Source organism: Marinobacter salexigens (assembly GCF_002806945.1).
Lineage (GTDB): Bacteria > Pseudomonadota > Gammaproteobacteria > Pseudomonadales > Oleiphilaceae > Marinobacter > Marinobacter salexigens.
On record NZ_NIHC01000011.1, the window covers coordinates 1 to 57,671 of the forward strand.

A 57,671-nucleotide genomic window follows, 5' to 3' on the forward strand; every position below is an offset into this window, starting at 1 on the left:
GCTCGACGCCTGATAGCAAGCTATCATCGTTTCCGCTCGACTTGCATGTGTTAAGCCTGCCGCCAGCGTTCAATCTGAGCCATGATCAAACTCTTCAGTTTAAATCATACAAGAATCCGTAGATTCTTAATTCTTGCTCAAGACAAAACTCAATTTCGACGAGTCGCTGTCTTGGTATTTCTTGTCGAAATACTCCAGCCAGCGCCCACACGAATTACTTGGTCAATTTGTTAAAGAGCGTTTGAGCCGTTGCTCAATCAAGGTGGCGTATTCTACATCGTCTCGCCGCCTTGTCAACCGTTTAATTAAAGAATTTTCGAACTCGTTTTCTTTAATACTTTCAAACAGTTGCCCTTCTCAGATCACCCGCCTCAGCGGTGTGTCCCTCGAAGGAGATGCGCATTCTACAGACGCACAGGAATCTGTCAACGGCCATTTTCAATTTAATCTGAATAACTTCGGTTTCCACCTATAAGATTGCCCAAACAAGCAGAAAACCGATCAATTTCCGAACAATTCTTACTCTAAACCCGAGATTTACTTACCAGCCTGGTTTGCCCGGCGCGGCTTTCGACGAAATAGTGCACGGACTGGCCCTGATAGCGCATAGACCAAGAAACCGGTAAACAGCACTGTCGCCGGATCAAGCGCAATCACCACAAGGATCAGAACCACAAGCAATATAGCAGCGAAAGGCACACGACCACGAAGATCAAGATCCTTGAAGCTATTGTACAGCACATTACTGACCATCAGCACACCGGTACCGCCCACTACCACTATAGTCAGGAAGGTTAGCCACACTGCTGGCTCGTAGGTGTGAAAGCACCACACCAGGCCCGCAACACAGGCCGCCGCCGCAGGGCTAGGCAGACCAACAAAATACTTCTTGTCTACCGAGCCAATTTGAGTGTTGAAGCGTGCAAGGCGCAAAGCAGTACCAGCAACGTAGATGAAGGTAATCGCCCAGCCAATTTTGTCCAACCCATTCAACGCCCAGAAGAAAGCAACGAACCCTGGCGCTACGCCAAAGGCGACCATGTCTGCCAGACTGTCATACTCTTCACCAAACTTGCTTTGAGTGTTGGTCATACGGGCAACGCGACCATCAAGCCCATCCAGTATCATGGATATAAAGATGGCTATGGCTGCATTATCAAACACGCCGCCAGCCGCAGAAACAATGGCGTAAAAGCCTGAGAACAGCGAGGCCGTTGTGAGTGCGTTAGGAAGAAGGTATATCCCCTTCTTGCGCACTGGGGCACCTTCGATGAATTCTTCTTCTACAACCTCTCCAGGCTCGACATCACACTCACTATCTGATCCGGCAGAGTTCTCTGGAGCGCCGCTCACAGATTCCAGTTCAGTATCTTTTCTTTCTTCAGTCATTCCCACTACTCCGGAAAGTATTTGGGCGGAGTATATACGAAAAACGCGGCCACTCGGGCCGCGTTTTATTAAACCAAGCGAAATTATGCTTAGTTTTTGTCCTTATCTACGATCTTGTTCGCAGAGATCCACGGCATCATTCCGCGAAGCTTCTCACCAGTCACTTCAATCTGGTGCTCAGCATTCTGGCGACGACGCGCAGTCATCGATGGATAGTTGAGTGCACCCTCAGAGATAAACATCTTGGCGTACTCCCCACTTTGAATGCGCTTGAGCGCATTGCGCATGGCTTCGCGGGATTGCTCGTTGATAATCTCTGGGCCAGTCACATACTCACCATACTCTGCGTTGTTAGAGATGGAGTAGTTCATGTTGGCGATACCGCCTTCGTACATCAGGTCTACAATCAGCTTCAACTCGTGCAGACACTCAAAGTACGCCATTTCTGGAGCATAACCTGCTTCAGTCAGAGTCTCGAAACCTGCCTTAACCAACTCAACCGCACCACCACAAAGAACAGCCTGCTCACCGAACAGGTCAGTTTCAGTCTCGTCCTTGAAAGTAGTTTCGATGATACCGGTACGACCGCCACCAATGCCGCTTGCATAAGAAAGAGCAACATTCTTGGCGTTGCCAGACGCGTCCTGGAAGATCGCAATCAGGTCAGGAATACCACCACCGTTAGCGAACTCAGTGCGAACAGTGTGACCAGGCGCCTTAGGAGCAACCATGATTACGTCGAGATCTTCGCGTGGAACGATCTGGTTGTAGTGAACCGCAAAGCCGTGAGCAAATGCCAGGGTGGCACCCTGTTTCAGGTTCGGCTCGATTTCGGCCGCGTACAACTGGGACTGGAACTCATCTGGCGTCAGAATCATTACAACGTCAGCCGCGGCAACTGCAGACGGCACGTCACTGGTTTTCAGGCCATAGGCTTCTGCCTTGGCAATGGACGAGGACCCCGGGCGCAGACCAACAGTTACATCAACACCGGACTCTTTCAGGTTGCACGCATGCGCGTGGCCCTGTGAGCCAAAACCGATGATGGCAACTTTCTTGCCCTGGATGATGGAAAGATCGCAATCCTTATCGTAATAAACCTGCATGACTAACCTCTATTATTTGTGATGGCCGTATCTGTTGGCCAATGCGTTCGTTAAATACCAAAATCGTTTAAAGACTTAAAACCTTCTCGCCCCTGGCGATTCCGGAAATGCCCGAGCGCACCACTTCGAGCACTCCTGACGTTCCGATCGCCTGAACAAAACCATCCAGCTTATCGCTGGCGCCTGCCAACTGGACTGTGTAAACCGAGCTGGTAACGTCAACAATCTGGCCCCGAAAAATATCAACAGTGCGCTTGATTTCCGCACGCTGGGAGCCGGTTGCTTTCAGCTTGATCAGCATCAACTCCCGCTCGATATGGGGCCCCTCCGTAAGATCCACCAACTTTACCACTTCAACCAACTTGTTCAGCTGTTTGGTAATTTGCTCAATAACCCGGTCCGGACCAGTTGTTGTTACCGTCAGGCGCGACAGTGTCTCGTCCTCGGTAGGGGCAACAGTGAGGGTCTCAATGTTGTAGTTGCGCTGCGAAAACAAACCTACCACTCGGGACAATGCTCCCGGCTCGTTCTCCAACAACACAGAAATGATTCGCCGCATGATCACACCCTCTCCGTCTTGCTGAGCCACATATCTTTCATGCAGCCACGGGCTACTTGCATCGGATATACGTGCTCAAAGCGGTCAACCTGGATATCCACAAAAACCAACCTGTCTTTCATGGCCAGAGCTTCCTTGAGCTTAGGTTCCAGATCTTCTTTTCTGTCAATCCGGATACCGACGTGACCATAGGCTTCAGCCAGCTTTATAAAATCAGGCAGCGATTCCATGTAGGAATGGGAGTGTCGGGACTCATAGTTCATATCCTGCCACTGCTTCACCATACCTAGCGCCTGATTATTCAGGTTGATGATCTTTACCGGTAGCTTGTACTGGTTACAGGTCGACAGTTCCTGAATATTCATCTGGATACTGCCCTCGCCGGTAATGCAGAGCACCTCGTCATCCGGATGGGTAAGCGCAATGCCCATAGCTGCAGGCAAACCGAAGCCCATGGTGCCAAGGCCACCAGAGTTGATCCAGCGATTAGGCTTATCAAACTTGTAGTACTGGGCTGCAAACATCTGGTGCTGCCCAACATCGGAGGTCACAAAGGCATCACCGTTGGTAAGGCGATGCAGCATCTCAACCACTTCCTGAGGCTTAATCACATCCGGGCTGGTTTCGTAACGCATACCATGGAAAGCACGCCATTCTTCGATCTGCTTCCACCAGGATGCCAACGCCTCGGCATCCGGCTCCTTCTTGCTGTCTTTTACCAGCGCAAGCATTTCCTTGAGAACCGCATCAACCGGCCCGACGATGGGTACATCGGCATCGATGGTTTTGGAAATGGATGCAGGGTCGATATCAATATGGATGATACGCGCGCCAGGGCAGAACTTTTCCGTTGCGTTGGTTACACGGTCATCAAATCGCGCACCGACTGCAAGAATAAGATCTGAGTGGTGCATTGCCATGTTAGCTTCGTAGGTTCCGTGCATGCCAAGCCAGCCAAGGTGCTGCTTATCGCTTGCAGGATAGCAACCAATACCCATCAGAGTATTGGTAATCGGATAACCCAACTTGCGCACCAACTCAGTCAGTTGGCTGGAGGCCTTGCCCAAAATAACACCGCCACCAGCATAGATAACGGGGCGACGCGCAGCCAGCATCATATCGACGGCTTTCTTGATCTGGCCAGCATGGCCACGAATAGCCGGGTTGTAGGAGCGCAGCTTTACCTTTTTCGGATAAGCGTATTCGAAGCGCTCATTGGGTGCGGTCATATCTTTGGGAATATCCACAACAACAGGCCCGGGGCGACCGGTCGAGGCAATGTAATACGCCTTGCGAATAATTTCCGGAATCTCTGAGGGATGTCGCACACTGAGGTTGTGCTTAACAACCGGCCGGGAAACACCCATCATGTCGGTTTCCTGGAAGGCATCTTCGCCAATCAGGGTAGACGCAACTTGCCCACACAGAACCACCATGGGAATGGAGTCCATAAATGCAGTTGCAATACCAGTGATGGTGTTGGTGGCTCCAGGGCCTGAGGTCACAAGCACCGTTCCAGGCATGCCTGTAGCGCGCGCATAGCCATCAGCCATGTGCACCGCTGCTTGCTCGTGCCTTACCAGAATATGTTTGACTTCATCCTGCCTGAACAGCGCATCATAAATATGAAGGGCTGCACCACCCGGATAGCCATAGATGTACTCGATCCCCTGATCCTGCAAAGAGCGGATCAGCATATCGGCACCAGACAATAACTCCACGATTTTCTACCCTCTTCTACGAGTGAATGAGCCGGGCACACGCCCGGTTGCCTGGATTCACGGTTTACCAGCTTCTTGTGAAAGCGGAACCGGCTGCTCCACACCTTGTTAAGAGGTTATCTCCTGGCCAGCCGCCCTCCTGAGGGTTGCGGAGAACGGCCAATCGACGGGTTGCTCGCAAGCAACAACCATTCCGCGACAAATACGCGGCACGCTCAGTGTGGTAAATAACGGGGGATACTTGCACGGGGTTGCCTGCCGTTAGCCCCAGTCTTCAGGCAATGCGTAATTCTGACAGCGCTAAACTCCCTGTCAATAGCCAGGGTTGTATTCTGTCCCCATACTGATAGATGCTCTGCGATAATTATCTGAAATACAGGTTCGGAGATTTGAACCAGGCGCAAGAAAAATCCTCGCGCAGCTGGCATGATATGCGAACGCTAAACCAAACGAGTAGAACCATGAACAAACAAACCCTGATGCTGTCACTACTAATCGCCTTGGCACCCAGCATGGCCATGAGCGCCTCGGTGTATAAATGGACGGACGAAAATGGCGTAACTCATTTTGGCGACCGGCAACCTGTGGGCACCAACTCTGAGTCAATCAATGTTCGCTCAGGCACGTCATCCGGAGCTGGCAATAGCCGCCCCAGCCCTCAACAGCGCTTGGGCGAACTACAAGAGCAGCAGCAACAAAAGGCCGCCCGCGAAAATGAAACCGCGGTTGAGGCAGCTCGACGCAAACAGCGGGAGGCTAACTGCGAAACCGCCCGCTCAAACCTTAAGGTCATTGAAAGCAACGCGCGCATTCGCGTCGAGGAGAACGGCGAACAACGCTACCTGACGCCTGAAGAAATCGCTGAACAGAAAATGAAGTTTGAAGAGGTTGCCTCTGAAAACTGCGGCCCTGAAGAGGCCCAGCAATAGGCCTTTGAGCCGAAACAAGTCTTTAGCAAACAAAAAACGGGCAGAATGAGAATTCTGCCCGTTTTTTTCTGACGCTTGTTTAAGCCTTTTCAAACACCAGCTTACTTCCTTCCGTAGTAGCAAGAATGGTGTCATCAGAGACAAAATCACCCTGCAACAACCTCTGAGCCAGGGGGTTTTCGATCATCCTCTGAATGGCCCGTTTAAGCGGGCGGGCACCGTATACGGGGTCGTATCCAACTTCCGCAAGTAAATCCAGGGCCGCTTCGTCCAGCTCCAGCTTCACACCCTGCTCCTGCAGGCGCCTGTTAAGAATCTCGACCTGTATTTTGGCGATACCATGTATCTGATCTCCCGCCAGCGGGTGAAACACAACCACTTCATCCACACGGTTAATAAATTCAGGGCGGAAGTGGGTCCCCACTTCTTCCATGACCGCAGCCTTCATGGCTTCGTAATTCTCAGCGCCGGCTTTTTGCTGAATAATGTCCGAGCCCAGGTTAGAAGTCATGACAATAACCGTATTGCTGAAGTCCACCGTTCGACCCTGCCCATCAGTAAGGCGACCATCGTCAAGAACCTGGAGCAGTATGTTGAACACATCCGGGTGTGCTTTCTCAACTTCATCCAACAACAGTACGGAATAGGGGCGACGACGAACGGCTTCAGTAAGGTAACCGCCCTCTTCATAACCCACGTACCCGGGAGGAGCACCGATCAGCCGGGCAACAGAATGCTTCTCCATAAACTCCGACATATCGATCCGCACCATGGCGTCGTCAGTATCAAAGAGGAATGACGCAAGCGCCTTACTCAGTTCCGTTTTACCCACTCCCGTCGGGCCAAGGAACAAGAAGGAACCATTAGGTCGCTGCGGATCTGCCAAGCCAGCCCGTGAGCGGCGCACCGCATTCGATACCGCCTCAACAGCCTCACTCTGACCAATCACCCGCTTGTGCAGGGCCTCTTCCATGCGCATCAGTTTATCGCGCTCACCTTCCAACATTCTGGATACAGGAATCCCTGTCCATTTCGAGACAACCTCTGCAATCTCCTCGTCGGTGACGCGATTGCGCAGAAGCTTCATCTCCATCATTTCAGCCTGGCTTGCCATATCGAGCTGGCGCTCCAACTCTGGAATGCGGCCATACTGCAACTCGGACATCTTGCCCAGGTCACCAGCACGTCGGGCAGTTTCCAGATCAATGCGCGCCTGCTCCAGCTCGCTCTTTATTTTCTGGGAGCCATGCAAAGCGGCTTTTTCGGTATTCCAGATTTCCTCCAGATCTGCGTACTCTCGCTCCACATCGCTAATAACACCTGAGAGCTCTTCAAGTCGCTTTTTGGAGGCCGCATCGGTCTCATTTTTCAGAGCCTCCCTTTCAATTTTAAGCTGGATCAAGCGGCGCTCAAGACGGTCCAGAGGTTCTGGCTTGGAGTCCATTTCCATGCGAATCTGGCTGGCAGCTTCATCAATCAGGTCAATGGCCTTATCCGGCAACTGCCTGTCAGTGATGTAACGCTGGGACAGCTTGGCTGCAGCAATAATCGCTCCATCTGTCACCTCCACACCGTGGTGCACTTCGTAACGTTCTTTCAAGCCACGAAGGATTGCGATGGTGTCCTCTTCGTTCGGCTCTGTTACCAGAACCTTCTGGAAACGCCGCTCCAAAGCGGCATCCTTCTCGATGTTTTCACGGTACTCATTCAGTGTGGTGGCGCCGACGCAGTGCAACTCGCCACGCGCCAAGGCTGGCTTGAGCATATTGCCCGCATCCATAGAGCCCTCAGCTTTACCTGCTCCCACCACCGTATGTATTTCGTCAATGAACAGAATAATCTGGCCTTCCTGCTTGGCAAGCTCATTCAGCACTGCTTTCAATCGCTCTTCGAACTCGCCACGGAACTTGGCGCCGGCTATCAGTGAGCCCATATCCAGAGACAGTACCCGCTTGTTTTTAAGGCCCTCTGGAACCTCGCCATTAACGATCCGCTGCGCCAGGCCTTCAGCAATGGCCGTTTTACCTACGCCGGGCTCCCCAATGAGAACAGGGTTGTTTTTGCGACGACGCTGAAGCACCTGAATGGTGCGCCGTATTTCGTCATCACGGCCAATCACTGGGTCAAGCTTCCCGGCTTCTGCCCGCTCGGTCAGATCAATTGTATATTTGGAAAGTGCCTGCCGGCTTTCCTCTGCACCTGCATCATCCACAGTTTCACCACCTCGAACGGCATTAATGGCATTATCCAGCGCGGCTTTATCCACACCTTGTTCACGTAAAACACGACCAAGCGTGCCTCGATCTTCCAGTGCAGCCAAAAGCATCAACTCACTGGAAATAAACTGATCTTTACGCTCTTGCGCCAATTTATCGGCAATGTTGAACAGGCGCCCCATATCGTTCGACATGGACACATCGCCTGCGCTGCCACGCACTTCCGGCAGGTTTTCAATTTCCTGCGCCACGGCCTGGCGCACACGCCCAGGCTCAGCACCCGCTTGCTTGAGCAGCGGGGTAATAGAATTACCTTGCTGATCCAGCATGGCCTGCATCAGGTGCAGAGGTTCAATAAAATTGTGATCTTTGCCGACGGCAAGAGATTGCGCGTCAGCCAGTGCAGATTGCAAAAGACTGGTGAGCTTGTCGATTCTCATGAATTCGTTTCCCCGATTCGTTCAGCGAATGCGATCAGTAATTGCACATTCGGTTTACATTGAGAATTAATGTAGGGGCAATCGAAGGAAGTTCAAGGTCATCACGAGCAGAACCGTCAGAAAGTTGACGGAGCTCAGATTTTCCAGATAACGGTCGCCATGCGACCGGTCTTGCCATCACGGCGATAGGAAAAAAATCTCTGGCTATCAGTAACGGTACAAAAACCGCCACCATAAATCTGATGGATGCCTTGCCCCTGAAGGCGCAGCCGAGCAAGCAAGTAGATATCAGCAATATAATGCCCCTCACGAGCCCCCACGGAACTGAACGCGTCTTTGGTCTCTGGATGATGGGCCACAAAAGCGGCTTTTACTTCCGGGCCAACCTCAAATACCTGCGAACCAATCGCCGGCCCCAACCATGCCATCAAGGTATTTCCGGGCAAACCCATATCAGCCACCAGCCTCTCCAGCACACCCCCACACAGGCTGCGCCACCCGGCATGAGCGGCCGCCACCGTCGTTCCGCTCTGGTCCGTTAGAATCACTGGCAAACAGTCTGCAGTGAGAATAGTGCAAGCCCTCCCGGTAGCACGGGTAAAGCTTGCATCCGCATCAGGAACCTTAGCGCTCTCCCCTGCTGACAAGTGAGCTACCTTAGTACCATGAACCTGATTCAGCCAACCAAACGCCTCCGCCGGGAGGCCACAAGCATGGGCGAGCCTTCGGCGATTTTCCCGCACACGTGCCGGATCATCACCCACATGCCCTCCAAGATTCATGCTGGCCCAAGGGTGCTGACTTATGCCCCCCAGCCGGGTAGTACACACCGCACGGACATTGGGGGGAGCAGGCCAGTCGGGAGAGATCAGCGATAGCCCTGAAGTCATATCAGAACTCATCACTCTCCAGATCCTGAACATGCTTGCGCAACGCCGCTAACAGGCCCATGAAATCCTCTGGCAAAGGCACCTCCCAAGTCAGAATCTCTCCGGTTTCCGGATGCTCCAGCGTAAGCTGACGTGCATGCAGGGCTTGGCGATGAAAGGCCGAGAGCACCTGGCGCAACTCCTCCGTTGTACCTTTCGGCAGTCGCAAACGCCCCCCGTAAAGCGGATCACCCACCAGCGGATGCTTCACATGAGCCATGTGCACACGAATCTGATGCGTGCGACCACTTTCAAGCTTGCAACGCACATGGGTATGCGCGGCAAAGCGCTCAATCAGACGGTAGTGGGTTACCGCGGGCTTGCCGCTCTTAACCACACCCATTTTCTTTCGATCCTGGGGATGGCGGCCAATAGGCGCATCCACTGTGGCACCACCGGTAAGGGTGCCTACCACAACAGCCTCGTATTCCCGACCCATACTGCGGGTTTGCAGCTGATCAACCAACGATGTGTGGGCGATCAAGCTGCGAGCAACAACCATAATACCGGAGGTGTCTTTATCGAGACGGTGTACGATTCCGGCCCTGGGCAGATTTTCCACCTCGGGTGCATAGTTCAGCAGGGCATTCACCAGAGTACCATCTGCGTGTCCGGCTGCAGGATGAACTACCAAACCAGCAGGCTTGTTGATCACCAGCAAGTGCTCGTCTTCATAGACAATATCCAGACTGATTGCTTCAGCCTGCCAGGTCACCTGGGCTTCAGGCTCGGCATCCAGCTCAACCCGATCACCAAGCATCACCTTGTCTTTGGGCCTGCGAACCTCGCCATTTACCGTTAATGCGCCGCTACGAATCCAGGATTGCAATCGCGAACGTGAGTGCTCCGGCATGAGTTCCGCTACCGCCTGATCAAGGCGCCGATCACTCAGCGCAGGCGGCACATCAAAATTGGCAGTTATTCGATTTTCAGATGACATTAAGCCCCCAGGGCCTGTAAGTGTTACGTTTCGGTCAGAATAATTGATACAAAGGGTATGCGCACTGCACATAAGGCGCGTTCCCAGCTACAATACTGCCTCGAATTTATCGACATTATACGGGATTCCGGCATGAGATCAGGCTTTCGTTTACTGCTACTGTCCACACTGGTTGTTTTGATCAGTGCCTGCGCGTCCAACAAGCAGGAGGAAGTGCTGCCGGAAAAAACCTATTACGACAATGCCCGCAAGGCAATGAACTCCGGCAATTTCAACGAAGCCGAGCAAAACCTGGATTCCCTGGAAACCTTCTACCCGTTCGGCCGCTACGCCGAACAGGCCCAGCTTGATCTTGTCTATGCCCGCTACCAAAACCTGGACCTTGAAGGTTCCCGTGCCGCAGCCGACCGGTTCCTGCGCCTGAACCCTCAAAGCGACCACGCAGATTATGCCCTCTACATGCGCGGGCTTGCGTCCTACAACCTGGATATCGGCCTGGCAGCGCGTTACTTTGCAATTGATGTTTCCGCCCGCAATGCCGGCGAGCAACTGCAGTCCTTCCGTGATTTCAGTGAACTTCTGAATCGCTACCCGGAAAGCGAATACGCCGCCGATGCCCGCCAGCGCATGCTCGCCGTTCGCAACCGGATGGCAGAACTGGAGCTTCATGCAGCACGCTACTACATCAAGCGCGAAGCCTATGTGGCTGCCAACAACCGGGCGCGCTACATCGTAGAAAACTACTCCACATCACCGGCAGTTGAAGAAGCCCTGATTATCCTGGCAGAAACCTTTGATTATCTGAAATTCAGAAAGGGCTCTCAGGATGCTGTCGCCCTTCTACGCGATAACTTCCCAAAGAGCGAAGCCTTCAACAGCGATGGGGAGTTTGAAGCTAACCTGCTGAGGCGTGAGAATCGCTCACTTTCCAGCGTGGTTACTTTCGGCCTTCTGGGCGACGAATAAACGCCCCTTATTTGCCGCTTTTCCATCCATTGGTGATGGGATAGCGGCGATCCTTACCAAACCCACGCTCGGTAATACGAATTCCGATGGGTGCTTGCCGGCGCTTGTATTCGTTCAGATCCACCAAGCGAATCACCCGGTTTACATCTACCGGATCAAAACCCTCTGCCACAATCGCATCCGCGCTGAAATCCCGCTCTACATACAGATTTAAAATCTGGTCCAGCACATCGTAGCCCGGAAGGTTGTCTTCATCTTTCTGGTCCGGGGCCAGCTCTGCAGATGGCGGCCGTGTAATTACGCGCTCCGGAATAACCGGAGATACTGAATTTCTGTACCAGGCAAGACGAAACACCAGAGTTTTTGGAACATCCTTGAGCACATCAAAGCCGCCTGCCATATCACCGTACAGGGTGGAATAACCTACCGCCAGCTCACTTTTGTTGCCCGTGGTGAGCACCAAAGAACCAAACTTATTGGAAAGCGACATAAGCATCACGCCGCGAATACGTGCCTGCAGATTCTGCTCTGTGGTATCCACCGAGGTGCCCTCAAACGGCTCAGCCAAGGCAGCCATGAAGGACTCATACATTGGCTCGATCGAATACACATCGTATTGAACACCCATGGCTACCGCTTGGGCTTCTGCATCCTCCAGACTGATGTCGGAGGTGTACCTGAACGGCATCATCACTGCGCGAACCCGCTCCGGCCCCAAGGCGTCTACTGCCACCGCGAGGGCTACCGCAGAATCTATGCCTCCGGACAACCCAAGCACCACAGATTTAAAACCATTCTTGTTTACATAGTCACGAACACCGATCACCAGGGCATTGTAGACATTCGCCTCCAGAGTGGGTTCCTCCGGCAGCGGCTGGGAAACTGGCTCGCAATGGCGTTCACAAAGAAAATCTACCGGATACAACCCTGGCACAAATTGCGGGGCTTCTACTGCCAAAGCGCCGGAAGGATCGTAGACCATAGAGCCCCCATCAAACACCAACTCGTCCTGAGCCCCCATGAGATTGGTGTAGACAATACTCACCTGATTCTCTCGCGCCTTGCGCTCAAGCAGCGCCTTTCTCCTTGCCTGCTTATCGATATCATAGGGTGAGGCATTCAGGTTTATAATCAGCTGAGCACCTGCAGCCGCAGAGTCTTCAACAGGACCATCTGCCCATATGTCCTCGCAAACCGTCAGGCCAATCGGCACACCACAGATATCAACCACCGCGGCGCCCGCGCCCTCCGCAAAATAGCGCTTCTCATCGAACACCTGATAATTTGGCGGAAACCGTTTGAAGTATCGCTCAGTAATTTGACCAGCTTCGATCACCACCGCGGCATTATAGAGCAAGCCCCCACTCCGCAACGGAGCCCCGAAAACAATCGCCGGATCAAGTTCTGCAGCTTGCAAGCGATCCAGAGCCTCATCAACCCGCAAATCCATACTGGGGCGCAGCAACAGATCCTCGGGCGGATACCCGGTAATACTGAGCTCAGGAAACACAACAATATCAGCACTTTGCTCAGTGTGCGCACGTTTTGCAGCTTCAATAATCCGGTCGGTATTACCGGGAATATCCCCCACAAGAAAGTCCAGCTGGGCCATTACAACCCGCAGGTTGCGGGCTGATGCTGGGGAAAACGGAATGCTCCCGGAAACAGACATACTTAGGCTCCTGTAACTCATTGCCACGAAAAGGCTATTATACCCCTCCAAAGCCCCTGATTTCTCCCGCCCAGCAACGGATTTCTGAAAACCATGGCGACAGACACAGCATCAATAGCCAGTACCCCAAAGCCACGCCCCGGAATACAGCAGGTCAAGCTGTTCCGCATCTACAATCATTACCGGGTTGTGATCAGCTTGATGCTTGTGGCCCTTCTGTTCGTTGACTCGATAAACTTTGACTCCCGCTTTCGCTACCTGGATTACTACCAGTTTGGAGTGGTGGGCTACTTTGCCTTAAACAGTTTTGTGGCGATGATAATGTTCGCGGGGTTTCAGCCATCGCAGCGACACATCACCCTCTCCATTCTTGTAGACATTCTGGTGATGCATGGTCTGCTCTTTGCCAGCACTGGTATCACCAGCGGCTTGGCGAACCTTGTTATTATTTCGGTTGCGGCCGGTAACATTCTTACCCCAAGTCGCCTGGGCATTTTCTATGCCGCTCTTGCTTCAATTTTCTCGCTCAGCATTTCAGGTTGGGCCATTCTGGCTTTCGATGGCAACGCCGACGACATAGTGCGCGCCGGATCCTTCGGCATTTTGTACTTTGCAGCCGCCTTCGTATTGCAGAATATTTCCCGGCGCATGGTGCGAAGTGAAGCTCTCGCCACCAGCCGGGCCAGAAGCATTGTGGAGCTGGAGCGAATCAATCAGCAGATTATCCAACGCATGCGTACCGGCATTCTTGTACTCGACCGTTATGGCCAGATTCGGCTGGCGAACGCTGCAGCCGAGGAGTTGCTTTTCGGTATTCCAATGGATAACACCAAGCAATCCTCAGGCTCCCGTGCACTCCCCCAAGCACTGAAGACCGGGCTGGAAACTTGGCTGAAGCAGCCTGAATTGCGCACAAAACCGTTTCAACCAGCGCCGACCTCTCCACTTTTACAGGTAAGCTTTACCCAGCTTGACCAAGAGCGCGGCGAACAGATTCTTGTGTTTATTGAAGACATGAGCAAAGTGACCCAACAGGCACAGCAAATGAAACTGGCCTCCCTTGGGCGCCTGACTGCCGGCATAGCCCATGAAATTCGCAACCCTCTCGGGGCTATAAGCCACGCAGCTCAACTGATGGAAGAGTCCCCTCACCTTGATGCCGGGGACCTGAAAATGCTGGATATCATCCGGCGCCATTCTCGCCGGGTAAACGGTATTATTGAAAACATTCTCAGCCTCTCACGCCGCAAGCCCGCAAACGCAGACCTGGTTGATGTTGCCACATGGCTGGAAGAGTACAGGGCCGACTTCCTGCAAACTCAGAAAGGAACTAACCCACCAACAGAAGTGCGCCTGGCTATCGCACCAGACATACCCGGTGCAAGGTTTGATAAAAGCCAGATTGAGCAGGTACTGGTAAACTTGTGTGACAATGGCTTGCGCTACAGCCAACAGGAATCAGGCGAACGAAAGATCGAGCTGCGAGCTGGTGCCACCGCTGATGGTGAGCGAACGTATGTGGATGTAAGGGACTTCGGCCCCGGCATTGCGCCTGAATTCAGCCATTCTGTTTTCGAGCCGTTTTACACTACGGACAAAGGCGGTACGGGCCTCGGTCTTTATCTGGCCCGGGAACTGTGCGAGGCTAACCAAGCCCATTTGTCCCTGATGGAAGACGAGCAGCCCGGCTGCTGTTTTCGCATCACCTTTGCCCACCCGGGGCGAATGATCTGACGATTGACCCGAAATGGAACCGACACGACAAGATGACAACTTACACTGCGCTGATTGTTGATGATGAACCGGATATCCGGGATCTTCTCGAGATCACCCTTACCCGCATGGGCATTGAAACCCTGACCGCGCCAGATATAACCAGCGCACTCAAGCTACTGGAAACCCAAAGCCCACAGCTTTGCCTGACAGACATGAACCTGCCAGATGGCAATGGTATCGAACTGGTGCAATGGATTCAGAAACACCTGCCAGCAACGCCTGTTGCTGTTATCACAGCATACGGCAGCATGGATACTGCCATCGAGTCGCTGAAAGCTGGCGCGTTTGATTTTGTTTCCAAGCCTGTGGAGCTGTCCAGGCTAAGGGAATTGGTTAACAGCGCGCTTAAGCTCACAAAAACTGAGCCTGCCAGCGACGATGCAGCAGATGAGCCGGGGCTTCTGCTTGGTAACTCATCACAGATAAAGAAGCTGAGAAACCAGACCCGAAAACTCGCCAGAAGCCAGGCCCCGGTTTTCATCAACGGGGAATCCGGCAGCGGAAAAGAACTGGTGGCCCGAATGATTCACCTGCAAGGCCCCCGCCGCGACGGCCCCTTTATTGCAGTTAACTGCGGGGCTATTCCCTCCGAACTGATGGAAAGCGAATTTTTCGGGCACAAAAAAGGTAGTTTTACAGGCGCCGTTGATAACAAAGACGGGCTCTTTCGCTCTGCAAACGGCGGCACGCTGTTTCTGGACGAAGTGGCCGACCTGCCCCTGGCCATGCAGGTAAAACTGCTGCGCGCCATACAGGAAAAAGCCGTGCGGCCCGTAGGTGATACCAAGGAACTGCCGGTGGATATACGCCTGCTCAGCGCCACCCACCAAAACCTCGCCGAACTGGTTCAGGAAGGCAGCTTCCGGCAGGACCTGTTCTACCGGATTAACGTGATTGAGCTGGCCGTGCCCCCTCTGCGGGATCGCAAAGATGACATAGAGCTTCTGGCAAACCATATACTGAAACGCATTGCAGGGGAGTATGAGTGTGATGCCGCAACGCTCACCCAGGATGCCGTAGAACGACTGAAAGAACATGATTTTCCCGGCAACGTGCGGGAGTTGGAGAACATACTTGAGCGCGCATTCACTCTGTGTGATGCGGATAGCATCAGTGCAGCTGACCTGCATCTTGGCGGTGGATCGAACGCAGGAAGTTCCGCGAATACTACTGGTGACGCTATCTCGGAAGCCAGCCCTTCGTTAGTTCCGGAGGGGGATATCGATCTGGAAGGTTATCTGGAATCTATTGAGCGCCAGGCTATTGAGAAGGCGCTGGAAGCTACCCGCTGGAATAAAACGGCAGCGGCGAAGAAGCTGGGGATCAGTTTTCGGGCGTTGAGGTATCGGTTGAAGAAGTTGGGGATGGAGTAAAACAAGACACTTTTATCAGTATTGTGCGCGTAAACCCGTACAATTACGTCGACTGTAGCCAGGAAGGCTATGGGTAGAAACGAAAGGAATCAGCATGAACGAAAACAGCTCTCAATCCGGCTTTACGCTGATTGAGCTCTTGATTGTCATCACCCTTGTCGCTGTATTGGCGGCCTTCAGCTCATCATTCAGCTTTCTAATCACCCGCTCTGCAGCGCAAAGCTCGCAAATGGAACTGATTGGTTTTATCAACACAGCAAGAACCACCGCCATCATGGAGAGCACCAACGTAACACTGTGCCCGATCAATACAGAAAATGGCAAATGCTCAAGTGACTGGAGCCGTGACATTATCGCCTTCAGAGACCCGAATCGATCCCGTCAGCTCGTGGACATTAAACAGATAGTCCGAACACTTCAGCCAAATAGCAACGGTGTTTTTTACGGCAATGCCGGTATCCGTAAATATTTTGGGTTCCGCGCTACCGGTATAGCAAAAGAAGCCATAGGGAACATAATCTGGTGCCCGCAAGACAAGTCGGCAGAGAATGCCTTCCAAATCCGAATCAATATGGGCGGCCGCCCACGGGTCGCTCAAGACAACGACGGAGACGGAGTAGTGGAAAACTCACAAGGCAACCCTATTTCTTGTTGACACTACCAACATCCACTTTTTGCAGCCCCTTTGGTCCCCGAAGAATCAAGGGTAAGGGTTCCGCAATCATCGTTCGCCTGCGCTCCTTCAGGTACGGCCTGCAATGTGAAAGAATCTTTTGTCACAGAATCCTTAACAAAGCTCAATTTGTAAAAAGTAGCGCTACCATCTTGCGGAGACTTCTGAAAAGGCGGTGTCGGCGCGCCTGAACCATCTCTATAGTCATAAGATGCAGTGTAACGCCGCTCCATCCACTGGGCCAGTTCCATTAAGTCCGCTTGAGCAACGGACCGGCGCGTTTTTTCAATATGATTCTGATAACTCGGATAAGCAATCGCTGCCAAGATACCGATGATGGCAACCACAATCATCAGTTCTATTAACGTAAACCCTGAATTCTTTGACCTATTCACTAAATGAACCCCTCTTTGGCGGGCAGCTAAGCACTGCCCGCCTCTCCTGTTACTCGAATACTTCGCGCCAGCCCTTTCTTCCGAGGACAGTCCCCCCGCCTGGGCTATAGTTTACTTCTGCAACATCAACCCCCCCATCAGAAAGAGCAGTTATTCGATATAATTTTCCATCCAGGTATACAAACCCGGATTCACTGGGGATGCCTCCTACCTCATACCCGACGACACTAGTAGACAGGTCCAGGAAAGCCCGCTTCGCAGGGGTACGACCATCAAGACCAAAGGCCATCAGCCAACCAGTTCCACCGGGAATACAGGGATTCACATCCGGAATCATTGAGTTGATAAAGATAAAATCGCCAATAATTTCCGCTCCGGTCACTATGCGCTCAAATTCATCGGGCAAATCCACATACCAACCGCGTTTTTCGGCATAGTTAATATTGTCACCAGTTGACAGCCTCGCGTTGACGCCATCTACCGTTGTAGTACTCATGCTCCTCTCAACAAGCGCTGTTTCCCTGTCGTCGGTAACCGGGGCGCCCTTGTCCCAAATTGCGTAAACCGACTGCACCTGCTTATCGGCTGGGTCGCTTTTATAGAGATAGCTACCTGTGCCGAAGACAACTAATAGATTGGGCGTGTTACCAGCATCTGGCATCGTCGGATGGAAGGTGACTCTGGGCGCAGCGGTGATTGGCTGTGCGCCGCCACCGTCAGGAAGCGTTGCAGTAAACAAGGCTGAACCGTCGTAGGGGTTGCCCCAATTACCATCGCCATCATCCCGAATAGCCCACATGTTACCTTGCTGGTCGCCCGCGTAAACTTTGTCCGCGATACCATCCCCATTTATGTCCAAAACAGCCACAGAGGACAAACCATCTGTATTGGCAAGTTTAATGAACTTTAAATTGTCAGCAGATGGCGTGCTACCAACCAAGCCATTAATATCCAGCATATAAAGGCCTGTATCGCCTTTACCGTAACCGTTGCCGAAGAAAGCGGTCCAACGGAGTTCTCCCCCCCAGTTTGCCAAGGAGACAATCGGGGCATCCTTTAGATAACCCAGCTTGTCATGGGTAAACTCCCACAGCACCATTTTTCCTGCTTCATCTTCGCTAAATGATGAAGGGTCAGTAACATCCAAAGCGAAGAGACCCTGGCCGCCAGTGCGACTCCCTCCCAGTAGAATCGTTCGCCAGGCCTCTGGTGTTGTACCCGTTCCAACTCCCGATCTACCTTTGATTTTGACATCAACGGAGCGGAGTGGGAGATCTACGTAAAACTTGTGGTCATAACCAGGCTCTGCAAGGTGATGGAGCCCCTTATTCGCGGCATCCGAATACAAAAAACTCGGGATATAAGCAAACAACTCAGAGAAGTCGATTGCTTTTCCCCCGTCCGCAGTAATCTCTTTAGCGCTGAACGCGTGCAACATTCCATCGTTTGCCCCAGCATAAACAACAGGGTCACGATCCTTTTTATCGGCAACATAAGCGGAATAACCATCATAAGTACCCGAGCTCGGCCAATTGGAGGCTGGACCACCTACATAAGCAGGCGTGGAATGTACAATATCGCCTAAACGGCTACCTCTCGCCCGGAACGAGCCATTGGGTGTTTCTTTGGAACGATCCCCCCTGATATAGGCAATAACATCCTCAAGATCTCCCGCGACCATCAAGTCGTTCTTTTGAGCATCTGTCAGCTCATCATTAGCATTGGTAAACGCAACACCTTTGTTATCACTATAAGTGATGATCTCTCTGTCCCCATGGGACAATTCACTAAGATTCAATTGGCTAGCTGCCGAACGCGTGCTCCCCGCACCGACCGACAAACCACCCTCCGTCCCTACCGGCCTCGCAATTAGATCACCACTCCAATTGGTTGGCTGGAACTGCGCTGTAAATGCCCAAGGGGTGTCACCACTTTCAACCGTCGTCATGTCGAAGGAAACACCCGTTGCTGAGCTAGTACCCGCCAAAAAGCCTTCAAGCATCTTACCCAGTTCAGATGAGAAAGTTTCTGGATCAGAGGCGCTGAAAAAGTCACCGCGCCCTATAATCGATGCACGAAGCAAGTCATTGATTTTGTTTTCGTCGGATGACCCATCCGACCACTTAATAACTTTAGTCTTATCGTGCACCGCAGCAACTGCATCGTCCCTGGACACGGTTCCTTCAACACCCAAACCTATGCCGTAGGTCATCATGTGTTGCCAAAATGCAGGATTACCAACCGTTTGACGAAGACTAGGATTATCTTTTTCAATTATCGGTTTAATAGTTGGCACAAAGTTGTCCGCATCGCGTAGATCTCGCTTCCAATAATATGCAGCTACGTCTGCAAGCTTCTTACTTCCGGTATTGCCATCACTAAACGGGCTAACTGCTTTATAGCTGGCTTTAGCACCAGCGGCATTCGTGAGTTCATCTCCATCCGTGCTAGCGGCGCCTTTGATCGTGTCGCTGATAGTTTCACTGCCGTAATAACCGTCGGTCATAAGCATAGTTGCGGAAATACGGCACTCCCTCTCAACGTTTGAAGTACTTTTATCCGTACCAGGGTCATCTAACCATGGGCGATCACTCTTCTCGAAATATTTTCCAGCACCCGCGAGTGCCTTGCGCAGCGGGGTACTTCCGGAAGCGGAGCCACCATATAGCCACTCAAGAAAGTCTGCCCGCACCGACTTGAACGGGCGAACACCTTTCCTTATCGCCCTCACGCTGACTCCATCTACAGTAGAACTACTTTTGTTTATTTCGCCCCAGCCTAACCTGAAGTTTGTAGCAAGCTCAGGGTTGGCAAAAATATTACCAATGCCAGCTTTGGCGGCCATTTCTCGGGTGCGGTAGTAAGAAAACCAGTTGGCAAAATTTTGCCTTTCGGACTCACCTACTATCTTTTTTGTATAGCAGGAATCTTTATAAGGCGATTCTTTACAGCTTGCTGTGCCCTTAAATTCGAAGTAAAAGGCGGGTTCACTTTTTGCATCATGACTTATAGCGAAGCCTTTATATCTATTTCCGTTATACTTGCTGTTTTTATAAGAGTAATCATCCATTATCGCTCTGTAATCATTTGACAAATTCACCGGGGTAGAGCTTGTTTTGTACCCATTCACAAGTGCCGATAGAAATTTTGAATTTGGGTAACGACTTCCATCTGCTTTTAGGGGAGGTGCGTATTCAATCTCAGGACTATAATAAACTTTATTAAGATAGCTAGATGCAAGATAGCTCCGACTATTATTCGAATAATAATAACAAGTTCTCTGGCCTGCATATGTTCCCCGGTTGCTACAGCTCCCTAGATTGAATTTTCCATCTAGATCATCAGGCATAAAACCCCATCGCATAGATCCCGAATCATCCAGAACAAACATCAAGTTTGGATCAACCGAAGAGCCCACAAAAAGTGGTTCACTCGCAATCTCTTTTGCAGAAGTCATCGTAGCGAAAGTAAATATTAAAGCGCCAAAAAACACCTTAACATGCAACCTGAATGATAGTTTTTTAGTCATTCCATTAATCCTCCGTCGCATTCGCTGCGACTATTGATATACATAAAAACTTTCGACAAACCGACGACTTGAGCCACTTGGCCCTCGACCCATAACAACAACCCGAACAACATGGGCATTAATTTGCACAGCATTTCGTTTTTCGACATGAAGCGAGCCGGAATCTTCTGTTAAATTCATATCACCCAGGTATTCCAGGAAGACCCTTGCCTCTCGATTATCCCCAACATCAATAGAGACACTATCGGTACTACTTCCTTCCCAGGTACTGGCATCAAATATAGAAGGCTCGTCGCCTTTATCGTGCATGAACGAATGGGTGTTTTCGTGGCTCCATGTTCCAGCTTCTATGTTGTCCTCCACGGCATATAAAGCCAGTTCAGCCGCTTCGAGGGAGCCAGCAGCGTCCCGCTGAGCCGAAGCCATCCGCTCCTGGACAAGGCTACCCTGCATTGAAGATACTGCCAGCAATGTCAGCACCAATAGAATGACCAGAGACACCAACAAAGCCACGCCGGATTGGGCTTTAATTTTCACCATTTCAGGGCCTCCTATTGCACTCTGTTACGCAATGCAGCGGTAGTTGTATACACTCGATAAAGTCGCCTATCCGGCATAGTTTCCAGATTGTCGGAATCACTACAGTCCTGGCCGTCCCAGGTTGGACCCGGGAAGCAAATAGTCTGGGGTTCAACAACTACGTTATCTGCCGCGGATCTGACAAGGATGCTAATGCGGGCTGCCAAAACATTAGGCCAATCTGAAGCCCCCATATCTCCAACGGATTTCCAGTCGGTTACTGTCAGGTTTGGTCCGGTACCATATTGCACCTGCATTCTTTCCACCCCGCTAACAAGCGCGTCAGAATCTCTATACAACGCAGGCTCTGCATGAGTCGGCTGGTCGCTAAGAAAATAATTACTGATTGCACCTTTCATAACTCGCGTGCCATCCTCGTATTCCGCACTTAAACAAACCCCACCAGCAGCTGTACACCCCTCCGGATTGTTCGGCGAAAAATCATTAATGCTGTTCCCACTTGCTTCGATTTCATTATCATCGCTATCAACAGAGCTAAGTTGAAAGATATCTCCGGAGCTGCAATCGGTAATAAATACAATATTGCCCTGCTCCAAATCACCCACGCTCACTAAGCTGAAATCAACCGAAACCGCGTCTCCATCCAGCCTTAAGTCAAGATCCTCTCCGGCAAGTCCAGCCACCCGGATATAATCAGTACCACTCAGCGCATCAGCAGGCCGCCCCGAATTCCCCGAAAAAATGGCTTGGCCCTGATCAAAGCCATGAATGCTCTCATCAAAATCGCTATGCCCTGTGTCAATATTATTATTAAAGCCGCCTGCAGGCTGGCAACCGTAGTAGCCGGCATTCCTGACAGCCCGACTCAATATCTCCAAGGCGATACGCCCAGTTTCCTGAACGCGGGAATTTGCCTCATTCAAACGGAAGCTCTGGGAGTTACTGGTGAACACTTGAAAAAGCCCAAGCAACAACAACGAGGACAAAAGCAAAGCCACCATAATTTCTATTATGGACAGGCCTACCTGTTTGTTTATGGGCACCGCGGTTCTCATTGATCTATACATCAAGGTTAACGCCTCCTAAACCGGGCTTCCGCTGAGTTTTCATCACCTTCTTGATTTTCCCAACTCAAGGTTACCGTCCATTCATCGCCGTCCTGGCTTGCAGATACAGCTGCACTCGGCCCAAGCTCGGCGCTAATTACGCCATCAACTGCGCTTTGGTTAAAAGCACCGGTTACCCGAATGGTGTCAGCAATGGACTGAGCTTGAAGTGTCGCAAGGCTGTGCAAGTTTGCATCACTTGTACGCTTAAGCGACAAGTACTGAACCCCCGCGACCCCCAACAACCCAATCGCTAAAATCAATACCGCAATCAGGACTTCGATAAGTGAAAACCCGCCCTGCCGCTTGTTTACTCCTCCGCTTATGCTCACCACCTACCCCCCACAAGCATTAATGGTATCTGTTTGTACCAAGCCGCCACCCAGAAGTTCTAACTTAACGCCAGTGCTACCATCAGACCCACAGACCTCAAACTCAGCTTCAGGCTCGAGAAGCTCCCCCGTTGCCCTGAAGCTAAACTGAACCCCACCTGCAGAATCTGTCTTTTTGAGGGTTACCCCTGTTGGTGCGGGCGCCACTTCCCTTACCAGGCTGCCGCCTTGCTCGATTAAAAAACCAGCACTCCAGTCCCCGCCATTGGCAACCACATCAATACTTTCACCAACACGAATGGCCTCTGTGCGTGCAAATGAAAAAGCACTAAGTACCGTGTTGGTATAAGAGCTAACCCGATTGCTTTCGATTAACCGACCGAATCCCGGTACTGCAATCGTTGCCACAATCGCCACCAACACTACAACTATGAGCAATTCAATCAGCGTAAACCCGCGCTGCGTCGTTAACCTACGCATGAACCGACTCCCTGAATATTTTTTCATGTTTATAGAGTACGAAAGCACAAAAAAACCGCCAGCTGTTCTCGACAAGTGGCGGTTATTAGAAGACAAGCGGTTACAGAAACCTTAATACGTGAAACCCATCACACATTCACCGCATCAATCCGCAATTCCTTAGGCATAGAGAACACAATATTCTCCTCCCGCCCGGCAATCTCCTCGGGAACATCCCCACCAAGATCCCGCAGGCGGTTGATCACATCATTCACCAACACTTCCGGAGCAGAAGCACCGGCAGTTACACCCACAGATTCCTTGCCTTCCAGCCATTTGGGGTCAATCTGGGCCGCTTCGTCGATCAGGTAAGCCGGTGTACCCATGCGTTCCGCCAGCTCACGCAGGCGGTTGGAGTTGGAGCTGTTCGGGGAGCCAACTACCAGCATCAGGTCGCAGTCGCCGGCCAATTGCTTTACCGCGTCCTGTCGGTTCTGGGTGGCGTAGCAGATGTCGTCTTTGCGCGGGCCTTCGATCAGCGGGAATCTTTCACGCAGGGCGTCGATTACGCGTGCGGTGTCGTCCATGGAGAGGGTGGTTTGGGTAACGTAAGAGAGATGGGCTGGGTCTTTTACTTCCAGCGTTGCTACGTCTTCCACGTTTTCCACCAGATATATATCGCCTCCGGTGCTGTGGTCATACTGGCCCATGGTACCTTCAACTTCCGGGTGGCCATGGTGCCCGATAAGTACGCACTCACGGCCGTCGCGGCTGAATCGCATAACCTCCATGTGCACCTTGGTGACCAGCGGGCAGGTGGCGTCGAATACTTTCAGGCCACGGCGGACGGCTTCGTTTTGCACAGCCTGGGATACGCCGTGGGCACTGAAGATCACCAACTTGTCGTCTGGCACTTCGTCCAACTCATCCACAAAGATTGCGCCGCGGTTGCGGAGATTGTTGACCACAAACTTGTTGTGTACCACCTCATGGCGAACGTAAATGGGCGCGCCGAACACGTCGAGGGCGCGATTTACGATTTCGATGGCGCGGTCTACGCCTGCACAAAAGCCACGGGGGTTTGCCAATCTTATCTGCATAATCAGTGCGTCTTTCCTGCCGGTTCTACATCAATAATTTCTACATCGAAGGTCAGTGTACGCCCTGATAGCGGGTGATTGAAATCCACTTCCACTTCGTCGCCTTCCACCCGGCTCACAACGCCAGGCAGCTCTTGCTGGCGTGCATCAGCAAAAGAGATCATCACGCCCGGCTCCAGCACCATATCTGCGCTGAATTCGTGTCGCTTGAAGGTTTGAACATTATTCGGGTTACGTTGGCCAAAACCTTTTTCCGGTGGCACCTGGTAACTGGCCTTATCGCCAGCCTTCATGCCCATCAAATAGGTTTCAAAGTTCTCTGGCAGGTTTTCATCGCCAATTTCAAGAGCCGCAGGGTCTTTATCGAAGGTGGTATCAATCACTTCCCCACTCTCGAATTTGAGCGCGAAGTGCAGGGTTACACGGGTACCTTTATCTACAGGCAGTTCTTTCATGAGCTTTATTCACTCCCGTTCGCTGGCTTGCCAGAATCAGCAGGCTTGCGAAACATATCAAGAATCATCATGGCAGCACCTATGGTAATGGCGGTGTCGGCCAGATTAAATGCGGGAAAGTGCCAGTCCTGCCAATAGAAATGCAGGAAATCCACAACGTAGCCGTGCACAACCCGATCGTACACGTTACCAAGGGCACCGCCCAAAATCAGCACTATGGCTATGGCTGTCCAGGTTTCATGGCGCTGCAAGTTTCTCAACCAACCCACCAGCACCACACTGACAACCAGCGCCAGGATCACAAAAAACCAGCGCTGCCAGCCAGCCGCACTCGCAAGAAAGCTGAACGCCGCTCCGGTGTTGTGCAGCAGCGTCAGATTGAACATGGGAATAACCGGCACCGGGCTGCCATACATCAACATGGCCGAGGCAACAGCTTTGGTACCAAGATCGAGTGCGATCACCAGCACCGCCAGCCAAAGCCACTTGAGTTTGGTGCCGGTTACCTGCTCTTTCATTGCCACGTCCATCAGGCAAACGAGCGGGTTTCGCCCGTTCCCTCCACGTTAATGATGCAGCGGCCGCACAGATCTTTATGCTCGGCATGGGTGCCCACATCTTCCCGGTGGTGCCAGCATCGCTCGCATTTCCCGTGGGAAGCCGGGGTTACTTTTACACGCAGGCCTTCGATGCTGGTCGCTTCTGCGTCACCTGCTTCCGATGCCGGCCTCACAGTCGCTTCGGAGGTAATCAGCACAAAGCGTAACTCTTCCCCAAGAAACTCCAGGTCAGCAGCCAGATCAGCCTCACAATACAGGGTCACTTCGGCGCTCAAAGAACCTTTGATTTCACCACGGGCACGGGCCTCCTCCATGCTCTTGTTGACGGCTTCTTTCACGCCGTAAATCCGGCGCCAGTAATCACGGCCCAGCTCGGCATCGTCCGGCAATGCCGTGAGGCCTTCGTACCAGGTTTCGTAGAACACGGTATCGCCGCGTTCGCCTGGCAGGTGCTGCCAGATTTCATCTGCAGTGAAGCTCAGGATAGGCGCAATCCAGCGCACCAGTGCTTCAGCAACGTGGTACAGAGCAGTCTGGCAGGAGCGCCGCGCCAGGCTGTCTGCCTGGGTGGTGTATTGGCGATCTTTGATGATATCCAGGAAAAAACCGCCCAGAGTGTCACCGCAGAAGTTATAAACCTTTTGGTAAATTCTCAGGAAGTCGTAGTTTCCATAGTCTTCATGCAGTTCGTTCTGCAACTGAAGTGCGCGATCCACCATCCAGCGATCCAGAGCAATCATATCGTCCGGCGCAACCATGTGTTGCTTGGGGTCAAAGCCCGTAAGGTTGCTCAACAGGAAGCGGGAGGTATTTCGGATTCGACGGTACCCGTCGGCTGCCTGTCGCAGGATGTCTTTCGACACCGTCATTTCACCACTGTAGTCGGTTGCCGCTACCCACAAGCGCAGAATGTCGGCGCCCAGTTCGTTCATGACTTCCTGAGGCGCGATCACATTGCCCAGGGATTTGGACATTTTGAGACCTTTGCCATCCACGGTGAAACCGTGGGTCAGCACCTGCTTATAGGGTGCAACACCGTTCATGGCGATTGAGGTCTTGAGCGAGGACTGGAACCAACCGCGGTGCTGGTCAGAGCCTTCCAGGTACATATCCGCCGGGAACTGGCCCAACTCCGGGCGCACACGCAGTACAGATTCGTGAGTCACGCCCGAATCGAACCACACATCCAGAGTGTCGGTCACTTTTTCGTAGTGGTCTGCATCGTCACCCAGCAGTTCGCGGGCATCAATCTCATACCAGGCATCAATCCCGTCGGTTTCGATAGCCTGCGCTACTTTTTCGATCAGGTTCTGAGTGTCCGGGTGCAGTTCCTGCGTTTCCTTATGGATAAACAGAGTGATCGGCACGCCCCAGGTACGCTGGCGTGAGATACACCAGTCTGGCGACTGCTGGAACATACCTTCAATACGGTTCTGACCCCAGCCCGGTACCCAGCGCACACCTTTGATCGCCTCAAGCGCATCAGCACGGAGGTTTTCTTTATCCATGCTGATAAACCATTGCGGCGTGGCGCGGTAGATCAGTGGCGTTTTTGTACGCCAGCAATGGGGAAAACTGTGGCGGAAGTTTTCCCTGCGCACCAGCTTGCCTTCCCGGGTAAGCGCTTCACATACAGGCTCGTCGGCTTTGTATACATGAATACCCGCAAACTCACCGGTCGCACTGGTGTAGATACCATCGGCCTGAACCATGCTCAAGGTGCCAATGCCGTAAGCTTTGCCAACCTCGAAGTCTTCCATGCCGTGATCAGGTGCCGTGTGAACCGCACCGGTACCGGCTTCGATCGACACGTGGTCACCCAGAATAGCCGGCACCTGCTTGTCATAAATCGGGTGTTGCAGAGCCAGATGCTCAAGATCTATACCCTGGCAAGTGCCCAACACTTCGTAGTCTTCGATTTCCCAGCGCGCCATAACACCGTCAACCATGGCCGCCGCCAGAATCATCCGCTCAGGGCCATTGCCAGCATCCACTTGCACCAACGCATAGTCCAGATCAGCATTAAGAGATACCGCCTGGTTAGCAGGAATTGTCCAGGGCGTGGTGGTCCAGATGATTACAGATACATTGCCCAGCCCTTTATCGGTGCCAAACAGCGCCAGCGCCTTGGTTTGATCCACCACAGTAAAACGGACATCAACCTGGGTTGAGGTTTTATCCTGGTACTCCACTTCGGCTTCTGCCAGTGCAGACTGACCCACCACACTCCAGTAAACCGGTTTGAAGCCCCGGACCACGTGCCCCTTGGCGACGATTTTACCCAACGCCCGCACAATGCCCGCTTCCACTTTCGGATCCATGGTGAGATAGGGCTTATCCCACTCACCCATGATACCGAGGCGAACAAAGTCGGCCTTCTGGCCGGCAATCTGCTTGGTGGCGTAGTCGCGGCACGCCTGGCGGAAGGTTTTATGGTCAACCTTCACGCCAGCCTTACCAATTTTCTGCTCAACTTTGTGCTCAATCGGCAGGCCATGACAATCCCAGCCCGGTACGTAGGGCGCATCAAAACCCATAAAGCCGCGGGACTTAACAATCATGTCCTTCAGAATCTTGTTAACCGCGTGACCAATGTGAATACTGCCGTTGGCATAAGGAGGGCCATCGTGAAGGATAAACTTTTCACGCCCTTCACGCTGCTTGCGCAGGTTGGCGTATACGTTCAGATCCTGCCACCGCTTGAGCATTTCAGGCTCGCGATTAGCCAGGTTACCGCGCATTGGAAAGGCGGTTTCCGGCAGATTCAGAGTGTGCTTATAATCGCTCATGGTTTGTGTGCGTACTCTTAAGGTCAGTTTGTTTGGTCAGCGTATTCAATCGTTCGGATCAGCGATGCTTTGCTCAGAGCGTTCGGCCAGCCAAGCTCTGGCAGCGTCGAAATCTCTGGCGATCTGCGCTTTGAGCGCGTCTATGGAATCAAACTTTTCTTCATCCCGCAGTCCGTGGCGGAAGACAACTTCAATGCGCTGGCCGTAAAGTGTGCCAGCAAAGTCAAACAGGTGCACTTCCAGCGCCGGTTGCTTGCCATCAACGGTTGGCCGCAGGCCGATATTGGCTATGCCATCCTGCACGGTTCCGTCTTCCAGCGTAACACCCACAACATAAACACCGCGCAAGGCCGGCATTTGGTGGAGCAGTATATTTGCGGTGGGCGAGCCAATTTGCCGCCCTAACTGCCGCCCATAAACGACGCGTCCCCGAACATGATATGGGGCCCCCAGCAAAGACGCGGCTTTTTCCAGCTCATTATCCAGCAGCAGATTGCGTATGCGGGTGCTGCTTATGCGCTCGCCTGCAACCGTTACGGTGCGGGTATTCTCCACGGTGAAGCCGGCGGTTTTGCCCACCTTTTCCAGAAGTGTGAAATCTCCGGCCCTGTCGCAGCCAAACCGGAAGTCATCACCAACAACGAGATGGCGCACAGCAAGCCCACCTATGAGCACATCGTCGATGAACCCCATGCCAGAATAGCTGCGAAAGGTTCCATCAAATTTCAGGCACAGCACAATATCTATGCCCGCGGCCAGCAGAGCTTCAAATTTCTGCCGAAACCCCATCAGTCGTGGCGGCGCCTCCATTCCCTGGAAGAATTCCCTTGGCTGGGGCTCAAAAATCATCACAACTGAGGGCAGGTTCAACGCCCTGGCCTTGTTTTTTACCTGATCAATAATGGTTTGATGGCCCAGGTGCACGCCATCAAAGTTGCCAATAGTGGCAACACAGCCTTGAGCCAGCGGTGAATCCACTTGCCTGGAAAGCATTTTCAGGTTGGTCAGGCCCCGGATCAGACGCATGCAATGCGAACCTTCATTTGCCAATTGGCTTTCAGCCCTTGATCAATGTACAAAGCATCAGTGTACAAAGCGCTGGTGAGAAAACGCGCGATTATACCTTACCTCTGGCGAAAATGTCTTACCCGCACCCCGGTCAGCGCAAGAACCATGAAGTAAGCACCGGCACTTGCCACAACCATCACTCCCATATAAAGGGAGCGCTCGATGCCATCAGCCGACAACCAGCGCATGGCTGGGTAGTTCAACCAGAGAATAACAGACACCATGGCTGCGTTCGCCAAGCCGAGCTGCATGAGATATTTACCCCAGCCCGGCTGGCTCTTCCAGGCACCCTCGCGCTTGAGCCCTCGCCAGAGCAAACCCGCGTTGAGCCAGGCCGATAGCGACGTTGCCAATGCAAGGCCTGCGTGCGCCAGGGGTACAATCAGCGCCAGGTTAAAGACCATATTGGCCACCATGGCAATGATGCCAATTTTTACCGGGGTGCGAGTGTCCAGCCGTGCGAAAAATCCAGGCGCAAGCACTTTGATAACCATGAAGGCCAACAGGCCAGCAGAATAAGCCCGCAAACTCTGGGCTGACATAACCACATCCCTGTCGGTTACCTCTCCATAATGGAACAGCGTTGCAATCAAGGGCTCAGCCAGCAATGCCAGAGCAAGGGCTGCAGGCACCCCGATAACCAGCACCGCGCGCACGGCCCAATCCAACGTGGCGGCGAACTGATCATTGGATTCAGCAGCATGCTTGCGAGACAAGCTTGGCAAAATAACTGTTGCGATGGCTATACCGAACACCCCCAGAGGCAACTCGGAAAGCCGATCTGAATAGTAGAGCCAGGATACGCTCCCGGTTTGCAGAAACGACGCCAGAACCGTATCCAAAAGCAGATTGATCTGGCTTACGGACACACCAAACAGCGCCGGAACCATAAGCTTGAGAATACGGCTGACACCCTCATGTCGATAATCGACCCGGGGCCGAGGCATAAGCCCCAGGCGCATCAGGAAGGGCAACTGGAAAAACATCTGCAATGCGCCAGCAATGAACACCCCCCATGCCAAAGCCATGACCGGCTCGTTCATCAGCGGGGTAAGAAAAACAGCCGCACCGATCATCGCGAGATTGAGCAGCACTGGCGTAAACGCGGGCACGGCGAAACGGTCATAGCTATTGAGAATACCGCCGGCAAAGGCAGTCAGGGAAATCATCAACAAATACGGGAAGGTGATACGCAACATGTCGCTGGTCAGTGCGAACTTTACATCATCATCCAGAAAGCCAGGAGCAAACACTGCCGTCAGCAGCGGCGCACCCAGCATGGCAATCAGCGTAATCCCCAGCAGCACCAACCCCAAAGAACCGGCAACGGCATCCACCAGGCGTTTTACGTCAGAGGCTGGTTGATTCTCGCGATACGACGACAGCACGGGCACAAAGGCCTGAGAAAATGCCCCCTCGGCAAAAAGCCTGCGCAAGAAATTGGGGATTTTGAAGGCGACAAAAAAGGCATCCGCCCCCGCGCCGGCACCAAAATAGCGCGCAATCACCATATCCCTGACCAGCCCCAGCACTCTGGAGAGCATGGTCATAATACCCACCAGGCCTGATGAACGGAGCAGCCCAGGTGCTTTTGCAGGTGGCTTTTTTTCAGTCGGCATTGTAGGTTGCGATGACATGAGGTCGTCTATCCGGGTTACACACTCAATTCGGTGGGGCATTTCGGAAATTACGTGCTTCCCTGCTGCACCCCTGTCCGGCGAGCGGCGAGTTTAACACAGGCCTTTGCACCAAGGGATTATCTGGGAGCTTGGCAGGCTTTGGTATTGACTTTTCAGGTATTGAGCGGCATAGTTCCGCGTCATTTATTTCGACGCGCTGGTTATGGGCGCGCCCGCGATTTCAGGGTCCCTCTGGATGGCTTTATACTCAGAGTTTCCCGTACGAATCATTCAGTAACGAATTTAAGTACTTTCAGGAGTTTTACGGTGGCAAATACCCCGCAATCCAAAAAGCGCGCACGTCAGAACGAGAAGAACCGCAAGCACAACGCCAGCCTGCGTTCCATGACTCGCACCTACATGAAAAAAGTTCAGGCCAAGATTGAAGCTGGTAACTATGAAGAAGCTCAGGCTGCATTCCAGGCGGCTCAGCCGGTAATGGACAGCATGGTCAACAAGGGCATTTTCACCAAGAACAAGGTTGCCCGTCAGAAGAGCCGCATGATCTCCAAGATCAAGGCTCTGAAGAGCGCCTGATAGCGTCCAACGCTGGAAAGCTCTTACTGAGAATCAAAAAACCGGCCCTAAAGCCGGTTTTTTTGTTTCAGATAATGATCATATTATCCCGGTGAATCATTTCCTCTTCCGAGATATACCCCAGAATATCAGAGATGCTATTGCTCGAGCAGCCAGCTATCGCCCTCGCTTCATCCGCACCATAATTGACCAGGCCGCGAGCAACCTCTGCACCATCCTCGCCAACACAGGAAACCATCTCACCACGCCGGAACCGCCCAACAACACCCTTGACTCCTACCGGCAAAAGGCTGCGACCACCCTGGCGAAGTACACGCACCGCGCCATCATCCAGCGTTAGCCTTCCACGGGTTTGTAGATGACTGGCCAGCCACTGCTTGCGGGCCGCAATACGCCCCTGCTCTGGAAGCAATAAAGTGCCAATAACGTCACCCTGGCGCAAGCGTGAGATAGCGCCCTCGATACGACCACCCACAATCACCGTAAATGCTCCGGACCGTGCCGCAAGCCTGGCAGCACGCAGCTTGGTGAGCATCCCACCACGACCAAGCGCACCGGCACCGCCTCCAGCCATGGCATCCAACTCACGATCACCGGCAAACCGCTCTGTTACCAGACTGGCATCCGGATTTTTTCGCGGATCTTTATCAAACAAACCCAGCTGGTCGGTGAGTATAATCAGCCCGTCAGCTTCAATCAGGTTGGTTACCAAGGCGCCCAGGGTGTCGTTGTCGCCGAACCGGATTTCATCAGTCACTACCGTATCGTTTTCATTTACAATCGGCACAACACCAAAATCCAGCAAGGCCCGAAGCGTGCTTCGACCGTTCAAGTAGCGCTTGCGGTCAGAAAGATCGTCGTGGGTGAGAAGGATCTGGGCCGTATGAATGCCGTGGCGCTTGAACTGCGCCTCCCAGGTTTGCACCAGGCCCATCTGCCCCACAGCGGCAGCTGCTTGCAGTTCATGTAACTGCTCCGGGCGCTTGCTCCAACCCAGCCGGCTCATGCCCTCTGCCACGGAGCCGGAAGAAACCACAACTAACTCAACGCCCTCTTTGACCAACGCCGCCATTTGATCCACCCAAAAGCCCAGCGCCGCTACATCCAACCCCTTACCATCGTTGGTAAGAAGTGCACTTCCGATTTTCACCACCAGGCGGCGAGCCTGGCTCAGCTGGGCGCGTTGCGTCATAATTCAGGCTTTATCTCTCTCAAACGTACGGGGCAACTCAGGCTTCAGCAAGCCGAGACCTAGTCTTTCACATACACTACTTCAACATCGTAATCGTCGTCGTCAAAATCATCATCATCTTCAGCTGCCTCTCGAGCGGCGCGGCGAGCTCGCTTTTCTTCCTCAACACCAGCTCGGGCCTCTTCGTCCATGCGCCGACGCCTCTCAGCTTCCTGCTCTGCCGCTTCAGGATTCTCCGCCTCTTCTTCGGCACGCTCTTCAATCCAGCGCATAACCGCCTGAGCCAGTGACTTGGTCCCCTCACCGCTTAGCGCTGAAATACTGAACACCGGCCCCTTCCAGCCGAGCTCATCAACGATCGCCTGGCAATGGGCTTCACGGTCTTCTTCCGGAACCATATCGACCTTGTTTAGCACCAGCCAACGCTCTCGGTCAGCCAGGGTCTCACTGAATTTTTCCAGCTCATTCGCAATCACTCTCACTGCATGAGCCGGCGATGAACCGTCGTAAGGGGCCACATCCACAAGGTGCAATAGCAAACGGGTGCGCACCAAGTGCTTCAGAAAACGAACGCCAAGGCCGGCACCCTCCGCAGCACCCTCAATAAGCCCGGGAATATCTGCAATAACAAAGCTCTGGTGTGCCTGCACGCTCACTACACCGAGGTTTGGCACCAGCGTGGTAAACGGATAATCAGCAACCTTCGGCGTAGCTGCCGATACAGACCGGATAAAAGTCGATTTACCCGCATTGGGCAACCCCAAAAGGCCTACATCTGCGAGCACCTTCAGCTCCAGGCGCAAGTTCCTGATCTCACCCTCAGAGCCTTTAGACGTTTGACGGGGCGCGCGATTAATTGATGATTTGAAGCGAGTATTTCCGAGGCCGTGAAAGCCGCCCTGAGCGACCTTCAGCCGCTGACCAATGCGGGTGAGATCCCCAAGCACTTCGTGGGTATCCACATCGACCACCGTGGTGCCAACCGGCACCGGCAGGATCAAATCCTCGCCCTTGGTTCCGGTGCAGTTTCGCCCTGCTCCCTGCTCACCACCCTGCGCCTTATGCTTGCGCTGGAACTGGTAATCAATGAGGGTGTTTAGCGAATCGCTCGCCTCCAGATATACGGAGCCACCATCACCGCCATCGCCCCCATCAGGGCCTCCCCTGGGAACGTATTTTTCACGCCGGAAGCTGAGGCAGCCGTGCCCGCCGTTACCGGCTTCAACGATGATTGTGGCTTCGTCTACGAATTTCATGAATCTACCCTTTGCGCATAGCGCATAAACTAAAAAGCCCCGCAGCCTCTAGGAAGCTTTGCGGGGCTCCAGGTGGCTCTGACTTCTAACTATATCAGCAGAATGTCAGGGCTACCCAAGGTTCGACAGAACCGGATCGCCGCTGCTTAGACAGCAGCTGGAACGATACTTACGAACTTGCGGTTCTGTGGACCTTTCACTTCGAACTTGACCTGACCGTCTGCTTTCGCAAACAGCGTGTGGTCTCTGCCCAGGCCAACATTGCTGCCGGCGTGGAAACGGGTTCCGCGCTGACGGACAATGATGCTACCTGCAGATACTGCTTCGCCGCCATAGCGCTTGACACCAAGTCGTTTCGACTCGGAATCGCGACCGTTACGGGTACTACCTGCTGCTTTTTTGTGAGCCATGACAAGCCTCCTGATTTATGGGGTTGTTTCCGGGATCTTAGCCCTGAATACCCGTGATCTTGACTTCAGTAAACCACTGACGGTGGCCCTGACGCTTCATTGAGTGCTTACGACGACGGAACTTGATGATGTTAATCTTCTCGTGACGACCGTGGCTAACCACCTCGGCAGTCACTTTGGCACCATCAACAACCGGCGCGCCAACTTTGAAGTTGTCGCCATCGGCGATCAGCAGAACGCGGTCAAACTCGACGTTGCCGCCTGTTTCCACTTCCAGCTTTTCCAGCTTCAGAGTTTCGCCTTCTTTAACACGGTGCTGCTTACCACCGCTAACAATAACTGCGTACATTAACTTTCTCCGCGATTGACCCATCCCTGCTCTTATCCACCTGGTTCTAAGGGAAGCACTTCGGCAACCCTATAACAGGGAGCGCAGGTTGGGATGAGTTGGGCGCGTGATTGTACGAAAAGGCGCCCGGCAATACAAGCCAAGTTGACACAAACCGCAGCAATACCTAGCATTGCCGCGTTCTGCCTGCATTATCTATACGCTAGGTAGAAACACAACCTCGACACCAGCAAGGGATCCACAAGCCGCATGACAGCCCAGCGCATTTACGACACAGTGGCAGATGACTTCAGCCGCGTTAATGACCTGATCATCCAGCGACTTTCCTCCGACGTCCCCTTGGTAGAAAAAATAGCCCAGCACATTATTGAAAGCGGCGGTAAGCGCTTGAGACCCTTACTGGTTTTGCTTTCCAGCCGGGCTGCGGGCTATAGCAACGATGAGCATTTGAAGCTGGCTGCAGTGATTGAATTCCTGCATACCGCCACCCTGCTTCATGACGATGTTGTGGACACTTCAGATATGCGCCGTGGCAGGAAGACTGCAAACGCCAATTGGGGGAATGCGCCCAGCGTATTGGTAGGTGATTTCCTCTACGCCCGCGCATTCGAAATGATGGTAGAGCTAAAAAGCCTTCCCATCATGGAAGTATTGTCACGCGCCACAGCGGTTATCGCCCAGGGCGAAGTTATGCAACTCATGAATGTAAAAAACCCGGATCTCACGGAAGACCAGTACATGACCGTGATCCACAACAAAACCGCCATGCTCTTTGAGGCGTCATCCCATTCTGGCGCCCTGCTGGCTAACGCAACAACCCTTCAGGAACAGGCCCTGAAAGATTACGGCAAACACTTGGGGCTGGCCTTCCAGTTGGTCGATGATGTTCTGGATTACCGGGGTGATGCCGAAGCCATGGGCAAAAACGTGGGTGACGACCTGGCCGAAGGCAAAACCACCCTGCCCCTGATTCATGCCATGGCCCACAGCAGCGAAGAAGGCCGACAGCTCATACGCCAGGCCATCCGCAAAGGCGGGCTGGATGACCTACCAAAAGTTCTCAAACTTGTAGAAGCCTCCGGCGCACTGGAGTACACCATGGAGCGAGCCAGGGTCGAAGCCTCCAAAGCTTCGGCCACCCTGGCTGCCCTTCCTGACTCACCCCACAAAGAAGCCCTGGAGTTATTGACTCAGGTTGCTGTGGCGCGGGTCAGTTAAAGGCCATCACGCCCGTGGGGAGCGGTGAAATCCAACTGCGGCCCCACTGGCACAACCTGAGTGGGGTTGATGGTGCGCTGGCTCACATAGTAGTGCTGCTTGATCTGGCGAATATCCACAGTATCGGCCACGCCCGGCACCTGATATAGCTCCCTCAGATAACCTGAAAGCGCCGGAAAATCACTGATAAGCTGGCGATTACACTTGAAGTGGCTATAGTAAACTGCATCAAACCGAACCAGAGTAGTGAACAAGCGCCAATCCGCTTCGGTGATGGTTGTACCCGTCAGATACCGCTGCTTCGACAGCTTGGCTTCCAGCCAGTCCAGCGACTCGAACAGCTCCGCATAGGCCTTCTCATACTGATCCTGAGCCGTGGCAAAACCCGCCTTGTACACACCATTGTTAACCGTGTCGTACACCCGCTCATTCACCGCATCAATGTCCGCCTGCAGCGCTTCCGGATACAAGTCCAGATCAGCATTGACACCTTCCAGACCATCAAACGCCGAGTTAAACATACGGATGATCTCCGCCGACTCATTGCTGGCAATGGTCTGCTTTTGCTTGTCCCACAACACCGGAACCGTCACCCGACCTGAATAATCAGGCGCTGCCTTGGTGTATACCTGATGCATGAAGCGGAAATCGTACAAGTCATCTGTATGCGCGCTCTCACCCGGCCGAAATTCCCAGCCGTTCTCAACCATATCCGGGTGCACAACCGACACCGAAATATGCTTCTCAAGACCTTTCAACTTCCGGAAGATCAACGTGCGATGGGCCCATGGGCAGGCCAAGGACACGTACAAGTGATAACGCCCGGATTCTGCCCTGAAACCACCCTCTCCCGCTGGCCCGGCTGAACCGTCTGCCGTTACCCAGTTGCGGAACCGCGCCGCTTCGCGCTCGAATTTACCACCGGTTTTGCTGGTGTCGTACCACTTGTCCTGCCATTTTCCATCAACAAGAAGACCCATAGTGAATACTCCTCAAAAGTTCTGAATGAATCTGCAAACAATTACCAGGTACAATAGCGGTTACCCTGCTAACCTCTCAAGCAACCAATTCTGGCCAACAACTTCAGATAATTCGAACATGTACTCAGCCATTACAATTGATGCCCTGAAAGTCCTCGACGCCATCAACCGCAAAGGCAGCTTCGCCGGTGCCGCCGGCGAACTCTTCCGGGTGCCGTCGGCGATCAGTTACACCGTGCAAAAACTCGAAGAAGACCTGAACGTGACCCTGTTCGACAGGAGCGGCCATCGGGCTGTACTCACTCCCGCCGGGCTATACTTGCTCGAAGAAGGCCGCATCCTGCTAGATGCTGTAGAAAACCTTGCCCACTCAACCCGACAGGTCGCACAGGGCTGGGAAACCAGGCTGCGCATAGGCTTCAACTCCATACTTCCTGCCGAGTGCCTGTTCCCTGCCATCAGAAACTTCAGCACACTGGGTGTGCCTGTTGATGTCCAGATTACCGAAGAGGTGTTTGCCGGCACCTGGGACGCTCTCCAAAGCCGCAGAGTGGACCTGATTGTCGGGGCAGACGACTTCAGCAAACCGGCCGGGAGCTTTACCTGCCAAAATCTGGGCACAATGGAGTTCATTTTCGCCGTATCACCCGACCACCCCCTGGCAAACGCTGAGGAACCTCTGAGCGAGGACGACATCTCGCACTTTCCGGCCGCCGTTGCCGCAGATTCATCCCGCTCTCTACCCCCTGGCCACGCAGGCATATTTCACCGGCAGCGCACCTTGACCGGGACAACGGTCGATCACAAAATTGCGATGCAGAAAGCAGGCCTCGGTGTGGGCTGGCTCCCGAAATTCAGGGTGAAAGAGCTTCTTGCTCGCGGCGAACTCATTGAGAAACAGGTAAGCGAACCCAGGCAACCCGCTACGCTTCAGGCCGCCAGACACACTGACGACAAAGGCAAGGCTCTGTTGTGGTTCTGGGAACGGCTGATCAACGACCCGACGATACCTGGCTGGCTTGAAGCCTGAGTGAGGCTCGCCTGCACTTGGGTTAAGGTGGCTGTCTGGCTGAATTCTGACCGGCAAATGAGTCAACCGCTTCAGCGCACGATTCATTTATACTGCAATGAACCTTGATTAAAGAACGGAGCTCGTTGATGCGGCAGCTTTCGGAACTGGATGCCTCACTCTTGTACCTGGAATCAGAAAACGCACCGATGCATGTTGGTAGCATCTATCTGTTTGATGCCAGTGAACGAGATTCGCCTCTGGCGTTCAGCACCTTTGTTGCTTACCTGCAAAGTCGCCTTCACGTGGTGCCGGTATTCCGCCAGATCATACAAGAAATCCCCATGCGTCTGGGTCGCCCCTACTGGATTGATGATCCTGATTTCAGCATAGACCGGCACCTTGCCTATGTGAGCCTTGGCGAAAACAGTCAGGAATCGGGCCTGATGACACTTGCCTCGAGAATTCTGGAAGCCCCGCTGAAACGGGATCGCCCACTCTGGCACATAACGTTTGTTGACGGGTTCCGGCTCGGCGACGAGAAAGAAGGTAAAGCAGGCATCGCTCTTATTGTAAAACTTCACCATGCAGCGATTGATGCTTTCAGTGGTGCAGAAATTATGGCCAAGTTGCTGGAATACACGCCGGAGCCGGCACTTATCAGCGCACCACGGCCTTGGCAGCCACGGCCCAAGCCTTCAGAAGAGCGGGTAATCCTGCAGGCAGGCGCCAACATATTAAGGGCGCCCTGGCGATTCGCATCACTGGCGGCGGGTGCCGTGGACGCAACCGCACGCGGGCTGGTCCAAAGTCAGCTACGGAGAATACCGCTGCCATTCGCCTTGTTTTCTGCACCCCAGTGCCCATTCAACCGCCAGATTACAGGCAATCGCCAGATAGTCTCCGCCAAGGTGGATCTATCTCGCCTGAAAGCAATCAAGGCATCTCTTGGGAATGTAACGCTCAACGATGTGGTCCTGGGACTGTGCGCAGAGACTCTGAAACGGTATCTTGCCGGCCAGGAAACGAGCACCGGGGAATCGCTGATTGCCATGACCCCCATATCCGTGCGGTCGAGAGCACTTAACAGAACCACCGGCAGTCAGATGTCTGCCATACTACTGGACCTTGCCACCAGTGAGCAGAATCCGGCTCAGCGCGTTCACCGAATTCACCGTAACGCAGCAAATTCAGATCCCTACCACGAAGCCATCGCCGCGGACCGGCTCACAGAGCTTTTACCGTCTACTATGTTGGCGTTGTCAGCACGGCTTTACTCGGAGCTGCAGCTTGCCCAGCGCTATCAACCTGTTTTCAACCTGCCCATTACCAATGTACCTGGCCCTCAGGTGCCTCTTTACTTACAAGGCGCAAGACTGGTGCAACAATATAACGCAGCGCCCCTGTTCGATAGCATGGGCATGGCTATTGTTGCCATAAGCTACCAGGGCAGCCTGACACTCAGCTTTACCATCTGCCCGGACGTTGTCGCTGACGGCAGCTCTCTTCAAACGTATGTCTATGAAAGCCTTGATGCTATTGAAGAAGCTGCCAGCAAACTGGATTCAGAGGAACTGCTAACCTCTTTCGAAGATACCCGGCCTGAAACAATGGCTGACGAAGTGATGGGTTTTCTGGAAGGCGCCCTGAAAAATGTCACAGGGCGCTTCAAACGATAAGCATAACGGCCTGCATGTCAGGCCTGACTGTTACTCAAACGCCCAGCGTAAAAAGGCTTTTTTCTCTTCATCCGTAGCGGTTTCCCAAACAGCCTTCAGGCGATCCAGAGACGTTACGCCATCATTAGCCTCCCCAGACTGCCCCGCAGGCAACGGCGTCCGCGCAGACCGGGCACTATCCTCGGGCGACCAATTTGTTGAACGGGCCAACGTTTGCCCATCGGCACCGACAACCGCTGCAGAAAACTCGGGAATCACTTCCTCGGCTTGCCGGCGGGATGTGGGCTTATCGTAGTCAAATTGGTAGATAGCATTGGGGCTAGCCTCAAAGCGGACCACTTGTGGCTTACTTTCCACTATGTGAACCTTTGACTCACCATTTCTCACAACTCCCGATTTCGCCCAGATGGTTTTGTAAGTGAACACCACCTCGTTTTCACCCGGCAGGAGCGCATAGTCCAGCGCCAGGTCATCCATCAGGTAATTCGTCATTTTGCGGCCATTAACGTGGCTGACAGTAATTTCCCCCGGCGCCTTCAGCGTTGCTGCATTTACTGCAGTACCAGGGTCGCCATCCCAGGTTTCGAGTTTGGTAACCGCCGAGGAACAACCTGCCAGGACAGCCAGCAACATGGCTGAAAGCGATACCCTGAGTATTTTCGACCACCGGCGGGAATGACCGGGTTCAAATCTTGCAACGCCCATAATGTTAACGATACTCATATTAGCTCCTTTACGGTAAGGGGAATCCGGTGCGGGAATGCAATTTGTTAAGGTGCATTCTGAACACTGTGGCAACTATGGGCAACTGAATACGCACACGCGCGGAGTGGGCTACCCATGGCAATGCTATTTATTTATTTGTTAAAAAATGTTGAATTCGCCGAAAATTGGTTTAATTTTAAACAAACTCTTACTAATCACACTTCGCCCGACACAAAGAATAAGAAGTCGGGCACCGGAGCCGGCCATGAGTACCCAGGTCAGATCAGGAGAAGATACGCGCATTCCCTTTCGTAGCAGCAGATATTTCTGTGTCGGGAACAAATGGTATTTCTCTACCAGAGAGGGCTTTGACAGTGGCCCCTTCGCGTCTCGGGAGCGCGCTGAAATCGGGCTTAAACGCTTCCTGCACGTGGTAAAAATGCTCCCTGAAGAGCAACGAGTGCACTAACCCTGTTGGAACCCTTTTCAACCCTGGTTGCTGATCTTGCCACCCTACAGGATGTATGGCATCACCCAGGTGTCGATCGCAAACAGGCACAAAAGTGTCATGACGGCGGCCACTGCATCATCCACCATGATTCCCAGCCCACCGGGCAAGCGCTCATCCAGCCAGTTGATTGGCCACGGTTTGATCACATCGAAAAACCTGAAAATCAGAAACACCAGTAATACGCCGTAAATCTGATCCGGAAACAAACCCAGAGCAATCCACATTCCCACGAACTCATCCCAAACTATGCCGCCATGGTCGTGAACCTTAAGATCTGCTGCGGTTTTGCCACATAACCAGATGCCCACCACAAAGGCCACCGCTACAACAAGCCAGTAGGCCGCCGGCGGCAGCCATGCGAAGCCATACCACAGAGGAATAGCCGCCAGACTCCCCCAAGTGCCAGGAGCTCTTGGCATCGCGCCGCTGCCAAAGCCGAACGCCAATAAATGAACAGGGTCTTTCAGAAACCCCGGCGGCAAAATAGCCTTGGGTAAATCCGGCTCCGGCCACTGATCTTCCTGGCTCATGCGTCTCTCCTGAAATGATCAAAACCTGTAGCTTCAGAACCTGACACTACCTCGGCGCCATCAAGCCGCAAGCCAATGGCTGACTCAATTACCCCGATAACGGTGAGCTGTTGCTTCAACGATTCGGGCGCCTTCGCCCACCTTGTTTCCGGAATGGTCGCACAAAGTTCGTAATCATCACCAGAGTGCAGCGCATACTCTATGGCGGCGCTGTCTTTCAAACGGGCAAGTGGTTGCGACACAGGTACTCGGGCACGCTCAATACTTGCGCCCACACTGGAAGCCTCGAGAATATGATTGAGATCCGCCAGCAAGCCGTCGGACACATCAATGGCAGCTGTTGCCAGGTGCCTCAGGGCCACTCCCAACTTCAGCCTCGGCTCTGGATGATGGTAGCGCTCCAACACATGCTGCTCGTCTGCAGCGGGGTTGCAGGAGCCAAGATAGTCCAGGGCTGCGCCGGCGTCACCCAAAGTGCCAGATACCACAATCAGATCGCCAGCTCTGGCTCCGGAACGGCGGATGGCTCGCCCCTCCTCCACCAACCCATGGACCTGCAAGCTCAGGGTAAGCGGGCCACGGGTTGTATCGCCTCCCGCGAGCGTAAGACCGAAGGAATCGGCCGCACGGCCAAGCCCAAGAGCGAAATCACGCAACCAGGATTCGTCGGCTTCAGGAAGTGTCAGCGCAAGGGTAAAGCAGGCAGGCTCAGCCCCCATGGCGGCCAGATCACTCGCAGCCACTGCAAGTGCTCTCCAACCAAGATAATCCGGGCAATAATCAACGGGGAAGTGCACCCCCTCAACCAATGTGTCGATGGAGAAAACCAGGTCAGACCCAAATGGTATATTTTGAACTGCGCAGTCATCGCCCGGCCCCACCACCACAGAGTGGGAACCGTGCGGACGAACCAAGGGCAAGAAATATTGCCGGATCAGCTCAAATTCACCCATTGGCTAGCGTGAACGTGTCTCTGCAAGGCGCAAGCGACGGCCCAGTTTATCCAGCACACTGTTCACAAACTTGTGCCCTTCTGTGCCACCAAAACGCTTCGCCAATTCTATACCCTCATTGATCACCACTTTGTAGGGCACATCCACGCGATGGCGCAGTTCGTAGGCACCTACGCGCACAATAGCCAGCTCCACGGGGTCCACTTCAAGCAACGGACGGTCAAGAAATGGCTCAATCAGCTTGTCCAGCTCAGCCTGTTCCCGGTGAACGCCACGCAGAACATCACGAAAATACAGCGAGTCCACTTTGGTCATATCGTTATCGACCATGAACTCAGCTTCAATATCTGAAATCGGGCTCTTGGTAAAATGGCGCTGGTAAAGCCCCTGCATTGCCAGAACCCGTGCACGGCGGCGATCGCCAGCTTTTGGCTGGCCTGTCGGGGCCGGGCCGGGTGTCGTACCTTCAGTATCGCTCATTACTCACCCAGCTTGTTGAACAGGCTAACCATTTCCAACGCTGTGATAGCCGCCTCGGCGCCTTTGTTGCCGGCTTTGGTGCCTGAGCGCTCAATGGCTTGCTCGATTGAATCAACGGTCAGCACACCAAAGGTCACTGGCACGTCGGTCTCCAGACTCACTGCACCTATGCCGCTTGATGCCTCGCCAGCCACATATTCAAAGTGCGGAGTGCCGCCACGAATAACGGCGCCCAACGCAATGATGGCGTTGTAGTCGCCAGTTTCTGCAACACGCTTCACGGCCAGAGGCATTTCATAGGCTCCGGGCACGCGCACAAGGGTGATGTCGCTGTCAGCAATACCATGGCGGCGCAGGGTGTCGATGGCGCCGTCCACCAGGCTCTCTACAACAAAACCGTTAAAACGTCCCACTACCAGCGCATAGCGCCCGGTGCACTGGGTAAAATCACCTTCAATTACTTTGATATCCGCCATCGGGGGCTCCTTCTCAGGTTGCAGCCACAGTGCTGCAACCAGGTTAATCAATCCGGGGTGTAGGGAATGTACTCAACTACTTCCAAGTCAAATCCGGAAATCGCCGAGTATTTTACGGGTGGGCTGAGCAACCGCATCTTGCTCACGCCCAGATCCCGCAGGATCTGGGAGCCGGTGCCCACGGTGAAATACACACCGGAGCTACCTTTGCCAGCGGGCCCATGCCCCTGGTCGAAAAACTCCTGAATACGGTCTTCCAGGTTATAGCTGTCTTCTGCGCTATTGAGCAGCACCACGACACCCGCACCTTCTGCAGCAACTTTTTCAAGGGCGTGATGCAACGGCCAGCTCCGGGAATCCTTGCGGCGTGCGCCAAGCAAGTCTCTCAGCGTGTCGGTAATGTGAACCCGCACGTGTACCGGCTCATCCGTCGGAATTTCACCATAAATCATGGCGAGGTGTGTGGATCCCTGAATAATATCCCGGTAGGTGCGCAGCTTGAACATACCGTATTCGGTATCGAGCTGATTTTCTTCAACACACTCAACAGTACGTTCGTGGGTAGTGCGATAGTGAATCAGATCAGCAATGGTGCCAATCTTAAGATTGTGTTCTTCGGCAAATAGCTCCAGGTCTTCCCTGCGCGCCATGGAGCCGTCATCGTTCATGATTTCACAGATAACACCGACCGGCTCGCAACCCGCCAAGGCTGCCAAGTCACAGGAGGCCTCTGTGTGGCCAGCACGGCTAAGAACACCACCGGGGTCTGACATCAAGGGAAAGATATGCCCGGGTTGCACCAAGTCTGACGCTTTAGCGTTGCGGGCAACGGCTGCCTGCACGGTACGTGCGCGATCCGCTGCTGAAATGCCCGTAGTCACACCCGTAGCCGCCTCAATAGACAGGGTAAACTTGGTACCAAACCCCGATGCATTCTGCTGAACCATCAAGGGCAAATCGAGCTGCTCGCAACGATCCCGCGTCATCGGCATGCAGATGAGGCCGCGACCAAAACGCGCCATGAAATTGATGTCTTCGGCGGTGCAGTGTTCGGCCGCCATCACCAGGTCGCCTTCGTTTTCCCGGTCTTCATCATCTATCAGGATAACCATCTTGCCCTGGCGGATATCTTCTATGATTTCTTCAACGCTGTTCAGTGCCATATTGTTTTGCACCCTTTCAATGCCTCCATTGCCACTTGCAAAAGCAGCTATGAAACGCACTGTGAATTTAAACGTTTAGCGGCGAACCAGGATAAGACGTTGGTCTTCTCCTACCTGTCGCCGGTCTTGTACGGTCCATTCGATTTTGTCTGCCATAGCCTCCAGCGGAAGATGCGCCGTCGGTCGGCCGTTGCTTCCCAAAAAAACCGGCGCCTGGTACAGCCACAACTCATCTACCAACTGCTCGCTGATAAAGGTGCCCGCAAGCGTTGGCCCGGCTTCAACCAGCAACTCATTAACACCCATATCCCCCAGCGAATCCAAAAGCTCGGAGACATCAATGCCGTTATCTTTCCATGACACACCCTTGAGGCGAATTCCCAGTGCGGCAAGATCTTGCGCCGGTGCGGTTGCCAGTGTGGATGATGCGCAAAACACCTGAACCTTGCCACCCCGCAGAATGGTTGCAGAGGGGGGAGTTCTGGCATCCCTGTCGGCGATCACTCGCAAAGGCTGCCGAGACGGCTCGGTGGCATCACCTATATCCCCAAGCTCTTCCCGGCGAACAGTCAATGAAGGGTTGTCCGCAAGTACGGTACCAACGCCGGTAAGAATCGCATCACTTTCGGCCCGGAGGCGCTGAACATCGCGACGGGCTTCATCGCCGGTAATCCACTGACTTTCACCAGAGGCCATTGCAGTTCGCCCGTCCAGACTCGCCGCCATCTTCAGCCTTACCCAAGGGCGGCCAGTATTCATGCGCTTCATGAACCCGCGATTCAGGCGCGCCGCTTCTTCTGCCAGTAGCCCTACATGAACCCTGATACCGGCTTCACGGAGCATTTCGAGCCCCCTGCCGGACACTGCCGGATTCGGATCTTGCGTGGCGGCAAACACCCGCGCGACACCCGCCTCAACGAGCGCGCGCGCGCAAGGCGGCGTGCGGCCAAAATGGCTGCAGGGCTCAAGCGTGACATAGGCAGTAGCACCTCGGGCAGCAGTGCCTGCCCGGCTTAGCGCCCGGGTTTCAGCATGGGCCTCACCAGCCCGCTCATGCCACCCTTCTCCCAGTATTTTGTCACCACGAGCTATTACGCAACCAACCCGGGGGTTAGGGTGCGTTGAGTAGCGGCCCCGCCATGCAAGTTGCACGGCCCGGGCCATCATGGTCCGATCCAGGAGTTCGGTCATTTTTTTCCTTCAGGTGATTGCTTACCTGCCAGTACTTTTGCAACATCAACCGCGACTTCACCATTGTTTGCCGAAAGCCGCTCAATCTCTTCCTTGAATTCGTTGATGTCCTGAAAGCTACGATAAACAGAAGCAAACCGCACGTAGGCAACCTTGTCGAGCTGGCGCAACTCGGTCATTACTTCCTCACCCAGTTGCATGGATTTCACCTCACGCTCGCCGGCGGCCCGAAGACGATAGCGGATGCGATTCAAAGCGGCATCAATTTGCTCAATACTGACCGGGCGTTTTTCCAGTGCTTTCATGAGCCCTGATCGCAATTTCTCTTCATCAAAAGGCTGGCGGGTTCCATCTTGCTTAACCACCCGCGGCATCACCAGCTCGGCAGACTCAAACGTGGTAAAACGCTCATGACAAGACAAGCACTCCCTGCGGCGACGCACCTGATCGCCCTCGGTCACAAGACGCGAGTCAATAACCTTGGTATCTGCTTCACCACAGAAAGGACAATGCATATCAGGTACTCCGGAGAGGGGGCCAGACAGGGCATATTAATAAATGCACTGTCTGGCGGGTCTTACCAGAAGCTTAGCTGTATACCGGGAAACGCGCGCACAGGGCTTCAACTTGTCCACGAACACGATTAATAACGGCTTCGTCTTCGAGGTTGTCGAGGATATCGCAAATCCATCCTGCCAGCTCACGGCACTCAACCACACCAAAACCGCGAGTAGTGATCGCTGGCGTGCCCATGCGCAGGCCAGAGGTCACAAATGGCGAACGCGGGTCGTTGGGAACCGCGTTCTTGTTCACGGTAATATGTGCACGGCCCAGAGCCGCATCGGCATCCTTACCAGTAATATCCTGTTTGATCAGGCTCACCAGGAACAAGTGGTTCATGGTGCCGCCAGACACTACGTCGTAACCACGATCAACAAACACCTGCGCCATGGCAGATGCGTTCTTCACCACTTGTTTCTGGTAGGTTTTGAACTCTTCGCTCATGGCTTCTTTGAAGCAGATCGCCTTGGCAGCAATCACGTGCATCAAGGGGCCGCCCTGGCCACCCGGGAACACAGCCGAATTCAGCTTCTTGTGCAGAGCTTCGTCGTCGCAGGCCAGAATCAGGCCGCCACGGGGGCCGCGAAGGGTTTTGTGGGTAGTGGTGGTTACCACATGCGCATGGGGCATGGGGTCGGGATAGACACCTGCGGCAACCAGGCCGGCTACGTGCGCCATGTCCACAAAAAGGTAGGCACCCACTTTGTCGGCAATCGCGCGGAAGCGAGCAAAGTCCAGTTCCTGGGAATAAGCAGAGAAGCCGGCAATGATCATTTTCGGCTTGTGCTCAACGGCCATGGCCTCCAGTTCGTCGTAATCGATCAAGCCAGTATCTGTGTTGATACCATACTGCACGGCATTGTATATCTTGCCGGAAAAGTTGACGCTGGCACCGTGAGTCAGGTGACCACCATGGGCGAGGCTCATACCCAGAACAGTATCACCGGGGTCAACCAGCGCCATGAACACGGCCGAGTTGGCCTGTGAGCCAGAGTGTGGCTGCACGTTGGCATAAGCGGCACCAAACAATTCCTTGGCGCGATCAATGGCCAGCTGCTCGGCAATGTCAACAAACTCGCAGCCACCGTAGTAGCGCTTGCCGGGATAGCCTTCGGCATACTTGTTGGTCAGGTCACTGCCCTGGGCTTCCATCACCCGTGGGCTGGTGTAGTTCTCTGATGCAATCAGCTCAATATGAGCCTCCTGACGCTTGCTTTCCGCCTGCATGGCGTTCCAGAGTTCGTCGTCGAAACCGGCGATCTTCATATCACGATTAAACATCGGTGCGCTGCCCCTGTGTGCTTGACTGGCCCGGAGAGTTTAGAAATAGCCCCGGAATCCCTTAAAATTCGGGCCGCTATTCTAGCCCATTACCGGGTTGGAAATCATCCTTTATGCTGTTCGCACATACCGTCATACCGATATCGGCCGTTTTTCTGAAATTGCTATAGCCCCCTTGTTTCGATACCTTACAAACCCAACTATTTATTCCTGTTTGCAAGGTTCGCTGAGACTGTCGCGAAAAGCGCCACCGAAACCTGCCATTTCTCGTTTTAAAAGAGGGTAATGCCTTTATGGCTCAGTACGTATACAGCATGAATCGCGTGGGCAAAGTGGTTCCGCCCAAGCGTGAAATCCTCAAGGATATTTCCCTGAGCTTCTTCCCGGGTGCCAAGATTGGCGTACTCGGCCTGAACGGTTCCGGTAAATCCACCCTTTTACGCATTATGGCGGGTGTGGATACAGATTACATCGGCGAAGCCCGGCCCCAGCCGGGCATTAACGTGGGCTACCTGCCACAAGAGCCGGAACTGGACGACACAAAAACCGTAAAGGAAATTGTTGACGAGGCTGTTGCTGAAGTTCACAGCGCGCTGGCGGAGCTGGACCAGGTTTATGCCGCTTATGCCGAGCCAGATGCAGACTTTGATGCACTGGCGAAAAAGCAGGGTGAACTGGAAGCTTTGATTCAGGCTACTGATGGCCACGATATAGAGCGCAAGATGGAAGTTGCCGCTGACGCTTTGCGCCTGCCAGCGTGGGATCAGCCAGTAAAAAACCTCTCAGGTGGTGAGCGTCGTCGTGTGGCGCTTTGTCGCCTGCTGCTTTCCGGGCCAGACATGCTTCTGCTGGACGAGCCTACCAACCACCTGGATGCAGAATCCGTCGCCTGGCTGGAGCGCTTCCTGCACGACTACGAAGGCACTGTGGTTGCCATCACCCACGACCGCTACTTCCTGGACAACGTAGCGGGCTGGATCCTGGAACTCGACCGTGGCCAGGGCATCCCGTTTGAAGGCAACTACAGCCAGTGGCTTGAGAACAAGCAGCAGCGTTTGAGCACTGAAGCCAAGCAGGAAGCCTCGCACCAGAAAGCCATGAAGCAGGAACTGGAGTGGGTGCGCAGCAACGCCAAAGGCCGCCAGTCCAAGAGCAAGGCCCGCCTTGCCCGCTTCGAAGAGATGAGCTCCCAGGAGTTCCAGAAGCGTAACGAAACTAACGAGATTTATATTCCACCCGGACCTCGCTTGGGCGACAAGGTTATTGAAGTGGAAGACATCAGCAAAGCCTTTGGTGACCGTCTGCTTTATGAAGATGTGTCTTTCACTGTGCCACCTGGCGCTATCGTGGGCATTATCGGTGGTAACGGCGCAGGTAAATCCACACTGTTCCGCATGATCGCCGGCCAGGACGAGCCTACTTCAGGCACCATAACGGTGGGCGAGACGGTCAATCTGGCCTATGTGGACCAGAGCCGTGACCTTGATGGCTCGAAAACCGTGTGGGAACTGCTCAGTGATGGGCAGGACATCATTAAAGTGGGCAACTACGAAACCCCTTCAAGAGCCTATGCCGGCCGCTTTAACTTCAAGGGCTCGGATCAGCAAAAGCGCGTGGGCGATTTGTCGGGTGGTGAGCGTAACCGCTTGCACCTGGCCAAGCTGCTGAAAGAAGGCGGCAACGTGCTGCTGCTGGACGAACCTACAAACGACCTGGACGTTGAGACCCTTCGCGCGCTGGAAGAAGCTCTACTGAACTTCCCGGGCGCTGCCATGGTTATTTCGCACGACCGCTGGTTCCTTGACCGTGTGGCTACCCACATTCTGGCCTTCGAGGACGATGGCGAGGTGGTTTACTTCGAGGGTAACTTCGCGGAATACGACGAAGACCACAAGAAGCGCAAAGGGGATTCCGCCATGGTGCCCCAGCGCATGAAGTACAAGAAGCTGGCCTGATGGCAAAAGCCAAAACCGCTTATGTCTGCACCGAGTGCGGTGCAGACTATTCCAAATGGCAGGGCCAGTGTACGTCCTGCCAGGCATGGAATACGGTCAGCGAAGTCCGCGGCGTTAGCAGCAGCGCCAAAGGCGCCCGTGGTGTGCGCTTTGAAGGCTTTGCCGGCAGCTTGTCAGCGGTGCAAAGCCTGGATGATGTGAGCCTTGCCGAGCAGGAACGCATCAGCACGGGCATGCAGGAGTTCGACCGGGTTCTGGGCGGCGGGCTTGTGGAAGGCTCGGCTGTACTAATGGGCGGCCACCCTGGTGCCGGCAAGAGTACTCTGCTGCTTCAGGCGGTGTGTCATCTGGCCGCCAGCGTTCCGGCACTGTATGTGACCGGCGAGGAATCCCTGCAACAGGTGGCTATGCGAGCCAAACGCCTTGGCTTGCCCACCAAAGATTTGAAGATGCTCTCCGAGACCAGCGTGGAGCGGCTGATTCAGGTGGCTGAAACTGAAAAACCACGAATTCTGGTAATAGACAGTATTCAGGTAATGCATGTTGCGGATATCGAATCCGCTCCCGGCTCTGTTTCTCAGGTTCGTGAAAGCGCTGCATTTCTGACCCGTTTTGCTAAACAAACGGGCACTATTCTGTTCCTTGTAGGCCATGTCACCAAGGATGGCAGTCTGGCTGGCCCCAAGGTTCTGGAGCATATGATTGACTGCTCTATCCTGCTGGAAGGTTCCAGTGACAGCCGTTACCGCACTTTGCGAGGCATCAAGAACCGCTTTGGCGCAGTGAATGAACTGGGCGTGTTCGCTATGCTCGAGCAGGGCTTGAAAGAGGTTAAAAATCCCAGTGCGATTTTTCTGAATCGTGGCGAGGAGGCCGCGCCTGGCAGCGTGGTTATGGTGGTGTGGGAAGGCACCCGGCCGATGCTGGTGGAGATTCAGGCGTTGGTGGATATGGCGCAAGGGGGATACCCCAGGCGGGTGGCCGTTGGCTTGGATCAGAACCGTTTGGCGATGCTTTTGGCGGTGTTGCACCGGCATGGCGGTTTGCATGTGTCGGATCAGGATGTATTCGTGAACGTGGTGGGCGGCGTTAAGGTTAATGAAACCAGCGCGGATCTGGCGTTGCTGGCTGCCATTGTTTCTTCATTTCGGGATCGGGCTTTGCCGCAGGATTTGGTGATTTTCGGGGAAGTAGGGTTGTCGGGGGAGATTCGGCCGGTACCCAGTGGCCAGGAGCGGATCAATGAGGCCGCGAAGCATGGGTTTACTCGTGCTCTGGTGCCGAAAGCCAATGCGCCGCGTAAGGCGATTGCGGGGATGAAGGTGATTCCTGTGACTAAGCTTAGTGAGGCCATTACCGCCTTGGAGGAGCTTTGACACTTGCCTCCTCAAACCGCTGACCTTCGTGGTTTGGCAGGATTGGGGAAGGGTTTCCAAAAACCGCTACGAGCACATCCTTGTGCGCTTGTCTCCGGCCGTCCTTGGCCTACGACATTTTTGGAAACCCTTCCCCAATCCCGCCTGCTAGCTCTGCAATTTGTCATCCAAAAAGCCATGGGTGACTAATCAATCAGGTGAGCCAACTCCCTCTCGAGAAGAACCTGATCCCCTAGATTTAATTCAACAAGACGCCTTAGGTGCGTTGCGCTCTCCAGGTCTATGTACTGGCATTTGAAGCCAAGCCTGTGGGCCTCAATGTGCTTCAGCTCAACCGCCATAACAATGCCCACTTTCTCCCCATCAAGATGAATAACCACCTCGCAAGGTTGATCCAAGGGTACATTCCACTCTTTCGGCCGCTTCACCAGAACGCCTTTCATGGATATATCCAACACCTCTGTCGTCCATAGGTTTTCAAGGACATGGAGTTCGCACGGGGCATCAAAGCTTATGCGCTGGAACATCCGTTTTTCAGGTGCTTTGGCGGGCAATGGGGCATTCCTTTTATTGTCGGGATATTTGATAAGACTATAGACGGAACAGTGTCTGGCTTCCAGGCAGCGATAACTTACCAAACCAAAGCGCGAGCAGAGCTTAACAATCTGCCCCGTTTTCCTCGTGGCATCGTGGGTCGAGGTCTGTTGCCATGGGAGCGGCATCGGGAAGAGGAACGAATTTTTCCTTTTGTTCTGTGGGGGCTGCCGGTCTCTTGTAGACACGCATTAACACATACATTGCGTAAATCAGGCCCACAGCCGACTCAAATATGAAGAAGCTGAAGGGACCGGAAACAGCCATGAGCACGGCTGCAAGCATTGGCCCGAGTGTTGCGCCTATGGAGTGAAACAGGAGCAGGCGCCCGGATGCTGCAACGTAGTATCTGCGCTCCAGGCGGTCAAAGGTTTCTGCTACGCAGAGCGGGTAGATGCTGCTCATTACTCCGCCAAAAAACAGAGCCAGCACCAAGAGCGTGGCAAATGGGATTCCTGCAGCCATCAGGCTAAGCAGTATTACCCAGGAACTACCGACCAGAATGAGCGCAATCGCCATGACGAGTCGTCGGTCAAGTCTGTCTGCTATTGCACCTATGGGTAACTGGAAGACCAGCCCGCCCAGTACGACCACGCTCATGAACATGGCGGATTCAGCCACGCTCAGGCCGATCCTTCGGGCGAAAACCACTGCAAGGGCGTAAAAGGAGCCAATCATGACCCCGGATACCACCGCACCAATTATGCCAACCGGCGATGCCCTGTATAGAGTTTTCAGGCTCAGTGCACGGCTTTCGCCAAGATTCGGCTCGCCCAAGCGGGTCATTGCTACAGGTATCAGCGACATAACGATCAGCGCGGCCGCCAGCATGAAAAGATCGGGGGCTTCGGGGTCAGAGAGGTTGACCAGCGTTTGCCCGGCGGCGATCGCCAGGTAATAGGTGAGCATGTAAAAACCGAGAACACGGCCTCGGGTTTCGTTACTGCTTTTGGTGTTCAGCCAGCTTTCTATGGTGGCCGTTAAGCCGGCAATGCAGAAGCCGTTAATAATTCGGAGGGCGACCCATGCGGTTGGATGGGTAAAGGCAGTGTAGGCCAAGGTTACCGCAGCAGTTAAAGCGGCAAAGGCAGCAAATGCGCGGATGTGGCCGATACGGAGGATTATCCGCTTTCCGCGTACCCCCCCTAGCCCGAGACCAAAGTAATAGGCCGCCATGATCACCCCGGTCAACGCTATCGGGTAGCCTGCCGCTTCCATTCGGAGCGGCAGAACAACGCCGAGCAGGCTGTTGCCGGCAATCAAAGCGGCCGTACCACCCAATAGGGATCGTACCGAAGCGAGAATATCGCTTACGCTTCGTACCATTATCCGGTAGTCACCCATTGGCTCAGCTCTTTGTTAGCTGTGGTATTCTGGGCTTAATTCAACAACAGCTTCAATAAAGGCCTTGGCGTTCTCGGGTTTCACTTCGGGCGTGATACCGTGCCCGAGGTTGAAGATATGGCCAGGGCCGGAACCATAGCGGCGCAGGATGTCACCCACCTCCTCGCGGATCCGTGCCGGTGGCGCGTATAGCATCGTGGGGTCCATGTTGCCTTGCAAGGCCACACGGTCGCCTATACGAGCACGGGCATCGCCGATATCCGTGGTCCAATCCAGGCCAACAGCGTCGGCTCCTGTATCTGCAATAGACTCCAGCCACTGACCACCATTTTTGGTGAACAGAATCACTGGAACGCGACGACCATCGTTCTCACGGATCAGGTTATCCACAATCTTCTGCATGTAGTTCAGCGAGAACTCTTTGTAGGCCCATGTGCTCAGCAGTCCGCCCCAGGTATCGAATATCTGGACAGCTTGGGCACCAGCTTTAATCTGGCCATTGAGATACTCAATGATGATATCGGCAAGCATGTCCAGCAGGCGGTGCATAACCTCAGGCTCGCTGTACATCAGCTTTTTGGCTTCGCGGAAATCCTTGGAGGAACCACCTTCAACCATATAAGTTGCCAGTGTCCAAGGGCTTCCGGAGAAGCCAATCAATGGAACGCGGCCATTGAGCGCGCCACGGATAGTAGACACCGCGTTCATTACATAGTCGAGATCGGTTTCTGCCTTGATAGCTGGCAGAGCCTCGAAATCTGCTTTAGAGCGGATCGGGTGCTTGAACTTGGGGCCTTCACCTGTTTCAAAATACAGACCCAGTCCCAGAGCATCAGGGATGGTAAGAATATCGGAAAACAGAATTGCCGCATCCAGCGGGAAACGCTCAAGAGGCTGCAGAGTTACTTCACAGGCCAGAGGCGTGTTCTTGCACAAGCTGAGGAAATCGCCAGCTTTCTCCCGGGTAGCGCGATACTCGGGCAAATAACGGCCGGCCTGGCGCATCATCCATACCGGGGTACGATCAACAGGCTGGCGCATCAGGGCGCGCAGAAAGCGGTCATTCTTCAACTCGGTCATAGGGATCCCAATGTCATGTCTTTAAGAGAGTCTTGATGGAACGGAAACAATGATACCCCGTTTTTCATAATAAAAAAGGCCGGCTTACCCCTAGTAAACCGGCCTTTTGGAGCAAAAACGAGGCTAATTTCAGAGATCGAGATAATCCATTATGCCCTCTGCAGCCTGACGACCTTCCCAGATGGCAGTAACCACAAGATCGGAACCTCGCACCATGTCGCCACCCGCAAAGATTTTCGGGTTGCTGGTCTGAAAGCTATATTCTGCGCCTTCCGGAGCGGTTACCCGGCCGGATTCGTCCGTGTTGATTGCCTGTTCGCCAAACCAGTCTGCGGGGCTTGGGCGGAAGCCAAAAGCGACCAGTACCGCATCTGCTGGGATGACCTCTTCGCTTCCGGGAACCACTTCCGGTCGGCGACGACCGTTTTCATCCGGCTCACCCAGTTGTGTCGACACCACTTTTACACCGTCGACCTGCCCTTCACCTACAATCGCAATGGGCTGGCGATTGAACAGGAACTTCACGCCTTCCTCCCTGGCGTTAGCCACTTCCCGTCGCGAACCTGGCATGTTGGCCTCATCCCGGCGATAGGCACAGGTCACGCTCTCTGCCTGTTGGCGGATGGAGGTTCTGTTGCAGTCCATGGCTGTGTCACCACCACCAAGCACCACCACACGCTTGCCTTTCATATCAATGAAATCAGCGGCATCCTGCTCAAATCCGAGGCGTCGATTCACGTTGGACACCAGGAACGGCAAGGCATCATACACACCCGGCAGGTCCTCACCAGGGAAGCCGCCCTTCATGTAGTTGTAGGTGCCCATACCCATGAACACTGCATCGTACTCTTCCAGGATGTCTTGCATCTGAACATCCTTACCGACCTCTGTGGACAAACAGAACTCAACACCCATTTCTTCAAACACCTGGCGCCGCCGGGTCATGACGGATTTTTCCAGCTTGAATTCAGGGATGCCAAATGTGAGCAAACCACCGATCTCAGGGTAGGTATCAAATACCACTGGTTTTACGCCGTTACGAACCAGTACATCGGCACAGCCCAGGCCTGCCGGGCCAGCGCCAATCACAGCCACCTTTTTGTCCGTCCATTTGACCGCAGACATATCCGGCTTCCATCCCAGAGCGAAAGCCGTATCCGTTATATATTTCTCTACCGATCCGATGGTAACAGCACCAAAGCCATCGTTCAGGGTACAGGCACCCTCACACAAGCGGTCTTGCGGGCATACCCGACCACAGACCTCAGGCAGCGAGTTGGTCTGGTGACACAGTTCAACGGCTTTCATGATATTGCCTTCGGACACCAGCTTCAGCCAGTTAGGAATGTAGTTGTGAACCGGGCACTTCCATTCGCAATAGGGATTGCCGCACTCCAGGCAGCGATGGGACTGGGACGCCGCGCTATCTGCGGTGAACGGGTGATAGATTTCACCAAACTCTTTTTTACGTTTCTTTGCAGGGACTTTTTTCGGATCTGATCGCCCTACTTCCACAAACTGAAAATCGTTACCAAGTCGTTCTTTCATGCTGATGCTCTCATCTGCTCAATTTCGACTAGGGCTGCACCTGCTGGCAGCCCAGAACCCTTACACATAACCGGCCTATTCAGGACGTGCACGAGTACTTGCCAGCAAGCTACGCAAACTCGCAGCCTTGGGTTTCACCAGCCAGAAACGGCCGATGTAGTGGTCGAAATCTTCAAGAATATGCTCGGCCCAAACACTGCCGGTCTCCGATATGTGCTCACGAATCACGCTGCGCAGATGGTTGCGGTAGGCTTCCATGTCTTCACGGGAGATACGCTGGATTTCCACCAATTCGTGGTTGTATTTGTCTACAAACGTATTGTCCATATCCAACACATAGGCGAATCCGCCCGTCATACCGGCACCAAAGTTGGGGCCTGTAGAACCCAGCACAGTGACCAGCCCGCCGGTCATATATTCACAACAGTGATCGCCCGCGCCTTCAACAACTGCGTGGGCGCCGGAGTTGCGCACAGCAAACCGCTCACCAGCCGTACCAGCGGCAAACAGCTTGCCGCCGGTGGCGCCGTAGAGGCAGGTGTTACCGATTATCGCGGTTTTCTGTGATTCAAACACACTGCCACGGGGTGGTTTGACGACCAGCTTGCCGCCAGTCATGCCTTTGCCGACATAATCGTTCGCGTCACCCTCAAGAATCAGGTTAAGCCCGCCAACGTTCCAGACACCAAAACTCTGGCCCGCCGTACCCACCAACCCCAAGGTAATCGGAGCATCGGCCATTCCCTGATTACCGTGTTTTGCAGCAATCTCACCGGAAAGTCGCGCGCCAATCGAACGGTCGCAGTTGGTTACGCGGTAATTCCAGGCACCACCGGTTTTGCCTTCAATGGCTGGGGCAATGGCTTTCAGCATTTCTTCCGCCAGCAAGCCCTGATCGAACGGCACATTGCGTTCGACCTGACAGGTTTGTGGTTTGTCCGCAGGAATGTGGTCGTTAGACAGCAACCGTGTGAGGTCGAGCTGTTTCTGGCGCTCGGTTTGGCCCGGCAAGCGTACGAGAAGATCCGTTCGCCCAACAAGTTCTTCCAGCGTGCTCACGCCCAACCTGGCCATCCACTCACGGGTTTCTTCCGCAACAAAACGGAAGAAGTTCATGGCCATTTCCACCGTGCCTTTGAAGTGCTCTTCCCGGAGATGTTCGTTCTGGGTTGCAACACCGGTTGCGCAGTTGTTCAGGTGGCATATGCGCAGGTATTTGCAGCCCAAGGCCACCATCGGAGTGGTACCAAAACCAAAGCTTTCTGCACCAAGAATGGCGGCTTTCACTACATCCAGGCCGGTTTTTATACCGCCATCGGTTTGTAGCCGAATCTTTCCGCGCAAGTCGTTGGCCCGCAGTGCTTGCTGGGTTTCTGTCAACCCGAGCTCCCAGGGCGAACCGGCGTAGCGTATGGAGGCCAAAGGGCTTGCCGCCGTGCCCCCGTCGTAGCCAGAGACGGTAATCAGGTCGGCATAGGCCTTAGCCACGCCAGCGGCAATGGTGCCAACGCCGGGCTCAGAAACCAGCTTTACCGAAACCAGAGCTTGCGGATTGACCTGTTTGAGATCGAAGATCAACTGCGCCAAATCCTCGATGGAGTAGATGTCGTGGTGTGGCGGTGGCGAAATCAGGGTAACACCTGGTACCGAGTAGCGCAGACGCGCAATCAACTGATTCACCTTGCCACCGGGTAGCTGGCCTCCCTCACCTGGCTTGGCACCCTGGGCAACCTTGATCTGCATAACATCGGCACTACGCAGATATTCTGCGGTGACGCCAAAGCGGCCAGAGGCCACCTGCTTGATCTTGGAACGTTTTTCGGTGCCATAACGAACGGGATCCTCACCGCCTTCGCCGGAATTGGAACGCCCGCCCAAGGTATTCATCGCGACTGCCAAGGCTTCATGAGCCTCTGGCGACAGAGCGCCAAGGGACATGGCTGCAGAGTCAAACCGGGGGAATATCTTCTCAACCGGCTCAACCTCGGACAGCCCAATGGCGTCGATCCCTTCATGGAAGCCGAGCAAATCCCTGATGGTCGCGACTGGGCGCTCATTAACCAGTGCCGCATATTCTTTGTAATGCCCATAGCTACCGCTGGTCACTGCCTCTTGCAGCTTGGTGACCACGTCCGGGTTAAAGGCATGGTATTCCTGACCATGTATGTATTTCACCAAACCGCCCGGGGTTATTGGCTTACGGGGTTTCCACGCTGTCGCGGCCAACTGCTCCTGATCTTGCTGCAAATCGAAGAAGCTAGCGCCCTGGATGCGACACGGAACACCTTTGAAACACAAATCAGCAACGTCGTCCGCCAGACCAACAGCTTCGAAAAGCTGTGCACCCCGGTACGACGCAATGGTGGAAATGCCCATTTTGGACATAATCTTCAAAAGGCCTTTATTGATGCCCTTGCGATAATTGTTCTTCGCTTCGATAGGATCCATCAGCAACTCGCCAGTACGGATCAAGTCGTTGAGCACCTGGTAGGCAAGGTAGGGATAAACCGCTGTCGCGCCAAAACCGAGCAGCACAGCAAAGTGGTGAGGGTCGCGCGCCCAGCCCGTTTCCACAATTATATTGGAGTCGCA

51 protein-coding genes and 1 rRNA gene (1 of these 52 running past the window's edge) are annotated in these 57,671 nt (G+C 53.7%); 12 read left to right on the plus strand and 40 right to left on the minus strand.

Annotation, left to right across the window (positions count from 1 at the left end):
* The 5 genes from CDH47_RS16480 to CDH47_RS16500 all read right to left on the minus strand — a co-directional run.
* Positions 1 to 101, minus strand: a 16S ribosomal RNA gene (locus CDH47_RS16480); the annotation flags it as partial.
* A 436-nt stretch (positions 102 to 537) separates the two neighbouring features.
* Positions 538 to 1,389, minus strand: coding sequence for a CDP-diacylglycerol--serine O-phosphatidyltransferase (gene pssA, locus CDH47_RS16485; protein ID WP_100641307.1), 852 nt, complete (start codon positions 1,387 to 1,389; stop codon positions 538 to 540).
* Between the two features lie 89 nt (positions 1,390 to 1,478).
* Positions 1,479 to 2,495 carry a ketol-acid reductoisomerase gene (ilvC, locus tag CDH47_RS16490; RefSeq protein WP_100641309.1) on the minus strand — a complete coding sequence of 339 codons (1,017 nt, stop codon included), beginning with the start codon at positions 2,493 to 2,495 and terminating at the stop codon, positions 1,479 to 1,481.
* 67 nt (positions 2,496 to 2,562) lie between these two features.
* The gene (ilvN, locus tag CDH47_RS16495) at positions 2,563 to 3,054 is read right to left on the minus strand and encodes an acetolactate synthase small subunit (protein ID WP_100641310.1); all 492 of its coding nucleotides are present in this window, start codon (positions 3,052 to 3,054) and stop codon (positions 2,563 to 2,565) included.
* 2 nt (positions 3,055 to 3,056) lie between these two features.
* Positions 3,057 to 4,775, minus strand: a complete 1,719-nt coding sequence (locus CDH47_RS16500; RefSeq protein WP_100641312.1) for an acetolactate synthase 3 large subunit — start codon at positions 4,773 to 4,775, stop codon at positions 3,057 to 3,059.
* 461 nt (positions 4,776 to 5,236) lie between these two features.
* Between CDH47_RS16500 and CDH47_RS16505 the strand changes: the two genes are divergently transcribed.
* Positions 5,237 to 5,704 carry a DUF4124 domain-containing protein gene (locus CDH47_RS16505; protein WP_100641395.1) on the plus strand — a complete coding sequence of 156 codons (468 nt, stop codon included), beginning with the start codon at positions 5,237 to 5,239 and terminating at the stop codon, positions 5,702 to 5,704.
* A gap of 79 nt (positions 5,705 to 5,783) precedes the next feature.
* On the opposite strand, the gene clpB is transcribed toward CDH47_RS16505, so the two are convergent.
* The 3 genes from clpB to rluD all read right to left on the minus strand — a co-directional run bounded on the left by clpB (position 5,784) and on the right by rluD (position 10,229).
* Positions 5,784 to 8,360, minus strand: a complete 2,577-nt coding sequence (gene clpB / locus CDH47_RS16510; protein ID WP_100641314.1) for an ATP-dependent chaperone ClpB — start codon at positions 8,358 to 8,360, stop codon at positions 5,784 to 5,786.
* A 134-nt stretch (positions 8,361 to 8,494) separates the two neighbouring features.
* On the minus strand, positions 8,495 to 9,262 hold the full coding sequence (pgeF, locus tag CDH47_RS16515; protein WP_239985865.1) for a peptidoglycan editing factor PgeF: 768 nt from the start codon (positions 9,260 to 9,262) through the stop codon (positions 8,495 to 8,497).
* A complete protein-coding gene (gene rluD / locus CDH47_RS16520) occupies positions 9,252 to 10,229 on the minus strand; it encodes a 23S rRNA pseudouridine(1911/1915/1917) synthase RluD (RefSeq protein WP_100641316.1) in 978 nt (325 codons plus the stop codon). The genes pgeF and rluD overlap by 11 nt, the downstream gene beginning before the upstream one ends.
* 132 nt (positions 10,230 to 10,361) lie before the next feature.
* Here rluD and CDH47_RS16525 point away from each other — a divergent pair, with 132 nt between their 5' ends.
* Entirely contained in the window at positions 10,362 to 11,195 is an 834-nt protein-coding gene (locus tag CDH47_RS16525; protein ID WP_100641318.1) for an outer membrane protein assembly factor BamD, read from the plus strand.
* Between the two features lie 7 nt (positions 11,196 to 11,202).
* On the opposite strand, the gene CDH47_RS16530 is transcribed toward CDH47_RS16525, so the two are convergent.
* The gene (locus CDH47_RS16530) at positions 11,203 to 12,867 is read right to left on the minus strand and encodes an NAD+ synthase (RefSeq protein ID WP_100641320.1); all 1,665 of its coding nucleotides are present in this window, start codon (positions 12,865 to 12,867) and stop codon (positions 11,203 to 11,205) included.
* Between the two features lie 93 nt (positions 12,868 to 12,960).
* Between CDH47_RS16530 and CDH47_RS16535 the strand changes: the two genes are divergently transcribed.
* From CDH47_RS16535 to CDH47_RS16545, 3 genes are all read left to right on the plus strand, one after another.
* Entirely contained in the window at positions 12,961 to 14,601 is a 1,641-nt protein-coding gene (locus CDH47_RS16535; protein WP_100641322.1) for a sensor histidine kinase, read from the plus strand.
* 32 nt (positions 14,602 to 14,633) lie between these two features.
* A complete protein-coding gene (locus tag CDH47_RS16540) occupies positions 14,634 to 16,016 on the plus strand; it encodes a sigma-54-dependent transcriptional regulator (protein ID WP_100641324.1) in 1,383 nt (460 codons plus the stop codon).
* A 94-nt stretch (positions 16,017 to 16,110) separates the two neighbouring features.
* Positions 16,111 to 16,671, plus strand: a complete 561-nt coding sequence (locus tag CDH47_RS16545) for a GspH/FimT family pseudopilin (protein WP_100641399.1) — start codon at positions 16,111 to 16,113, stop codon at positions 16,669 to 16,671.
* Positions 16,672 to 16,673: 2 nt separating this feature from the next.
* Here CDH47_RS16545 and CDH47_RS16550 read toward each other — a convergent pair whose 3' ends face one another.
* The 12 genes from CDH47_RS16550 to murJ all read right to left on the minus strand — a co-directional run bounded on the left by CDH47_RS16550 (position 16,674) and on the right by murJ (position 30,659).
* Entirely contained in the window at positions 16,674 to 17,042 is a 369-nt protein-coding gene (locus CDH47_RS16550) for a type IV pilin protein (protein ID WP_100641326.1), read from the minus strand.
* Between the two features lie 91 nt (positions 17,043 to 17,133).
* A complete protein-coding gene (locus CDH47_RS16555) occupies positions 17,134 to 20,613 on the minus strand; it encodes a pilus assembly protein (RefSeq protein WP_161494497.1) in 3,480 nt (1,159 codons plus the stop codon).
* A 30-nt stretch (positions 20,614 to 20,643) separates the two neighbouring features.
* Positions 20,644 to 21,153, minus strand: coding sequence for a pilus assembly PilX family protein (locus CDH47_RS16560; protein WP_100641330.1), 510 nt, complete (start codon positions 21,151 to 21,153; stop codon positions 20,644 to 20,646).
* Between the two features lie 11 nt (positions 21,154 to 21,164).
* A complete protein-coding gene (locus tag CDH47_RS16565; RefSeq protein WP_161494498.1) occupies positions 21,165 to 22,196 on the minus strand; it encodes a PilW family protein in 1,032 nt (343 codons plus the stop codon).
* Between the two features lie 29 nt (positions 22,197 to 22,225).
* Positions 22,226 to 22,591, minus strand: coding sequence for a type IV pilus modification protein PilV (pilV, locus tag CDH47_RS16570; protein WP_205077623.1), 366 nt, complete (start codon positions 22,589 to 22,591; stop codon positions 22,226 to 22,228).
* Between the two features lie 3 nt (positions 22,592 to 22,594).
* Entirely contained in the window at positions 22,595 to 23,071 is a 477-nt protein-coding gene (locus CDH47_RS16575) for a GspH/FimT family pseudopilin (protein WP_161494499.1), read from the minus strand.
* 128 nt (positions 23,072 to 23,199) lie between these two features.
* Entirely contained in the window at positions 23,200 to 24,150 is a 951-nt protein-coding gene (gene ispH, locus CDH47_RS16580) for a 4-hydroxy-3-methylbut-2-enyl diphosphate reductase (protein ID WP_100641338.1), read from the minus strand.
* 2 nt (positions 24,151 to 24,152) lie between these two features.
* The gene (locus CDH47_RS16585; protein WP_100641340.1) at positions 24,153 to 24,605 is read right to left on the minus strand and encodes an FKBP-type peptidyl-prolyl cis-trans isomerase; all 453 of its coding nucleotides are present in this window, start codon (positions 24,603 to 24,605) and stop codon (positions 24,153 to 24,155) included.
* Positions 24,606 to 24,610: 5 nt separating this feature from the next.
* Entirely contained in the window at positions 24,611 to 25,135 is a 525-nt protein-coding gene (lspA, locus tag CDH47_RS16590) for a signal peptidase II (protein WP_100641342.1), read from the minus strand.
* Positions 25,135 to 27,954 (minus strand): isoleucine--tRNA ligase, encoded by a 2,820-nt coding sequence (gene ileS, locus CDH47_RS16595; protein WP_100641344.1) that lies wholly within the window; start codon positions 27,952 to 27,954, stop codon positions 25,135 to 25,137. Before ileS ends, lspA begins: the two co-directional genes overlap by 1 nt.
* A gap of 45 nt (positions 27,955 to 27,999) precedes the next feature.
* Positions 28,000 to 28,980 carry a bifunctional riboflavin kinase/FAD synthetase gene (gene ribF, locus CDH47_RS16600; RefSeq protein WP_100641346.1) on the minus strand — a complete coding sequence of 327 codons (981 nt, stop codon included), beginning with the start codon at positions 28,978 to 28,980 and terminating at the stop codon, positions 28,000 to 28,002.
* Between the two features lie 98 nt (positions 28,981 to 29,078).
* Positions 29,079 to 30,659: a murein biosynthesis integral membrane protein MurJ gene (gene murJ, locus CDH47_RS16605; protein WP_193601671.1), complete on the minus strand. Its 1,581-nt coding sequence runs from the start codon at positions 30,657 to 30,659 to the stop codon at positions 29,079 to 29,081.
* A gap of 309 nt (positions 30,660 to 30,968) precedes the next feature.
* Between murJ and rpsT the strand changes: the two genes are divergently transcribed.
* Positions 30,969 to 31,238, plus strand: coding sequence for a 30S ribosomal protein S20 (gene rpsT, locus CDH47_RS16610; protein WP_100641350.1), 270 nt, complete (start codon positions 30,969 to 30,971; stop codon positions 31,236 to 31,238).
* 67 nt (positions 31,239 to 31,305) lie between these two features.
* Here rpsT and proB read toward each other — a convergent pair whose 3' ends face one another.
* From proB to rplU, 4 genes are all read right to left on the minus strand, one after another.
* A complete protein-coding gene (gene proB, locus CDH47_RS16615; protein WP_100641352.1) occupies positions 31,306 to 32,430 on the minus strand; it encodes a glutamate 5-kinase in 1,125 nt (374 codons plus the stop codon).
* A gap of 59 nt (positions 32,431 to 32,489) precedes the next feature.
* The gene (gene cgtA / locus CDH47_RS16620) at positions 32,490 to 33,686 is read right to left on the minus strand and encodes an Obg family GTPase CgtA (protein WP_100641354.1); all 1,197 of its coding nucleotides are present in this window, start codon (positions 33,684 to 33,686) and stop codon (positions 32,490 to 32,492) included.
* A 146-nt stretch (positions 33,687 to 33,832) separates the two neighbouring features.
* The gene (rpmA, locus tag CDH47_RS16625; RefSeq protein WP_100641356.1) at positions 33,833 to 34,096 is read right to left on the minus strand and encodes a 50S ribosomal protein L27; all 264 of its coding nucleotides are present in this window, start codon (positions 34,094 to 34,096) and stop codon (positions 33,833 to 33,835) included.
* Between the two features lie 37 nt (positions 34,097 to 34,133).
* Positions 34,134 to 34,445, minus strand: coding sequence for a 50S ribosomal protein L21 (gene rplU, locus CDH47_RS16630; protein ID WP_100641358.1), 312 nt, complete (start codon positions 34,443 to 34,445; stop codon positions 34,134 to 34,136).
* A 249-nt stretch (positions 34,446 to 34,694) separates the two neighbouring features.
* Between rplU and ispB the strand changes: the two genes are divergently transcribed.
* Entirely contained in the window at positions 34,695 to 35,663 is a 969-nt protein-coding gene (gene ispB, locus CDH47_RS16635; protein ID WP_100641360.1) for an octaprenyl diphosphate synthase, read from the plus strand.
* Here ispB and CDH47_RS16640 read toward each other — a convergent pair.
* Positions 35,660 to 36,643, minus strand: a complete 984-nt coding sequence (locus CDH47_RS16640) for a glutathione S-transferase family protein (RefSeq protein WP_100641362.1) — start codon at positions 36,641 to 36,643, stop codon at positions 35,660 to 35,662. The two genes, ispB and CDH47_RS16640, sit on opposite strands and share 4 nt — an antisense overlap.
* Before the next feature lie 118 nt (positions 36,644 to 36,761).
* Here CDH47_RS16640 and CDH47_RS16645 point away from each other — a divergent pair, with 118 nt between their 5' ends.
* Both CDH47_RS16645 and CDH47_RS16650 read left to right on the plus strand, forming a co-directional pair.
* Positions 36,762 to 37,673 (plus strand): LysR substrate-binding domain-containing protein, encoded by a 912-nt coding sequence (locus CDH47_RS16645; protein ID WP_100641401.1) that lies wholly within the window; start codon positions 36,762 to 36,764, stop codon positions 37,671 to 37,673.
* Positions 37,674 to 37,801: 128 nt separating this feature from the next.
* Complete coding sequence (locus tag CDH47_RS16650) at positions 37,802 to 39,331, plus strand: wax ester/triacylglycerol synthase family O-acyltransferase (RefSeq protein WP_100641364.1); 1,530 nt, start codon at positions 37,802 to 37,804, stop codon at positions 39,329 to 39,331.
* A 30-nt stretch (positions 39,332 to 39,361) separates the two neighbouring features.
* On the opposite strand, the gene CDH47_RS16655 is transcribed toward CDH47_RS16650, so the two are convergent.
* Positions 39,362 to 40,054, minus strand: a complete 693-nt coding sequence (locus CDH47_RS16655) for a DUF2057 family protein (RefSeq protein WP_239985867.1) — start codon at positions 40,052 to 40,054, stop codon at positions 39,362 to 39,364.
* A 247-nt stretch (positions 40,055 to 40,301) separates the two neighbouring features.
* Here CDH47_RS16655 and CDH47_RS16660 point away from each other — a divergent pair, with 247 nt between their 5' ends.
* Positions 40,302 to 40,505 (plus strand): DUF6316 family protein, encoded by a 204-nt coding sequence (locus CDH47_RS16660; protein ID WP_100641366.1) that lies wholly within the window; start codon positions 40,302 to 40,304, stop codon positions 40,503 to 40,505.
* Between the two features lie 44 nt (positions 40,506 to 40,549).
* Here CDH47_RS16660 and CDH47_RS16665 read toward each other — a convergent pair whose 3' ends face one another.
* From CDH47_RS16665 to glyA, 8 genes are all read right to left on the minus strand, one after another.
* Positions 40,550 to 41,077 carry a phosphatidylglycerophosphatase A family protein gene (locus CDH47_RS16665; protein ID WP_100641368.1) on the minus strand — a complete coding sequence of 176 codons (528 nt, stop codon included), beginning with the start codon at positions 41,075 to 41,077 and terminating at the stop codon, positions 40,550 to 40,552.
* Entirely contained in the window at positions 41,074 to 42,030 is a 957-nt protein-coding gene (thiL, locus tag CDH47_RS16670; RefSeq protein WP_100641370.1) for a thiamine-phosphate kinase, read from the minus strand. Before thiL ends, CDH47_RS16665 begins: the two co-directional genes overlap by 4 nt.
* A 3-nt stretch (positions 42,031 to 42,033) precedes the next feature.
* Positions 42,034 to 42,510, minus strand: a complete 477-nt coding sequence (nusB, locus tag CDH47_RS16675; RefSeq protein WP_100641372.1) for a transcription antitermination factor NusB — start codon at positions 42,508 to 42,510, stop codon at positions 42,034 to 42,036.
* Positions 42,510 to 42,986, minus strand: coding sequence for a 6,7-dimethyl-8-ribityllumazine synthase (ribH, locus tag CDH47_RS16680; RefSeq protein ID WP_100641374.1), 477 nt, complete (start codon positions 42,984 to 42,986; stop codon positions 42,510 to 42,512). The genes nusB and ribH overlap by 1 nt, the downstream gene beginning before the upstream one ends.
* Positions 42,987 to 43,033: 47 nt before the next feature.
* Complete coding sequence (ribBA, locus tag CDH47_RS16685; RefSeq protein WP_100641376.1) at positions 43,034 to 44,149, minus strand: bifunctional 3,4-dihydroxy-2-butanone-4-phosphate synthase/GTP cyclohydrolase II; 1,116 nt, start codon at positions 44,147 to 44,149, stop codon at positions 43,034 to 43,036.
* 75 nt (positions 44,150 to 44,224) lie between these two features.
* Positions 44,225 to 45,340, minus strand: coding sequence for a bifunctional diaminohydroxyphosphoribosylaminopyrimidine deaminase/5-amino-6-(5-phosphoribosylamino)uracil reductase RibD (ribD, locus tag CDH47_RS16690; RefSeq protein WP_100641377.1), 1,116 nt, complete (start codon positions 45,338 to 45,340; stop codon positions 44,225 to 44,227).
* The gene (gene nrdR, locus CDH47_RS16695) at positions 45,337 to 45,855 is read right to left on the minus strand and encodes a transcriptional regulator NrdR (protein WP_100641379.1); all 519 of its coding nucleotides are present in this window, start codon (positions 45,853 to 45,855) and stop codon (positions 45,337 to 45,339) included. The genes ribD and nrdR overlap by 4 nt, the downstream gene beginning before the upstream one ends.
* Positions 45,856 to 45,928: 73 nt before the next feature.
* The gene (gene glyA / locus CDH47_RS16700) at positions 45,929 to 47,182 is read right to left on the minus strand and encodes a serine hydroxymethyltransferase (RefSeq protein WP_100641381.1); all 1,254 of its coding nucleotides are present in this window, start codon (positions 47,180 to 47,182) and stop codon (positions 45,929 to 45,931) included.
* Positions 47,183 to 47,475: 293 nt separating this feature from the next.
* Between glyA and ettA the strand changes: the two genes are divergently transcribed.
* Positions 47,476 to 49,137, plus strand: coding sequence for an energy-dependent translational throttle protein EttA (gene ettA, locus CDH47_RS16705; protein WP_100641383.1), 1,662 nt, complete (start codon positions 47,476 to 47,478; stop codon positions 49,135 to 49,137).
* Complete coding sequence (gene radA / locus CDH47_RS16710; protein ID WP_100641385.1) at positions 49,137 to 50,513, plus strand: DNA repair protein RadA; 1,377 nt, start codon at positions 49,137 to 49,139, stop codon at positions 50,511 to 50,513. Before ettA ends, radA begins: the two co-directional genes overlap by 1 nt.
* 185 nt (positions 50,514 to 50,698) lie before the next feature.
* Here the strand turns inward: radA and CDH47_RS16715 are convergent, their stop codons facing one another.
* The 5 genes from CDH47_RS16715 to gltB form a co-directional block, all read right to left on the minus strand.
* On the minus strand, positions 50,699 to 51,067 hold the full coding sequence (locus CDH47_RS16715; RefSeq protein ID WP_100641387.1) for a PilZ domain-containing protein: 369 nt from the start codon (positions 51,065 to 51,067) through the stop codon (positions 50,699 to 50,701).
* 103 nt (positions 51,068 to 51,170) lie between these two features.
* Positions 51,171 to 52,451, minus strand: a complete 1,281-nt coding sequence (locus CDH47_RS16720) for an MFS transporter (RefSeq protein ID WP_205077625.1) — start codon at positions 52,449 to 52,451, stop codon at positions 51,171 to 51,173.
* 15 nt (positions 52,452 to 52,466) lie between these two features.
* Positions 52,467 to 53,531: a uroporphyrinogen decarboxylase gene (hemE, locus tag CDH47_RS16725; protein WP_100641389.1), complete on the minus strand. Its 1,065-nt coding sequence runs from the start codon at positions 53,529 to 53,531 to the stop codon at positions 52,467 to 52,469.
* A gap of 129 nt (positions 53,532 to 53,660) precedes the next feature.
* Positions 53,661 to 55,079 (minus strand): FAD-dependent oxidoreductase, encoded by a 1,419-nt coding sequence (locus CDH47_RS16730; protein ID WP_100641391.1) that lies wholly within the window; start codon positions 55,077 to 55,079, stop codon positions 53,661 to 53,663.
* Positions 55,080 to 55,154: 75 nt separating this feature from the next.
* A protein-coding gene (gltB, locus tag CDH47_RS16735) for a glutamate synthase large subunit (RefSeq protein ID WP_100641393.1) crosses the window boundary here: on the minus strand, positions 55,155 to 57,671 show its 3' portion. The gene runs 1,932 nt beyond the window's last position; only the last 2,517 of its 4,449 coding nucleotides appear in the window; its start codon lies off the right edge, out of view; its stop codon occupies positions 55,155 to 55,157.

Coding starts and splice junctions, on each gene's coding strand:
- pssA (WP_100641307.1), bottom strand. CDS start 1,389: ATGACTGAAGAAAGAAAAGATACTGAACTGGAATCTGTGAGCGGCGCT.
- ilvC (WP_100641309.1), bottom strand. CDS start 2,495: ATGCAGGTTTATTACGATAAGGATTGCGATCTTTCCATCATCCAGGGC.
- ilvN (WP_100641310.1), bottom strand. CDS start 3,054: ATGCGGCGAATCATTTCTGTGTTGTTGGAGAACGAGCCGGGAGCATTG.
- CDH47_RS16505 (WP_100641395.1), top strand. CDS start 5,237: ATGAACAAACAAACCCTGATGCTGTCACTACTAATCGCCTTGGCACCC.
- clpB (WP_100641314.1), bottom strand. CDS start 8,360: ATGAGAATCGACAAGCTCACCAGTCTTTTGCAATCTGCACTGGCTGAC.
- pgeF (WP_239985865.1), bottom strand. CDS start 9,262: ATGAGTTCTGATATGACTTCAGGGCTATCGCTGATCTCTCCCGACTGG.
- rluD (WP_100641316.1), bottom strand. CDS start 10,229: ATGTCATCTGAAAATCGAATAACTGCCAATTTTGATGTGCCGCCTGCG.
- CDH47_RS16525 (WP_100641318.1), top strand. CDS start 10,362: ATGAGATCAGGCTTTCGTTTACTGCTACTGTCCACACTGGTTGTTTTG.
- CDH47_RS16530 (WP_100641320.1), bottom strand. CDS start 12,867: ATGTCTGTTTCCGGGAGCATTCCGTTTTCCCCAGCATCAGCCCGCAAC.
- CDH47_RS16535 (WP_100641322.1), top strand. CDS start 12,961: ATGGCGACAGACACAGCATCAATAGCCAGTACCCCAAAGCCACGCCCC.
- CDH47_RS16540 (WP_100641324.1), top strand. CDS start 14,634: ATGACAACTTACACTGCGCTGATTGTTGATGATGAACCGGATATCCGG.
- CDH47_RS16545 (WP_100641399.1), top strand. CDS start 16,111: ATGAACGAAAACAGCTCTCAATCCGGCTTTACGCTGATTGAGCTCTTG.
- CDH47_RS16550 (WP_100641326.1), bottom strand. CDS start 17,042: ATGATTGTGGTTGCCATCATCGGTATCTTGGCAGCGATTGCTTATCCG.
- CDH47_RS16555 (WP_161494497.1), bottom strand. CDS start 20,613: ATGACTAAAAAACTATCATTCAGGTTGCATGTTAAGGTGTTTTTTGGC.
- CDH47_RS16560 (WP_100641330.1), bottom strand. CDS start 21,153: ATGGTGAAAATTAAAGCCCAATCCGGCGTGGCTTTGTTGGTGTCTCTG.
- CDH47_RS16575 (WP_161494499.1), bottom strand. CDS start 23,071: ATGCGTAGGTTAACGACGCAGCGCGGGTTTACGCTGATTGAATTGCTC.
- ispH (WP_100641338.1), bottom strand. CDS start 24,150: ATGCAGATAAGATTGGCAAACCCCCGTGGCTTTTGTGCAGGCGTAGAC.
- CDH47_RS16585 (WP_100641340.1), bottom strand. CDS start 24,605: ATGAAAGAACTGCCTGTAGATAAAGGTACCCGTGTAACCCTGCACTTC.
- lspA (WP_100641342.1), bottom strand. CDS start 25,135: ATGGACGTGGCAATGAAAGAGCAGGTAACCGGCACCAAACTCAAGTGG.
- ileS (WP_100641344.1), bottom strand. CDS start 27,954: ATGAGCGATTATAAGCACACTCTGAATCTGCCGGAAACCGCCTTTCCA.
- ribF (WP_100641346.1), bottom strand. CDS start 28,980: ATGCGTCTGATCCGGGGCCTGACCAACCTGAAAATGCTTTCCAGGCAA.
- murJ (WP_193601671.1), bottom strand. CDS start 30,659: ATGTCATCGCAACCTACAATGCCGACTGAAAAAAAGCCACCTGCAAAA.
- proB (WP_100641352.1), bottom strand. CDS start 32,430: ATGACGCAACGCGCCCAGCTGAGCCAGGCTCGCCGCCTGGTGGTGAAA.
- cgtA (WP_100641354.1), bottom strand. CDS start 33,686: ATGAAATTCGTAGACGAAGCCACAATCATCGTTGAAGCCGGTAACGGC.
- rpmA (WP_100641356.1), bottom strand. CDS start 34,096: ATGGCTCACAAAAAAGCAGCAGGTAGTACCCGTAACGGTCGCGATTCC.
- rplU (WP_100641358.1), bottom strand. CDS start 34,445: ATGTACGCAGTTATTGTTAGCGGTGGTAAGCAGCACCGTGTTAAAGAA.
- ispB (WP_100641360.1), top strand. CDS start 34,695: ATGACAGCCCAGCGCATTTACGACACAGTGGCAGATGACTTCAGCCGC.
- CDH47_RS16640 (WP_100641362.1), bottom strand. CDS start 36,643: ATGGGTCTTCTTGTTGATGGAAAATGGCAGGACAAGTGGTACGACACC.
- CDH47_RS16645 (WP_100641401.1), top strand. CDS start 36,762: ATGTACTCAGCCATTACAATTGATGCCCTGAAAGTCCTCGACGCCATC.
- CDH47_RS16650 (WP_100641364.1), top strand. CDS start 37,802: ATGCGGCAGCTTTCGGAACTGGATGCCTCACTCTTGTACCTGGAATCA.
- CDH47_RS16655 (WP_239985867.1), bottom strand. CDS start 40,054: ATGAGTATCGTTAACATTATGGGCGTTGCAAGATTTGAACCCGGTCAT.
- CDH47_RS16660 (WP_100641366.1), top strand. CDS start 40,302: ATGAGTACCCAGGTCAGATCAGGAGAAGATACGCGCATTCCCTTTCGT.
- CDH47_RS16665 (WP_100641368.1), bottom strand. CDS start 41,077: ATGAGCCAGGAAGATCAGTGGCCGGAGCCGGATTTACCCAAGGCTATT.
- thiL (WP_100641370.1), bottom strand. CDS start 42,030: ATGGGTGAATTTGAGCTGATCCGGCAATATTTCTTGCCCTTGGTTCGT.
- nusB (WP_100641372.1), bottom strand. CDS start 42,510: ATGAGCGATACTGAAGGTACGACACCCGGCCCGGCCCCGACAGGCCAG.
- ribH (WP_100641374.1), bottom strand. CDS start 42,986: ATGGCGGATATCAAAGTAATTGAAGGTGATTTTACCCAGTGCACCGGG.
- ribBA (WP_100641376.1), bottom strand. CDS start 44,149: ATGGCACTGAACAGCGTTGAAGAAATCATAGAAGATATCCGCCAGGGC.
- ribD (WP_100641377.1), bottom strand. CDS start 45,340: ATGACCGAACTCCTGGATCGGACCATGATGGCCCGGGCCGTGCAACTT.
- nrdR (WP_100641379.1), bottom strand. CDS start 45,855: ATGCATTGTCCTTTCTGTGGTGAAGCAGATACCAAGGTTATTGACTCG.
- glyA (WP_100641381.1), bottom strand. CDS start 47,182: ATGTTTAATCGTGATATGAAGATCGCCGGTTTCGACGACGAACTCTGG.
- ettA (WP_100641383.1), top strand. CDS start 47,476: ATGGCTCAGTACGTATACAGCATGAATCGCGTGGGCAAAGTGGTTCCG.
- radA (WP_100641385.1), top strand. CDS start 49,137: ATGGCAAAAGCCAAAACCGCTTATGTCTGCACCGAGTGCGGTGCAGAC.
- CDH47_RS16720 (WP_205077625.1), bottom strand. CDS start 52,451: ATGGGTGACTACCGGATAATGGTACGAAGCGTAAGCGATATTCTCGCT.
- hemE (WP_100641389.1), bottom strand. CDS start 53,531: ATGACCGAGTTGAAGAATGACCGCTTTCTGCGCGCCCTGATGCGCCAG.
- CDH47_RS16730 (WP_100641391.1), bottom strand. CDS start 55,079: ATGAAAGAACGACTTGGTAACGATTTTCAGTTTGTGGAAGTAGGGCGA.